This window comes from Mycobacterium sp. NGS22, assembly GCF_059813095.1.
Window position 1 is genome coordinate 171,173 of the sequence record NZ_JCALDY010000007.1, and the last position, 56,577, is coordinate 227,749.

The following is a 56,577-nucleotide window of genomic DNA, read 5'->3' on the forward strand; positions in this document are numbered from 1 at the left end:
CACCCGGCCGGGAGAATGCCGCGGAACCGCCGTCAGGAAGAGACGTTCCGCAAGGTGCTGGCCGCCGGCATGGCCACGATGCGGGAGAACTCCTACGCCGACCTGACGGTGCGTATGGTGGCCGCCCGGGCCAAGGTGGCGCCGGCCACCGCCTACACCTACTTCTCGTCGAAAAACCACCTGATCGCCGAGGTTTACCTGGATCTGGTGCGCAAGGTCCCCTACTTCACCGACGTCAACGACCCGATGCGCGCGCGGGTGGATCAGGCGCTGCGCCATCTGGCGCTGGTGGTCGCCGACGAACCCGAGGTCGGAGCCGCGTGCACGGCCGCCTTGCTCAGCGGCGGCACCGATCCCGCGGTACGCGCAGCCCGCGACCGGATCGGCGCGGAGATCCACCGCCGTATCGCGTCGGCCATCGGGCCGGGCGCCGAAGCCGGAACCGTGGCCGCGCTGCAGATGGCGTTCTTCGGCGCGCTGGTGCAGGCCGGCAGCGGCGAATTCACCTACCACGAGATCGCCGACCGACTGGCCGGCGTCGTGAACCTCATTCTCGCCGGAGCCGAAAAAGGCGGTGCAACATGACAACCCAGGTCGGTGATTCCGAGTTGGTGCTGGATCCTTACGATTACGACTTCCACGAGGACCCGTACCCGTATTACCAGCGGTTGCGCGACCACGCGCCGCTCTACCACAACGAAGAACTCGGCTTCTGGGCCCTGTCGCGGCACAGCGACGTGCACCAGGGTTTCCGCAACAGCACCACGCTGTCCAATCGCGACGGCGTCGCGCTGGATCCCATCTCCCGCGGGCCGCACGCGTCCAAGACGATGTCCTTCCTGGCCATGGACGACCCCGCGCACCTGCGGCTGCGGACCTTGGTGTCAAAAGGCTTCACCCCGCGCCGGATTCGCGAACTCGAGCCCCGCGTCACCGAGCTGGCCGTGCAGCACCTCGACGTCATGCTGGAGAAGGCCGGGTCCGGCACCGTCGACTACGTCGCCGAGTTCGCGGGCAAGCTGCCGATGGACGTGATCTCGGAGCTGATGGGGGTGCCGGAGCCCGACCGGGACCGCATCCGGGCCATGGCAGACGGCGTCATGCACCGCGAGGACGGCGTCAACGACGTTCCGGCGTCTGCGATCGAGGCCTCGATCAACCTGATCGTCTACTACCAGGAGATGATCGCCGAGCGTCGCAAGAAGCTGACCGACGATCTCACCTCGGCGCTGCTGGAAGCCGAGATCGACGGTGACCGGCTCACCGACGAGGAAGTCCTCGGCTTCATGTTCCTGATGGTGATCGCCGGCAACGAGACCACCACCAAACTCCTTGCCAACGCGGCATTCTGGGGGCACAAATGCCCAGACCAGCTGACCCCGGTGTATGCCGATCTGTCCCGCATCCCGTTGTGGGTCGAGGAAACCCTGCGCTACGACACCTCCAGCCAGATCCTGGCGCGCGTGGTCTCCGGACCGCTGGAGCTCTACGGCACCACCGTCCCGGAGAACGATGTGCTGCTGTTGCTGCCCGGCTCGGCGCACCGCGACGAGCGGGTGTTCGACAACCCCGACGACTACCTGATCGGTCGCGAGATCGGCTCCAAGCTACTGAGTTTCGGCAGCGGTGCCCACTTCTGCCTGGGCGCGCACCTGGCCCGGATGGAAGCCCGGGTGGCACTCACCGAGCTGTTCAAGCGAATCCGCGGGTACGAAGTGGACGAAGCCAACGCCGTCCGCGTCCACTCCAGCAATGTCCGCGGGTTCGCCCACCTACCGATGACTCTTCAAACTCACTGAAGGACCTCAGATGCCCCGCTTCGCTCCGCTACCCGAACGCCGGCCGGCCATCGTGGCCGGGGCCTCCTCCGGCATCGGAGAAGCCACCGCCATCGAATTGGCCGCGCATGGCTTTCCCGTCGCTCTGGGGGCGCGTCGCGTCGAGAAGCTCGACGACATCGTCGGCAAGATCAACGCCGACGGCGGTGATGCGGTCGGATTCCACCTGGACGTCACCGACCCGAACTCGGTGAAATCCTTTGTCGCACAGTCTGTCGACGCCCTCGGCGACATCGAGGTGCTGGTAGCCGGTGCCGGCGACACCTATTTCGGCAAGCTCGCCGAGATCACCACCGACGAGTTCGAGTCTCAGCTGCAGATCCATCTGGTCGGCGCAAACCGATTGGCCGCCGCCGTGTTACCCGGCATGCTCGACCGGCAACGCGGCGATCTGATCTTCGTCGGCTCCGACGTCGCGCTGCGCCAGCGACCGCATATGGGTGCCTACGGCGCCGCCAAGGCGGCGCTGGTCGCGATGGTCACCAACTTCCAGATGGAACTCGAAGGCACCGGGGTGCGGGCCTCGATCGTGCACCCCGGCCCGACGAAGACGTCGATGGGCTGGAGCCTGCCCGCCGAGAAAATCGGTCCCGCGCTAGAGGATTGGGCCAAGTGGGGCCAGGCCCGGCATGACTACTTCCTGCGTGCCTCCGACCTGGCGCGCGCCATCACATTCGTCGCCGAGACACCCCGCGGCGGCTTCGTCGCGAACATGGAGCTCCAGCCCGAAGCTCCGTTGGCCGCCACCACAGAACGCCAGAAGCTCGCGCTCGGCGAAGAAGGGATGCCGAAATGACCTCAACCGCAGTGGTGCCCCGGGTTTCCGGCGGTGAAGAAGAGCACGGCCATCTCGAGGAGTTCCGGACCGATCCGATCGGCCTGATGAAGCGCATCCGCGAGGAGTGCGGCGACGTCGGCTGGTTCCAGCTGGTCGACAAACACGTCATCTTCCTGTCCGGGGCGGAGGCCAACGAGTTCTTCTTCCGTTCTGCCGACGAGGATTTGGACCAAGCCGAGGCCTACCCGTTCATGACGCCGATCTTCGGCAAGGGTGTGGTGTTCGACGCCAGCCCGGAGCGGCGCAAGGAGATGCTGCACAACTCCGCGCTGCGCGGTGAGCAGATGAAGGGCCACGCCGCCACCATCGAGCGCCAGGTCAACGGGATGATCGCTGACTGGGGTGACGAGGGTGAGATCGAATTGCTCGATTTCTTCGCCGAATTGACCATCTACACCTCCACGGCGTGCCTGATCGGCGAGAAGTTCCGCAACCAGCTCGACCACCGATTCGCGCAGTATTACCACGACCTCGAGCGTGGCACCGACCCGTTGTGTTACGTCGACCCCTACCTGGACATCGAGAGTTTCCGGCTGCGCGACGAGTCGCGCGTGAAACTCGTTGCGCTGGTTCAGGAGATCATGGACAACCGGCTGGCCAACCCGCCCAAGGACAAGAGCGACCGCGACATGCTCGACGTGCTGGTGTCCATCAAGGACGAGGAGGGTAACCCGCGGTTCTCCGCCGACGAAGTCACCGGCATGTTCATCTCGTTGATGTTCGCCGGGCACCACACCAGTTCCGGGACGTCGGCGTGGACACTGATCGAACTGATCCGGCACGCTGACGCCTACGCGGAGGTGCAAGCCGAGCTCGACGAGCTCTACGCCGACGGCCAAGAAGTCAGTTTCCATGCGCTGCGCTCGATCCCGAAGCTGGACAACGTCGTCAAGGAGACACTGCGGCTGCACCCGCCGCTGATCATCCTGATGCGGGTCGCCCAGGGCGAGTTCGAGGTACAGGGCTTCCCTATCCACAAGGGCGACTTCGTGGCTGCGTCACCTGCGATCAGCAATCGGATTCCCGAAGACTTCCCGGACCCCGATGCTTTCCGGCCGGAGCGCTACAACAAACCCGAGCAGGCCGACATGGCCAACCGGTGGACCTGGATTCCGTTCGGCGCCGGCCGGCACCGCTGCGTCGGCGCCGCGTTCGCCCAGATGCAGATCAAGGCGATCTTCTCGGTTCTGTTGCGCGAGTACGACTTCGAGATGGCTCAGCCCGCCGACAGCTACCGCAACGACCATTCCAAGATGGTGGTTCAGCTGGCCCGGCCGGCCAAGGTCCGCTACCGCAAGCGCACGCGGGGCTGACGCGCATGGGCTCGTTCAGGATCGAAGTCGATCTGGATCTGTGCCAGGGCCATGCCATGTGCGAACTGGAGGCGCCCGACTACTTCCGGGTGCCCAAACGCGGCAAGGTCGAGATCCTCGACGCCGAACCGTCCGACGACGCCCGCGACGAAGTCGAGCGTGCCGTCGAAATGTGCCCTACCCAAGCGATATTCATCAAAGAGAAAGGTTGACAATGGCGTCGCACCCCCGAGAGTTATTGGACGACTGGGTTGAGCGGTGGCTGGAAGCCAACCGGGTGGCCGAGCGTGAAGGCGACTGGAAGGGCTTGGCCGACTTCTACGCCGAGGACGCCACCTACGGCTGGAACATCGGGCCCAAAGAGGACGTGATGTGCGTTGGCATCGACGAGATCCGCGACATCGCACTCGGGCTGGAGATGGAAGGCCTGGAGAACTGGCAGTACCCGTACCAGAAGGTGCTGATCGACGACAAGCAGGGCGAAATCGTCGGCTTCTGGAAACAGGTCGCCCTCGACTCCGACGGCGGCCAGTCCGAGATCTACGGCATCGGCGGCAGCTGGTTCCGGCTCAACGCCGACGCCAAGATCGAATGGCAGCGCGACTTCTTCGACTTCGGCCATGTGCAGGCGCTGTACCTGGATTTGATGAAAGCCGGCAAGTTGTCCCCGGGCATGCAGAAGCGCATCGAGCGCAGCCTGGCCGGTGAGAAGCTGCCCGGGTACTACCCGCTGGGTCAGGCACCCGTCCCGATCTGGTGAGCTCCGTGCTGGGCACCCAACCAAGCATTTGATTTGTTATGGGGGCTATGCTGGCGGTCAGAAGTGCCCTGTGGCACTCGTCACCACCGTGCCAGGCAAGATAGGTGCCGGGCACTCTCAATTCAACGGCGAAATGGGGTCGAATCCATCGTGAAGACAAAAGGCGCACTGATCTGGGAGTTCAACCAGCCCTGGTCCATCGAGGAAATCGAGATCGGCGACCCCGTCAAGGACGAAGTCAAGATCCAGATGGAAGCGGCCGGGATGTGCCATTCCGACCATCACCTGGTGACCGGCGGCATCCCGATGGCCGGATTCCCGGTGCTGGGCGGGCACGAAGGGGCCGGGATCGTCACCGAAGTCGGCCCCGGAGTCGAGGACCTTGCGCCGGGTGACCACGTGGTGCTCTCGTTCATCCCGTCCTGCGGACAGTGTCCGACCTGCCAGGCCGGCATGCGCAACCTGTGCGACCTGGGCGCCGGGCTGCTCGGCGGCGCGGCGGTTTCCGACGGCACCTTCCGCATCCAGGCTCGCGGACAGAACGTCTTCCCGATGACGTTGCTGGGGACGTTCTCGCCGTACATGGTCGTGCACCGCAGCTCGGTGGTGAAGATCGACCCGTCGGTGCCGTTCGAGGTGGCCGCGCTGGTCGGTTGCGGCGTCACCACCGGCTACGGGTCGGCAGTCCGCACCGCCGACATCCGGCCGGGCCAGGACGCCGCGATCGTGGGTGTGGGCGGGGTCGGCATGGCAGCGCTGCAGGGCGCGGTGGCCGCGGGGGCCCGCTACATCTTCGCGATCGACCCGGTGGAGTGGAAGCGTGACCAGGCACTGAAGTTCGGCGCCACCCACGTCTACCCCGACATCAACGCCGCGCTGATGGGCATCGCCGAGGTCACCTACGGCCTGATGGCGCACAAGGTGATCGTGACGGTCGGCGAGCTGCACGGCGCCGACATCGACAACTACCTCAATATCACTGCCAAGGGTGGGACCTGCGTGGCCACCGCCATCGGCAGCCTGCTCGACACCAACGTGACGCTCAACCTGGCGATGCTGACCCTGATGCAGAAGAACCTGCAGGGCACCATCTTCGGCGGCGGCAACCCGCAGTACGACATCCCCCAGCTGCTGGCGATGTACAAGGCCGGCAAGCTGAACCTGGACGACATGGTCACCACCCAGTACCGCCTGGAGCAGATCAACGAGGGCTACCAGGACATGTTGGAGGGCAAGAACATTCGTGGCGTAATCCGCTACACCGACGCCGACCGGTAGGCCCGCGATGACTCAGACCGCGCCATCCCCGGCGCTGGCAGCGTCACAGTCGTCATGGCGCTGTGTGCAAGCACACGACCGCGAAGGCTGGCTGGCGCTGATGGCCGACGACGTCGTCATCGAGGACCCGATCGGCAAGTCCGTGACCAACCCCGACGGCAACGGGGTGCGGGGCAAGGAGGCTGTCGGTGTCTTCTACGACACCAACATCGCGGCCAACAACCTGACCATCACCTGCGAGGAGACGTTCCCGTCCAGCTCACCTGACGAGATCGCCCATATCTTGGTACTGGACAGCAAGTTCGAGGGCGGCGTCACCAGTTCGGTGCGCGGGGTGTTCACCTACCACGTCAACGACGAGGGACTGATCGCCAACATGCGCGGGTACTGGAACCTGGACATGATGAAGTTCGGCCAGGAGTAGCGCCCCGCCCCTTGCGCCCGTCCCTTGCGCGAGCAGACGCAAAAGCCCCCAAAACCGCAGGTTTTTGGGGGCTTTTGCGTCTGCTCGGCCGTGGGACTAGCCGATGCGGCCGATGCCGGTGATGTTGCCCTGCATGATCTTGTTGCCCATCAGCACCATCGACGAGGTTTGAATCGGATCGCTGAGCAAGGTGGCCGACTTGGGTTGCTGGTACACCAGGCTGCCGGTGTTGGGGTCGATGACGGCGTAGGCGAACAGGTCCGCCGGTGTCGTCTGGTCCAGCCCGATACGCGTAATCGTGTAGATCAGGCCGTCTCCGGTGGACAGATGCGGCAACGCGGCGCTGCGAACTTTGCTCTCCCACACCGTATGACAACCCGGACCCGGGTTGTTCATGTCGACTCTGGTCATGCCTCCGACGAACGGCGCCGTCGGGGGAACCGCCGGACCGGCGTTCGGCGGCACCGCCGGATAGGGGTAGCCGTAGGTGCTGGCGATGAACATCGAATTGCCGACACCGATGGGTGAATTCTCGCTACCCGGCCCGCCCTGTGTCAGCACCGTCTGCTGACAAACCAGGTTTCCGGTGCCGGATTGGTAGACCAGCGCATGCACCTGCGGTTCGGCATTGTCGACGATGGTCAGGTAATCGGCGCCGGTGGGACCGAAATAGGTTGGAGTGGAACCGGTTCCCCAACTCAGTTGTCCGGGTTTGCGTGCCGGCCCGCGGTCGTAGTTCTGGCTCCACAGGACCTGGGGGTTGCCGCCACCGTTGAGGTTGATCTCGTAGAGGGCGTGCGTGGTGGCCACCGCAACCCGGTTTTGTGGCGAGGCCGAAATACTGTTCGCCACTTGCTGTCCGGCGGGCAGCTGCAGGCTGGCAACGCCGCCGCCGACCTTCGCGACACCCACCACGCCGTTGCCGGTGGCGAACCAGACGTTGCCCAAATAGTCGGGGACGACACCGACCGAGCTGTCGCCGGACGGTATCGCGCCGGACAGGTCGGTGGACTCGGTGACGACCAGGTGCCAAGCGCCCCGTTCGTCCCTGCTGTGCGCGACGCGAAGGAGATGGTTGGTGCCGTCGATCAGCACCATCTGGTTGTTGTTGTCCAGGTACGCATAGACACCGCCGAGCAGTCCGCCTTTGGCGATGTCCATGCTGGCCAGCGGAATCACTTGCGGCAGAACGCCTCCGGGGTCGATCAGGTGCAGCACCGGAGCCTGCTGGGTGATCGTGGTGCACAGTGCCAGCACCAGGCCGTCGGTGCCCTGCGTGATGGTCGGGCAGGCCGCCAGCAGCGGGAACGCCAAGATCGGGACCAGGCGGGCACCGGGTCCTGGTAGCGGCCCGGCGTCCGCAGATCCCGCGTCGTTGTGCATGGACGCAAGACCGTTGGGTGCCATGTACGGATTAGGCGGCGCCAGCGGCCCGAATGCGTCGGCGGCGCGGGCGGGGGTGATGGCCGGAAGCAGGGAGACAGCCCATGCGGTCAGCACTGCCAGCGCAATTGCCAACAGTTCCTTCGGCCATCGCGCCAAGGTGCCCTCCCGCGGTTTGGGTCACCTGGCAGTGTGGCGACCGTTGAGTACGACACCGCAACGGAGCGTTAACGATTCGGCGTCACGTCAGCCGGCGTCGGGTACGTCCACGCCGGCCGCCCGGACATCCTTCCCCTGGTTTCGTAAGCCAGTCACACGAATCCTGCTCTATATCAACGGTTCGCGAAGCGACGGCCAAGCTTCCCGTCGTCGTTGTCGCGTACACGCTGCCGAAGTTGGCGGCGCGTGCCACCGGTTGACGCGCGCTCCGGGCCCCCTAGTTCCTCAAGATTCCGGATGCCCACGGATGGCGCGTCGACAGCGCACCTATGCTGAGGCAATGGCATCGATCTTCACCAAGATCATCAACCGTGAACTACCCGGCCGCTTCGTCTATGAAGACGACGACGTCGTCGCGTTCCTGACGATCGAACCCATGACCCAAGGGCACACGCTGGTGGTGCCGCGGGAAGAAATAGATCAGTGGCAGAGCGTGGACGGCGCCGCTTTCGCGCGGGTCATGGAGGTGTGCCAGCTGATCGGCAAGGCGGTGACCAAGGCGTTCTCGGCGGAGCGTGCAGGGGTGATCATCGCCGGTCTGGAAGTACCGCACCTGCACGTCCACGTGTTCCCGACTCGCAGCTTGGGTGACTTCGGTTTCGCCAATGTCGATCGCAACCCGTCGGAACAGTCGCTCGACGAAGCGCAAGCGAAGATCAAGGCGGCGCTGGCCCAACTGCAGGGCTCCTAGCCGACCACAGGCGCGTTTGACCGAAAGTCGCCGATGTTGTTGTCGGCGTTAGTTTCTCGTCGGGTCGTAGGGTGTGTACCACCACCAGTCGGCGCGTTCGCCGGTAGGCCCGGGACAGGGTGGGACATCAATGGCATTGCGCTGACCAGCCAACTCCGCGAACTCCTCAAACAGCACATCAATGCGCTTGACCTCGTTCAACGGCTCAGCCGTTGCGGACATGACGTCATCATCGCAGCGCCCACCGACAACTCACGGCGAGCGGCGATCTCACCCCACCGAGGCGCGCACGTCGTCGACTCGGGGCAGGGTGACCCGGAAGCAGCATCCCTCGCCGGGTGCGGTGGTGACCGTGACGGCGCCGTCGTGCGCCCGTACCAGCGAGTCGACGATCGACAGCCCCAGCCCGCTGCCGCCGGTCGCGCGGGCCCGCGACGAGTCGGTGCGATAGAACCGCTCGAAGACGCGCTGCGCATCCTCCTGGCTCATGCCGGGCCCGGTGTCGGCGACCTCGAGCACGGCGTCGTCGCCGACGGTGCCCACCCGCACGGTGATATGAGCGGTCTCGGGCGTGTGCTGGATCGCGTTGGCCACCAGATTGCTCAGCACCTGGCGCAACCGGGGTTCGTCACCGAGCACCTCCGGGGTGCCGGGACCGTCGAGCACCTCCATGGTGATGCTGCGCTCGGGATCGATGGCGCGCCCGTCGTGCACGGCGTCGATGGCCAGCGCCAACAGGTCCACCGGACCCTTTTCCAGCGGACGTTGCACATCCAGGCGGGCCAGCATCAGCAGGTCCTCGACCAGCAATCCCATCCGGCCGGCTTCGCTTTCGATCCGCGCGAGCAACATCGACACGTCGCTGGCGGCACCCTGCCGGTAGAGTTCTGCGAACCCGCGGATCGTGGTCAACGGGGTACGTAACTCGTGGCTGGCGTCGGTGATGAACCGTCGCATCCGCTCCTCGGAACCGCGCGCGGCTTCAGCCGACGTCTCGGAAGCCGCCACAGCCTGCTGAATCTGGGCGAGCATTCCGTTGAGCGCCAACGACAGTCGGCCAACTTCGGTGCGGGGGTCGCGCTCGGTGACGCGACGATCCAGTTGACCCGCCGCGATCGAGGCCGCGGTCTGCTCGACTTCGGTCAACGGTCGCAGGCTCCGGTGCACCACCGCGAAGCCGGCGATCCCGACCACCACCAGCACCGCGGCGCCGATGCCGGCCTGCAGTAGGACCAGCGCGCGGACCGTGTGGTCGACGTCGGACAGGTCGATGGCCACGGTGGTCAGGCCCCCCTGCGGGCCGCGCACCGAGACCGCGCGCCACTCGATGTCGGAGTCGTCGACCGACGGCAACGTCGTCGGATTGGGTCCGACGTCGTTGTCGGGCGGCAACGCCGGTTCGGCATTGCGGTCGTTGATGGCCGTCATGCGCTGCCCGTCGGGTCCGATCGCACGGACGTAGAACTTCGACGGCGGGCGGGCCGGGTCGGGGCTTTCCCCATTGGGCCGGGTGTGTTTCCACGGCGCCTGCGCCCACGTGCGGGTGGCATCGAGCAACGTCGAATCGATCCGGCTGATCAGGCTGTGCCGCAGGATCGACGTGACGGCCACACCAGATGCCAGCAGACCGCACGACACCAGCACCAAGGTCGCCGCAACCAGGCCTACCCGCAACGGCACCGCGCGTCGATACCGTCTTACGGTTTCGGTGCCGGCCACGCTCAGCGCGGCTCCCGCAACACGTAGCCGACGCCCCGCAGGGTGTGCAGCAGTCGCTTCTCGCCGGTGTCGACCTTGCGGCGCAGATAGGACACGTAGGACTCGACGACGTTGACGTCGCCGCCAAAGTCGTAGCGCCACACGTGATCCAGGATCTTCGGTTTGCTCAGCACCGTGCCGGCGTTGATCACGAAGTAACGCAGTAGCGTGAATTCGGTGGGAGACAACGAAACCGGCTCGCCGGCCTTCCACACTTCGTGGGTCTCCTCGTCGAGTTCGATGTCGGCGAACGAAAGCCGGGTTTTGCGTGGCTCATTGGCGCGGCCCTTGCCGGCGCGCCGCAGGATCACCCGCAGCCGGGCAACGACCTCTTCCAGGCTGAACGGCTTGGTCACGTAGTCGTCGCCGCCGAGTGTGAGCCCGGCGATCTTGTCCTGCAACGAGTCTCGCGCCGTCAAGAACAAGGCGGGTGCATCGACGCCGTCGTCGCGCAGTCGCCGCAACAGACCGAAGCCGTCCATGCCCGGCATCATCACGTCGAGGATCAGCGCGTCCGGCTTGGCTTCGCGGGCACGATCCAGCGCTTGGGTCCCGTTGCTCGCGGTGAAAACCTCGAATCCCTGGAATTTCAGACTCACCGAGAGCAATTCGACGATGTTGGCCTCGTCGTCGACGACGAGGATCCGAGCTTCCGGTTGGGTCATCTCGTTCGGGTTGCCCAGTGTCATGGCGTCAGTCTCCCCGCCCTAACTCGTGCGTTTGCTTCGCGGCTCAATGTCGACCGCTAGTAGTCTGCCAGGATCGAGGAAATTGACTCAGACCCGCACGGGATTTCTCGGGCGCGTCGCGAATAGACTCAGCAGAATGAATCTCGCCAAATCCGTCATGGCGCTGGCGACTGCGCCGGCCCGAACCGGCCTGGCCGCCGCCGAGGCGAGCCTGAACCTGGCCGGGGCCGCGGTTGGTCTCGCCAAGCAGGTACTCGGTGACACCACCGGGCCGCGGGGATCCAACGCCATGGCCAACATGCTGGGCATCGACGACGCCCTGGCGCGCGCCAACCGGCTGGCCCGATTGCTTGACGACGACATGCCGCTGGGACGCGCGGTGGCACCCAACGGGCCGATGGACCGAATGCTGCGCCCCGGCGGGGTGGTCGACCTGCTGACGTCGGAGGGAGGCCTGATCGACCGGCTGACCGCCGAGGGCGGTGGGTTGCAACGCGCCCTGCAACCGGGCGGCCTGGCCGACCAGTTGCTGGCCAATGACGGCCTGATCGAGCGGGTTCTGGCCGAGGACGGGTTGGCCGACAAGTTGCTCTCCGAAGGCGGGCTGGTCGACAAGCTGACGGCCAAGAACGGTCCGCTCGAGCAACTGGCCGACGTGGCCGACACCCTGGCCCGACTGGCGCCCGGGATGGAGGCACTGGAACCGGCGATCGCGACCCTGCAGGAAGCCGTCATCTCGCTGACCATGGTGGTCAACCCGCTGAGCACCATCGCCGACCGCATCCCGCTGCCGGGCCGGCGGCCCCGCTCGTCGTCGCGGTCGGTGCGCTCGCAACGCATCGTCAACCCCGACTAGGCTGGCACCGGCTTTGCCGGCCTCCTTAGCTCAGTGGTAGAGCACTCGCCTTGTAAGCGAGCGGTCGTCAGTTCAATCCTGACAGGGGGCTCCATGAGTCGGCGCGTCTGAGCTGCGTAAACACTGCTATGGGACGACCGAAAGACAGTTCGAGGGAGGCCTCGGTGTCACGACCGTGTCACAACCCGCTGCAAAGTGGCTGCGGCCGCTTTCAGCGCGTCGTCCTGAGCGTGCACGTAAGTGCGCATCGTGAACGCCGGGTCGGCGTGCCCGAGCCACGCGGAAATCACGGCGATCGGCACGCCCTGGGCGTGCATGATGCTCGCGCACGAATGGCGCGCGTCATGCAGCCGAATCCGCCGCACCTTGGCTGCTTCACATACCTCGCGCCAGAAATCGGACAGGGTGTCGGGGTGGTATGGGCGGCCGGCGTCGTCGACAACGACCTGTCCCCCATCACCGAGGTAGTGCGGTCCCAGCCGCAGCCGTTCAGATGCCTGAATCGCTTTTGCCCGCTTCAACGATTTCGCCAACGCAGGAGTTAAGGGCAGTGTCCGAGCGGACCGCTCCGTTTTCGGGCTCGTGTCGTGAATCTTGCCGCCGACCGACACCCGGTTGTGCGCGATCGTCAGCGTCCCCGCGTCGCGATTCTCGTCCAGGTGGACATCCGACCACAGCAGTCCACTGATCTCGCCCCGCCGAAGCCCGGCCAGGGCGAGATGCCACGCATGGCCGAGGCGATCGCTCTCGACGTGCTTCAGCAGGCGCCTGACTTCTTTCTCGGTAAAGGTGGTCAACTTGGGCTCCGGTCTCTTCAGCCTCTTCACCAACGCAGCAACATCCCGCGAAAGCGCACCTTGCTTGATTAATCCAGTCAGCACCCGCGAGACCAAGTTCAACATCGGATTAATGGAATTCGCTGTCCATGCCTTCTTGTGGTCGGGGAACGACCCGGACACGAGGTCGGTGACCAGTTGGTCAAGGTGCGCTTTCGTCAACTGCTGCGCCGGCATATCGCCGTGACGAGACCGGAGTGGCTGAAGAGCGTGGGTGTACGCGGCGCGGGTCGTTGGCTCTATATCGTGCATGCCGGCAAGCCACTCACTGCAGGCCTGCTCAAGGGTCAGTGCTGAGCGAGGAACGAACGTGCCATCCAGGACACCTCCGGTCGTCTCGGCCAGGGCATCCCGCGCTTCGCGCTCAGATGCGTAGCGCCGGCGAATCTGCTGACGTCTGCCGTCCGCCGACTTCCCGGAGTCGACTGTAAGTTGGTAACGCACAACGTGTTTCCCCGTGCGGCGGTCGGTCACTTCGATCTTCTTGATCTGGGGGGGAAGCTGTTGACGACTCATCTGCTCACGCTTTCTTCTTTCCTGGGACCGTGGCAGGGAGCAGTCCAGCTTTGCGCGCAAGTCCGATGTAGCGGCCGGCGGTTGCCTCCGATACTCCAAATCGGGAGGTGATTGCCTCCCACGCGTTGCCCGAAACGTTGTCGCGGTACAGCACCGCAACCTCATGCAGCAGTTCGTCGGTGATCTTGCGACGCGACTGCTTGCGATTGGCGCGGTAGATTCCGCGGGCATCCTCCTGGTTGAGCCCAGGCCTATTCGCGAGAATGGCCGTCGCGGCTACCTCGCTCCAGTGTGAGAACTTACTACGCACACTATCTAGATCCTTCGGAAGCACTTCGCGCCCTTGAGGATTCGCCTCGATGTTCACTCCGGTGCAAACGATGGCGCCCATGCGGACGGCGAAACTTATCGTCAGTGCTGGCTGACCAGAGTTAGAACCGCCTGGGTACCGAAGATGGAACTCTGAAGGCAGCAGTACGCCGTTCACGTCGGCGAGCTCCGCAGCGAATTCGTCCCACATCACCCATCCGACGAGGCCACCGTGGCTTGCGTCATGGACTGGTATCCGTGCGAGCGCGGCAACCAATCGGTGCCCCTCTCCATATCAGCAGAAAGCCGAGTAGTGATAGGGACACCATCTCATTGCAGTGTCACGCTGTCAATACACGTTCACACACCAGCGAACACGAAGAGACAGGAACGAACGGCAATGAGTCATCTGGTCAAACGCCTGGTGCCAATTGATGAAACGCGCGGAGCTCTCGGCGGCGTCGGACGAACAACGATCTACGGGCTTGTCGACAAGGGCCTCCTGACGAAGGTGAACATCGGCAGTAGGGCATTCATAACGGGCGAAAGCCTCGACGCATTCCTGGACAAGATTTGCAGACCTGAAGAAAGCGAAGACGATAGCGGCGAGAGCGCCGACGTCGGCGGTGCCGCGTAGATGACCGAGCAACAGAATGGGCCACCGGAACGAGAAAGCCGCCCGGTTGGCACCCGGACGGCTCCCCAAATAGCAGCAGATACTGAGAGCGTACCGCCTGGCCGGCGGCTGTGCTGGGTGCCGTGCACGTGGAAATTCCCGCAGGACACGGCTAGCCAGCTGCGTCGACGTCGCGAAGCCTCCCAGCGGCTCGTACGATTCACCGACTGCTGCGGCGCCCGGGACCCGATCTCGTGCCGATGCCACAACCCGACACCGCCCCTCAGCGAGAAGGCGATCGACGCTTGGCGGGCTGCGATCGAGCGGACACTGCCGATTGGGCCACCGCTGGTCCCGCTCGAGGTACTGCAACGGTTGTGGACGAACGGTGGCGATGACCGCGCGATCGCCGAACAGGTTTGGGCCGAAACTGGCGGTGCAGTTGCGTGACCGAACCCGACGACAAGCAGCGGCCGAAGCGGTCGCAATCCGCTCAGCTCGTAGACCTCGCCCTAGCCCAGTACAAACTAGGGCTGTCTGATCAAGAGGAACCGTTCGGGACCCTTGCGGTGCAACCACATATCGCACTGCCGTTGCGCGGCGGCCGAACGGGACTCCGGGCAGAACTTGCCCGCAAATACTTCGAACTGCACAATGCGGTGCCCTCTCAGCAGGCGTTAGCCGACGCGTGCATGGTTTTAGAAGGTAAGTCCGCGCAACAGGATCGGGTGCCGCTGCACCTACGTGTCGCGCAAGGCCGCAGCGGCGCGGTCTATCTCGACATGGGAGACAGCGCCGGCCGGATCATTGAAATCAGCGACGGAAGCTGGAAAATCGTCGCCGCCGCACCCGTAATGTTCCGGCGCACCAAGCTGACCGGCCGGATGCCCCTTCCCCATCCGGGCACCGGGGACCTGGACTGTCTGTGGCAGTTCGTCCCTATCGATCAGGCCGACCGGCCAATCGTTCTGGCCTACCTGGTGGCCGCTTGGGTCACACCCGATGCGCCGCATCCGATCCTGGCGCTGATGGCCGAGCAGGGCAGCGCGAAATCCTCCGTCACTCGCACCCTGGTTGACCTGATCGATCCGTCACCGGTGCCGCTGAGGAAACCACCGCGGGACCCTGACAGTTGGGTCACGGCCGCGTCGGCCAGTTGGGTTGTCGCACTGGACAATTTGAGCGGCAGCCCGCAGCAGTGGTTGTCCGACTCCTTGTGCCGAGCCTCAACGGGAGACGGTGACGTGCGCCGAGCTCTCTACACCGACGCTGACGTTGCGGTGCTGAAATTCCGGCGGTGCCTGATCATCAACGGCGTCGACTTGTCGATTGATCAGGGAGACCTCGGTGAAAGGATCGCCGCGGTCGACCTGGGCAGGATCCCGTCGCGGCGCCGGCGTACCGAGGCCGACCTCGCCACTGCCTGGGAGGGCACGCGGCGCAGAGCCTTCACAGGCTTGCTTGACCTGGCCGCCAAAGTGCACCGCCGCTTGCCGTCAGTCCATATGGACAACTTGCCCCGCATGGCTGACTTCGGGCGCGTCCTCCAGGCTGTCGACGAGATCCACCACACGGACGGACTCAGCCGATATCGGGAACGGATGCGCCGCGTTGCCGCCGACACCCTGGGGGACCCGTTCATCGCAGCATTGATCGACCGCAACCAGCCCGTCGAGGATCACTCATCAGCCGACCTACTCCGGCTGCTGGAATCCGGCAGGGATGCAGAGTGGCGGCGGCCGCGGGAGTGGCCCAAACGCGCACGCACCGTCACCGGATTGCTTACCCGCCATGCCCCAGCTCTGCGGTCACAAGGGTGGGTCGTTGAGAACGACGCCGGGCACAACAAACGCAACGTGACGCTCTGGAAACTTACGCCTCCAGAGAAGGACCCGGAAGCTACCTCGCCACCCTCGCCTAACTCGTCATCGCAGGTCAACGGCTTTCCAGTGGCGAGGCAGGCGAGGCAAGGCGAGTTAGGCGAGGTAGAGACAGATTTCAACCCAACATCTACCTCGCCAAATCCAAGCCCTCTGACCAGCGAAAACGAGGAAGCGAGGCAGGCGAGGTACCAGCCCCGGCAATCTCTGGATGTCACCTCCTGCGCGTGCGGCGCGGACCTCAACTCCGCCAACACCACTGGCATCTGCGCTGAATGCCGAATTGTCTTAGCCCCCAATGAAAGGAACGACATATGACGACTCACGACGTTCTGCGACGGCGCATCGAGGAAATTGAGCGGGCGAAAGAGACTCAGCCGCAGCGCCTGGCGAAGGCCCGGTCGGACGCTGAAGAGGCGCGCGGCTGGTCGATGCTCGAAGAGCCGTGGGAGAACCACGTCACAGCGTTGCCGCTGTGCGACAGCACGGGGCGCACCGGCGACGCAGTAGCCCTGCCGAACCTGACTGCGCGGGAAATGTACGGCGCGAGGCTGGCTTTCGACATCCTCGACTGCGGAGACGACCCTAAGCAGCTTGACGAAGTCCGGTCCCGCTACTTCAGCATGGTCAGTGGGGACACCGGGCAGATGTTCCTCCTCGCCATGTCTGCGCTATCGACGATCGCCAGCCTCGTCGTGCCGATGCTGCTGCAGGAGATCGAGATCAGCGGATCCAACTACGACATCCGCGTCCAGCTGGCCGAGGCACGAGCCAAGGCATGGAGCGACCGCGTCGCGAAACTGCACGGCGTCAACGAGGAAGCCGGCGCCGCGGGAATCAAGCCGGTCGACGGCGTCGACATCGGGGCAAACGCCCTCGATCCCCACCCGGAGGACGAACGGTGGTGAGACGCATCTTGTTGTGCGAAAACGTCGGTGACGCGCCATGAGGCCAACGGTTGACGGGTTATGGGTGGTCCTAAGACGACGATCGGGGCGGCGGGTAATGGTACCGAGTCCGCAGTACAGGCTCTGGCAGTTTGGCCGTTGGCCGAGCAACCACGACCTTGATCTCATCGTTGATCCAGAACCGCCGATATCTCGGCCGTTCCCTGCCGACTATGTCTTCAGCGAAACAGTTTTTGATCCAAAGGAATTGGGGTTACCGCTGGCCTGCACCTTGTCTCGGCTGGCCCAAGAGTCCCCAGTACCGCTGGATGTTTTCCTCGGATATCAGGAGCATGACTTCAACCTTGCGCTTTGGATAGCTCCTGGGGAGCCCTGGCTAATCTCCTGGCGGTTTTGCGGCACAGACTTTTTCATCGGTGCACGCGAATTGGCACACTCGACAGCGTGGGGTGGCTGATGGAGATCAGTGATAGCCAGGCCCGTTTGATTCGGGATTGTGTGGCGGAGATGGTGTGGCGTCGGCAACGGACTGGTGCGCCGATCCCGGCGCGGGTGTTTGACCTGCTGCGCGCGATTTCCGCGTCCGGAAGTGACTGTGCGGTGGTTGGCGCACAATCAGGCCAGGACCGCGACGACCTCATCGGTGTCAACGAAGCCGCCGCGATTCTGGGCTGTACCACCCGCCAAGTCCGAAACCTCGGGCTCGACTTGGAAGGCGACAAGCCTTCAGGTTGTTGGGTTTTCAGCCGCAGAACTGTCACTGAATACGCCGACGCTAGGAGCGCCAGATGAGCACCGACGAAGTATTCCGGGGCGTCGTCGAGCAGTACCTGACCGAGCTACCCGCCTCCGAGCGCGACGAGTTGATCGCCAAAGTCAGCAGCCAGCCCACGGGCGACAGCGGGCGGGCCGCCGCGGAGAAGCGTTTCGGTAAGCGGGGCAACGCATGACCACGACGATGTCCGAGCGTCTCAGCAAGATTGAGCGCGACCTTCTTCCGGCCGAGTACTTCACCGCTCAAAAGCTGGTCGCCGCGGCGCAGCAGCTGATCGCGTCCCCGCCGAAGAGTCCCGCTGCTGAGAAGGCTGAGCAGCTGGACCCGTTCACGATCGGCGAGGTCCGTGAAGAATGGATTGACGCGTTGATCGATCGCAAGGACGCAGAAGAGCGGCACAAGCGGCGCCGGGCGGTCCTGATGGAGTTCATTTCTTCCGCGCAGAGTCAAGCCCGGGTGGCGGCGGCGTCTATCAAGAATCAGGTGCTGGCCGCGCTTCAACCCGAGCTCGAGGCGTTACTCGACGATGTGGTGGAAGTTGCCGACGAGTTGGGTCCTGTTCGTAGCGCGGAGAAGGCGATCGCCGCGGACCTCGGACCGGCGTGGAAACGGCTCATCACTCTGGTCGATGACTACGAACAACTTCGCAGGTTCCAAATGTCCTACACGGCAACGGAATCGGTGACCCGGTCGAGGCCGGCGTACGGCGGCGAGGACCACGCCTCGGACCTGTACCTCCGCAATCTCGATGACTTGTGGCCGCAGTGGCGGACCGGCGGCAGCGAGATTCAGGTGACCCGGGTGGGCGGCAGTAAGCCCCGCTATGAGCCGTGGCCGGCTGAGCAGCCGCAGTTGTTGCTGTGGTTGGCGACGAGCCGCGCGCACCCGTGGGTGCCGACTGAGCAGCAGCTGCGCCAGTTGTGGGAGCAGCGCGCGATGCGCGCTAACCCGATGCCGACGCCGATGCAGAAGCCGCCGCCGGCCAAGGTGACGTACGGGCGCCGCATCATCCCGCAGATCGGCGACAAGCCACCAACTGTCAAGCCACTTCGATAAGGAGCCGCGACGATGAGACCCAAGAATGCGATCGGACAGGACGCTGCATACCTGCCCAACGTCGGCAAGTCAGTCTTCGATGCTGATGACTTGCCGCCAGTGACCGCCGCGGTCCGCGCGGCGTGGGGACCGCACACGGCTTACCCGACCGCCACGAGCGAGGCGATGGCCGCGCTGCTGGTGGCGGTCAACGCACTCGAACAGCGCGTCATCGCGCTGGAAAGCGGCTAAACGCCGATGGCTTGCGGCGGCGCACGGGCGTCAACCCCGACATGGAACGGGCAAGCGCAGTCACGACGGTCTCAGGAGAACCCGAGCTGTTGCTGCGCCACGCGCCGCCGCGAACCACCAACGGCGAGAGGTCTCTCTGATGGATGATGATGACGTCACGCGGATGCCTCTGCAGTTCACCCGCCACATGGCGCAGAAGTTTCAGGATCAGCTGATCGGGGCTTTGGGTCGGCCGGTTCCGGCGACGGATCCGCTGGCCGCCTACCGCTATAACGAGGCCCGCGCGCGGACTTTGCAGAACGCGTTCCGGCAGCGCCCGCTGCTGCGGATGCAGGACAAGGATCTCAATCAGCTCGCAGTCATCGGTAATGAGCGGTCGGTCCGATTCGAGGAAATCGCTACCGACACAGGCGAAGCGGGCGTAGTCATCCGGGGTGGAGACTACCTGGCTGATTTCGTGCGGAACGCGGTGCGGATCGAGGAAGACCTGCACCTGTCGATCGATGTGAACCCGCGCAGGCTGTCCTGGAAGACCCGGTGGGGCGGGAAGATCAACACGATCAACATCAAGCGCGACTCGTCCGGTATCCACACCGTCGAGCTGATCGCGGCGGCGCAGCGCGAGCATCTCAAGCACGTGCTGGTGGTTGGGACGCCGTTCTTCCCGCCGGAAGTGCAGCCGCTATCCATGTGGATGCTGCCCGCGAACTGCCGGACCGCCTGCGCGACAACGCTGTTCATCAACCTGATGCGGCAGTTCCAGCCGGGACTGTCGGTGCTGACGAACGTCATGAACCCGTTCGGCTGGCTCAACCCGTTCGGGCCCGGCGCGGTCCTGAACTTCAACCCCTTCCAGTGGCCCATCCAGGTGCAGTTCGTCAACATGGCCTTGGACCAGTCCCGGACCACGGTGCTAGCCGGTCAGTTCAACGACTTCCACACCGCCGCCGCCGAAATCATGCAGGACGCCGGCGTCACCGCCCGCGCCTACACGGTTTTCACCGACGACGTCGACCACCCGCAGCCCGAGCTGGCCGGGATGATGCCCAACGTCCCGCTGAACTCGATCCCGATCGTCGGCTCTCTGGTCGGCATGGTCGATGCGTTCCTTGAGCGGACCGGACTACCCGACATCCCCGACACGGCCACTGTCGGCGATCTTGCGCGGCCGCAACGCAATCACGTGATGGTGGCGTTCGAGGACCACTCCGGGCACGCTGGGTTGACCGGCCTGGCGCCCGACGGTGTGACCGGGTTGTTCGCGGCCACGCTGGACGACCTGATCACCACCACGGTGCTCCCGACGACAGACGGGCAGGTGGATGGTGTCGTCGACCCCGACATCCCCGTCGACCCGATCTTCCAGAAAGCCCTCGGCGCGGCGCCGCCGAAGCCGTGGGCGATCTACCCCGACGGCCAATACTCCGGGATCATCGAATCGAACTACACCCAGCACAAAGGCCCGGTCAAAACCATCTGGACCGGTGGACGCAGCCCGAAACTCGTCAACGACATCCAGACCTTCCTGATCAAATGGGGTTTATCGCAGCTGCAGAACGTCCTCGTCGCCGGCAGCCCGTTCGCTCAAACCGGCGGCCCCCCGATCGGCTCCGGATTGGAAGAGCTGTATCAGGGTCAGCTCGACAACAAGCTGCTGGCGTGGCAGAAGTACACCGACCCGATCCTGGCGTTGTACACCGGCGAACTCGGCTATTTGGAGAGCATGGAGCGCGGCAACACCGCCTATACGGTCTCCGCGATCCTCACTCTGCGGCAGGGTCGCCACAAGAAACGAGCATTCCGGGCGTTCAAAACCTCAGTGATGCAGTCGAAGCCGTTCACCATCTATCACGACATCCTGCTCGATGACCGGGTCGGGTTCGAGCAGGACGGCATCATCTACGTCGACCGCGCGCACGCCATCAAGTACGAGTACGACCGGACCAAGCCGATCACCTTCACCCTGTCCATCGGCGACGACTCCAAGGTGCAGGACCCGTTCACCCAAGGCATCAATGCGCTCAAGGGGCTGGGTTCGGTGCTCGGCGCGGTCATCGGCGGCGACACATTATTTTGAAGTTCACACGAAGGGAGAGGCCAATGCCCCGGGCCCGACGCCACTGCCCAGGCAACGGCAGCACCTGCACCAACCTCATCAGCCCAGGCCAGCGGTACTGCCCAAGCCACCAGCCCGCACCCTGGCAAGGGCCACGCACAGCGTCATCCACGATCACCAGCACACGCGCATGGAAACGCTTCGAACGCACCATCCTGCAGCGCGACCAGTACCAGTGCCAGATCAAGACCGAAGGCATCTGCATCGGCCACGCCTCAGTCGTCGACAAGACCATCCCCGCAGCACGCCGGCCAGACCTAGCCATGGACCCAGACAACTGCAGAGCAGCATGCACACCATGCAACAACCACAAAGCACGAACCACAGACCGACACCACCCCGGACTGATCAGACCATGACAACCCCACCAACCACCTACGCTCAACCCTCATGGACCGCAGACCCGTACGCCGCGACGCCGTCCAGCTCGTCCGCTGCGCACGCCAAGGCAACACCACCATGCGCCTGCACATCCTCAACGACTACGGCATCGAAGAGCACACCCACCCACTCATCGACCTCTTCACCCACCTCGCCTACTTCGTCCACGAACTCACCGAACACTGCGCCGAAGACGACGAGGAAAGCTGGTCACAGACCCGATACCAGAACCTTGTACACGGGCCGCACGAAGACGCCCACATGTTCGTCGCTGCCTGCTTCGACGGAGACTGGGATGCCTTCTGGCAGAACGTATACGAGAGCTACACCGACGAACTACCCGATGACATCGGCAAATACGGTCGCAAAGGGATCGAAGAGCTCATCTTCGAACTCTCATGCCTCGGCAACAGCATCCTGCGCACACTGCCCGACCTCTACGACCAATGGCCAGAAGGCTTCTACACCACACACTTCAAGCTCGACCTCGGCGAGCACGACCAGCTCCCCGACGACGACTGACGAAAGTCCCCTGAAGGGGGAGGGGCACGACCCCCCTCCCCGCCCAACCGGACGCCGCTACTGCACTGCTGAAAAGGCTGGACGCATGCATAAACGCAGGGTTTTCGCGTTACGGTTCTCGGCCTCGATTCGGCCGATCCGGGCGTCCTGGACGTCGACGGGAAGGCGCTGAGGGGTGATGGCTAAGAAGTGTCCTAGCTGCGGTAATGCGATGATCGGATCAGGTCGGGCGCGGTACTGTTCGCCGGCGTGTCGGCAGCGTGCACACCGCAATCGGCGGGGCGCGAACCGTAACGCTCCACGCGCGAAAAGCGTTACGGTTCGCGAGCCGCCCAGCCCGCGGCGCCGACACCCAGCGGGTGACAACTCGTCGTTTGCCGGTGGACACTGCCAGGCGGCGCTGGCCGTGCTGGCCGCGCTGGACGCCGAACTGGCGGAGGCCGGGAAGGCGTGCGGAGAGACGTTGGAGTGGACGGCCACGGAGGTCGCGGTGCGGGAGTTGATTGCGTGCGAGATCGACCGCAAGACCGACCTTGAGCAGATGTACCGGGACGCTGACGACGCGAAGGTGCGGGTGAAGTTGAGCGCGGAGCTGCGGCTGTTGGAGTCGTCGGCTGCGCGGCTGCTCAAGCAGGTGAAGACGAAGCTGCCCGAGCCGACGCCGTCGCGTAATCGGAAGGCTCAGCGGGCCGCGAACGCGAGATGGGACCGCGACGGTGCCTAAAGTCGTGCGTTCGGCCGACAGCCGCAACAGAGTTGCAAGTGGAAACGCTGTTGTCGTACCGGGTGTCTATGCTGCGCTGCGCGAGCAGTCCCAGGCGGATTGGGACAGCCCCGATGGTTGGGATCCGCGGTGGAAGCACGCCGCGCACCCCGCTAATCCCGTTGGTCAGTGGTGCGGGTCACCGGGCGTGGTGTGCGAGCACGAACCGTGTCCGCCGCAGCACCGCGACCGCTTCGCCCGCATGCGGCTCGATCAGTTCGAAGCCGGCCGCCCGGTGTTGGTGCCGGCCGCCGGCATGCCGGCGGGCATGTTGCCGCCGGGCGATCGCGGCGACGCCTACCGCGTGGGGCCGGACGACACGGCGACGGTTCGCCAGTGACAAGGCGAGGTAACGTCCCCGTGCATGAGCGAAGACGACATCCTCAATTCTGAATACCGGGCCTTTGTGCGGCAGCTGCATCAGCAGACCATCGGGATCGTGGCAGAGGTGGACCGGTACTGGACGCGGGACCTATTCCCCGAGGTAACTCACTTCACTGCGGGAGTGTTCGACCGCGAGTACACCGAAGCGGAGCGCAAAGAGGTGTGGGATCGCGGCATGGAACTGCAGAGCGTCTTGCAGAACCAAATTGAGCCGAAGTTGAACATCTTGGCATTTGGGCATCCTGACCCGGATGTGCGACGCGCGGCGAATGTGTTCGGTAGGCGCATGCAGGGGGTTGTGTTTTATCACGACGTCTTGCGGGCGAAGCGGAAAGACGGACGAGATGTCACTACTGCAATTCAGTTGGCCCACAGTGGGTTAACCGAGCTTCGCAGAGTCGCCTACCATGCCCCGTTCCGGATTGAGCGCCCTATCCCGGACTACGACGGCATCGGGGTCATCGAGCCACTTGCCAGTCAACTCACCGACATTCCACGCGACGAGTACTGAGGGAGGGCGAGGTTCAATTTCGCTCGCGGCGGTATCGCTGCCATGCGGGCTCTCCGGGCACTGCGAGTTTTGCTGCTCGTTCCTCAAGTCGGGCTTGACGTTCGGCGGCTGCTTTCTTTTCCGCCGCAACGTGTTCCTCGTACTCTTTGACCATCGGTAGCTGTTGGGTCTCGTACTGATCGTTTGCGTAGTTAATCGCTTGGTCGATTGCCTGGATGGCGTTCTCGAAGCTGTCTTCGGGTGCGACCGCGGAGATACCCTCACCATCGCTGCCGTGCTTGTAATTGAACGCGGCGTGGACGCCGAGCTCCTTTACCTTGTGGAAGAAGTGAGACTTCCACCCGTCGGGAGAGCTCGGAGCGGTGCCGATCGAAAGCATCACGTGGCCTTCGCGATGCTCGTCGGGGTGAACTTCTGGAGTCCCTACACGGGAAATCCTCTGCCATACCACCATCGGTTTCACCACCGTCCTAGCTTCTCGCAGCCCGTAGACCTACGTCCTGTCAGGACTCTACAACTGAGGTTCGGACGGTTCGGTGCCGTACTGCGCCCAGCCGCCGCTGTCGCGCGGATTGTGCACGTCGGTGACGCCGTCCTCGTCCAGTAGGTGACCGTCGCCTGTGAAGATCGCGGGCTTCATCTGCTGCTGGTAACGCTCGCGGCGCTCGTCGATTTCATCGTCCAGCAGCGGCCAGCCATCAGGCGCTGTGATCCCGAACGATCCGCGCCCGGCCGCGGCGTCGCTGGCCTCGTACACCTCGTCACTACCGCAGCGGCCGCAGATCGGTATGCACCGGCATTCGGTCACCCGTGACCCCGCCGGGTATTCCGGCGGGACGGGTAGCGGACCCCAGCACCGCGGACACCGGCCCGCCGCGATGTCATCAGCCACCTGATCGACGGTGTCTGTGTCGTAGTCCACCAGACAGGTGGGATGGAACTCGTGAGTCCCGGAAAAGCTGCGGATACCCATATCCGTCATCGTGTCATCTCGTCTCTGCTGGCAATGTACTGCGTGGTCGTCTCGCCTATGCAGGCCGTCCGGTTAAAGTCGACACCTCTCCTGGGTGGACAAGTTGCTGCCCCAAAGTCCGGTTGAGGCAAGGGGGGTCGCGTATGAAACGCGACCCCCCAGCATCGGATTGGATCACGCAGCGGCTATCTGGTCCAGCTGCTCTGCTGCGGCCAGAAGCGTTGCGGCTAGGTCTCCTTCCAGGATCGCGGTGGCGAGCTCGCGGACATTCGTGGCGTCAAGTTCCGCCGTCTGGTCGTTTTCGAAATAGAGGGTGACGTGAGCGGTGATGCGGCCGTCCGAGTACTGGGTGCCTTCGACGAACACGTCCACGTCACCGGCCGTCGCTTTCGGCCAGTAGACGTCGCGGCTACGAACACCCCTCGTGTCCGCTCGCCCCCAGTAGTTATCGGATCTTGCGCCGGCGGGCGGTGGCCCGTGCCGCGCCTCCAACGCCTTCCCGAGAGCGACGTAACGATCGCCGTCGCCTTGGACGTCATCCCAATCCTTTTCCCGCCGCGGGCTCATCGTCCGCACCACCCGTCCAGCGCGTCGGCCGCCGCGAGCAGCTCGATCGCGATCCGGCGTGCCTCCCGAGCGGTCGGGCTCGCGTCCACGTCGACGCCGCCCGCCGACGCGTACAGCCCAAGCAGGATCCGCGGCCGCGGATCTTCGCTCTCGATGAAAGTCATCATGACCGTGACCGCCATTTGGTCATCGAAGTCGGCGTCCCGGCCGGTCATCGATATCGCGACGTCGCGGCCGTGATAATCCGGCCACATGCTGCCCTGGCACCAGGAGAACTCGCACTGGTGATCTGCTAGCTCGATCGGTTCGCGGGTGGCGGTCATCGTGTCCACCCCTCGACCAGGTCGGCCGCGGCCAGGATCGCGGCCGCGGCCGAGCGGGCTTGGGAGATGGTGATTCCGTCGGCGCCGCCCTGGATGTTGACGCGCGGGGCGTCGTTGCCGGCCCGGGCGATGGTGCCGTCGGGCAGCTGCACCGCGCTCCCGAAGATGTTGCAGCCGGCGCCCGGGATCTTGATCTCCGGGGTGTAGACGACCCGGAAGGCATAGTCCCAGTCCTCCCAGGTGGTGCCTGTGGCCTCGTCGGCGCCCGGTGGCAGAGGGATGGTGGACAGTGTTGCGCTGTTTTCGCGCATAGAAGTAGACTCCTCGTGTACGTAGAGATTGAAGCCCCTCGGCAAAGGGGTGAAGGTCATCCGAAGGCGGTTCCCCGGCAAGGGAGCCGCCTTCAGTCATTTGAGAGCGAATGCATCCGCTAGCAGGCGATTTGAAAGGTTTGTGTGGTGGTGCTCGCGGCTTCGAGAGACCTTCAAGATGAAGGTCAGCTGGTGCTGGGCGGAGCACTGGAAACCCTCCCTCCAATGCCCTTCGGGGCGTGCTCAATAGTGTGTGCTCTAAAAGGTATGCCTGCAAGAGTGTACGCGTCAATGTACGTACCTCTGTGCACATCCGAATAGAATCGCGACCTGTGATGGTGTATCTCGGTGTGCGTCAAGTGGCGGAGCGAACCGGTCTCGCGCTTAACACCGTTAAGGCCTATGCCCAGGACACCCCCCGTCGGATGCCCAACCCAGACGCCATGATTGGCCGCGTCAAAGGATGGAAGACTCAAACGATTGACGTCTGGCATTCCGGCAAAACGGACTAGTTGTCACGCCGGTGTCACAAGTGGAGGAAAACTGCTGCGCAACACGGGCGAACACGCACGGGCAGCCGTGGACGCGTTAGGCCTGCTCAGTCGCGGTTTTCGGCGAACACCATGAACGCCTGCGAGTACCGGCGAACACGCGATTGGTCGCCTTGTAAGCGAGCGGTCGTCAGTTCAATCCTGACAGGGGGCTCTGAACTGCATTCGGCAGGAGAGATGCCCAACCCCTGAGCTACGGCCTATGGCGCCTGCTGATCTGGTATCTCAGACCAGATGACAACCTGGCTTGAGTTCTGCCGCTGTAATACCAACTCACAGTCCCATACACTTGGTTTGTGCAGCTAGACCGCTTCGCCAATAGTCCGGTCGGAGACCTCAGAGCCATCGCGGGAACTGATGGCCGCAACGGTGAGTCGTACTCGCACGCAGCATTCGTTGCTCATCCCCTCGGCAATGAGCCGGACCTGCAGGGAGCTACCTGGCGTGTTGTCACGCGAGCGAGTCGGGCTTTGGCGCACCTCGACCAGGCATCGCGTCAGGTCCCGAACCCTCGTGTGCTTCGCCGCCCGATGCTCAGTCGCGAAGCGCAGAGCACGTCCGCTTTGGAAGGGACCTTCGCCCCGATCGACCAAGTGCTGGGGGCCGATTCTGCGAACCGGGAAGAGCACGACGCCGCGCTCAACGAAGTGCTCAATTACGTGAGTGCGGCAGATGCGGCTTTCGACTATGTCGGCGAACACCGCTCGATTACAACGAGTTTGATCCAGTGGGCGCACCGTGAGCTCGTAAGCGGTACGCAGTCGGAGACTCCGGATGCGGGCCGTATCCGACAATGTCAAGTTGCTATCGGCAGCCCCGACGGAACGATCGAGTCCTCGAGATTCGTCCCCATGCCCCCCGGTGCCGAACTCGACGCCGCCCTTCGGGATCTTGTCGAGTGGATCAACAATGGCGGCCGCGACCGAGATCCCCTGATAGCTGCCGCGATGACGCACTACCAATTCGAGACGCTGCACCCGTTCAACGACGGCAACGGTCGTCTAGGTCGTCTGCTCATAGCGCTGCAACTCATGGTCGATAGGCTTCTTCAAGAGCCGCTGTTGAGTGTGTCGCCGTGGTTCGAGGCTCGCCGAGAGGACTACCAGGACGAACTGGTGAGGATGTCCGCGACCGGTGAATGGGACTCGTGGATAACGTTTTTCAGCTCAGGTGTAGAGGCGTCGGCAGTTGATACCGCGAACAGAATCAACCGTATGCTCGAGGCTCAACGCGACTATGTGCAACGTCTCCAGAACAGCAACTATCGGGGCGGCGTCGCCCGGGACATCGTCGAGGCACTTGTCGAATCACCGATTGTGCGCGTGCCGGCGTTGGCCCGCCGGTTCCACCGGACGCCGCAGGGGATCGACGTTGCCGTCAAGCGCCTGACATCGCTGGGGATTCTGGTCGGCCCGGTTGGCACCTACGGCCGGTACTACGTAGCGCCGGAAATCTATCGCGCGATTACGTCCCCCAATCCACAAGTCGGAATGAGGTAGCCCCCTACTCAGTCCGTCGCCCGTCGCGCGCGTGACGATCCATCGGTCACGACCCAAACGGGGAGGCCTGATGTTTCCGGAACGCATTCTGGATTGCCGCGGCACGAACTCGGTGCTGCAGCTCAAGCGGGTGAGCAAGACCTACTCCCGAGGCGGCGAGCAGGTGCAGGTGCTCGTCGACTTCGACTTCACGTTGGAAGCCGGCGAGTTCGTCGTCGTCACCGGGCCGTCGGGGGCCGGCAAGTCCACCCTGCTGCACATCGCCGGCGGGCTCGACGCACCGGACAGCGGCGACGTGACGGTGTCCGGCCAGGACTTGGGGTCGATGAGCAAGGGCGCACGCGCGGCGTTCCGGCGCCGCAACCTGGGCTTCGTATTCCAGTTCTTCAACCTGGTGCCCATGCTGACCGCCGTGCAGAACGTGTCGTTGCCGCTGGTCCTGGACGGGGTACCGGCCCGCGCTGCCGACGCACGCGCTGAAGAACTGCTGGAACGGGTCGGGCTGGCCGATCGGGCCCAGCACCGGCCCGCCGAGCTCTCGGGCGGACAGATGCAGCGGGTGGCGGTGGCGCGCGCGCTGGTGGCCCGGCCGCCACTCATCCTCGCCGACGAGCCGACCGGGAACCTGGACAGCCATTCCTCGGCCGAAGTGCTGGATCTCTTGCGGTCGCTGTCGACTGAGCACGGCGCGGCGGTGGTGATGGTGACACACGATCGGGCCGCGGCAGGCTACGGCAGTCGCGAAGTGCATCTCGTCGACGGGCGAGCGTGTGCACCCGATCCCGCACCGGCGGCGGAACGGTCATGGTGAGGCTGCGTGCCGGGTGGACGTCCTTCCGCCGCATCCACCTGACCGCGTTGGTCGCCGACTGGCGCCGGACGCTGCTCAGCGTGATCGGGGTGGCGCTCGGAGTGACCGTGGTACTCGGCGTCTTGATACTGAAGACCGAGATGACCCGGCCCTTCGACTCCTACGGCCCATCGCTGGCCCACGCCGCGAACACTGGAGTCATCGAGGTCACGCCGAAGGTCAGCGGCCGCCTGCCGCCCGACACCGTCAACCGGCTGCAGTCCGAAGTTGCGGGGGCGCAGGCCGTTGTTCCCGTGGTCGCCGCCTTGACGCCGGTCGACTTCCCGCACACCGCCGACGGGAGCCACGGATTCTTTCTGCTCGGTGGGACCTGCCAGGTCGAGCTGTTGATCGGCTCGTTCAATTGCGAGCAGCGCGCCCACGACGTCAAACCCGCCGACGGTCCCGGCGTCCCACTGCAGATGCCCACGGCCATCGCGCAGCGGCACGGCCTGAAACCCGGTGACCCATTGCGAATTCCGGGCCTGCCGCCGGGGGCGGCGCACCTGGGATCGACCTTTCCGGAATTCGACCGCGTCCAGGGCATCAACGACGGCTACGTGTTGTTCGCCCCTTCCGCCGAGATCGCCGCCAGCCTGCTGTCCTCACCCGGCTATGCGACAGCGGCGTTCGTCCTGCCGCGACCGGGGACAGCCGTAACGGCCGAGCTGGACCGCGTGATCGCCGGCGTCGCGACGGCCGGGCCGCCCCGACCGCACCTGCCGGCCGTATTCGAAAGCGGCGCACAGAGTTTGAATCTCACGATGCTGGCCGGCATCATCGTCGGCGTCCTCATCGCCGTCAACACCATCCTGCTGGCCATCGAGGACCGCCGAGCGGTGCTGGGCACCATCGGCGCGATCGGTGCCAGGCCCGTCGGCCTGTTCGGCGGGCTGCTCGGCGAAGGAACTGCAGTGGGGCTACTCGGCGGATTGTCAGGTGTACCAACCGGTTTCCTATTCGGGACCTACCTGGTGGACACGTTCGGGCGGTCGATGCTGGCCGGGTCCGGCGGCACCGTTGCGGCGCACTTCACACCGAGTCTGATACTGGCCGGGGCAGGCGCCGGGATCCTCTGCGGAATTCTCGCGATGATCGGACCGGCGACAAAGTCGTTCCGCGACGGACCATTGGCATCGATGGCCAGCGCCGGCGGAGTGCAGCGCGCCAGGAAGATCCCGTTCTGGCCGCTGATCGTGGGGGCCGGCTTACTGGCGGCCGCAACCGTTTTGATGAAAATCTTCGAGCGCGGGTCGCTGCCGCTGAACGTCGGCATCGATGGGTTGACGGTGGGCTTGTTCGGGATCGTCTTGGTGACGCTGTGGCTGGCCCCGCGCGGCGCCGGACTGTTGATCGAGTTGCTGACGGTCGCCCGTCCCGCGGTGGGACGTCTGCTGAATGCCGACTTTCGGCGTTACGCACTGTTGTTCGCGTTCTCCGCCGCGCTACTCGCCGAAGCCACCAGCTTGGCCATCGGCTCACACAGCATGCAGGTGCTGGGCGCCGGCCAGGTGGCCGCGCAGAAGAACGACCGGCTTCCCGCCTCGCTGATGATTACGGCCCAATCGGTGCTGGATCAACGGGACGGCCGGATCGCCGATTCCACCTTCGATTCGGTGACCAGCGCAACCGGCGGGCGTCCGGTGTCCTCGCGCTGGCGGTCCACGATCTCGTCGGGGGCGCTGTCGCGTCTGGTCGTCGGCGTGACGCCGGGTGATTGGTACAGCCAGGCGTTGTACGAGCCGGCCCAAACCGGTGCCGAGTTCTGGAATGCCTTGCAGCGCGGTGAGATCGGACTGAGCCAGATCGCTGCCAGCCGGCTCGGCGGGGTGCCGGGGGGCACCGTCGAACTGCCCACCGTCACCGGGTCGAAGCGATACCGAGTGGCTGGGATCTTTGACGCACGGATGGTCAACGACGCCGCAGTCGGCGACATCGTCTTGGCCTCTGAGAGTTCGGCGCGCAGTGACTGGGCGGCCGCGCGTGACCAGGTGGCGGTGGCCTATCGGTCCGCGGCGGAGGCAACCGCCCACCGCGACGATTTCCTGAATCTGGAGGCCGGGCTGTGGGTGTATGACAACCAACAGTGGCAGTCGGTGGCTGCCAAGGGGATCACCCGATTCTTGAAGCCGTTCACCATCGGGGGGTACCTGGTCATGACTGCCGCCGGCATAAGCCTGCTGAATGTGTTTGTGCTGGGACTCATTCAACGCAAACGTGAACGGTCCGCCTTGCGGGCGATCGGGATGACCTGTCGCCAGGAACAGGCCGTGATCATCGCCAACGCCGGGCTCCTCGGACTGCTCGTGTCGGGTGTCGCGGTTCTCGGAGGCGTGGGCCTGACGTACCTGTGGTCGATGGGGTCACCGGTGTTCTACGGCACCAGGATCGACTGGGGCGTGGTGCCATTGCCGCTGCGGACGGCTGTGGTGGCCGTGTTCCTGCTTGTCCTGGCCGCCGCGGTATATCCGGTGATTCATGCACGGCGGCTGGAAACCGTTGGGATACTGCGTACCAGCTGAGCCCTCAGCCGTGGATCTCACGGTGCAGGGACGGGATGTCGTCACCCGTACAGCGAAACCGGTGCATGCGCTCCCGAGCGGCAGGGTTCGACAGAGCCTCGAACTCCCTAGGCGGCAAGGACATCTGGAGAACCAGCCCGCGACCGTCCGCACCTTCCATCAGGGCGCCAAGACCCGCGACCGGCAATGCCAGCACCAGGGTGCAATACGACGTGAGCGCGCCCTCGAACTGGACTCGGTAGACACCGAAGCTACTCAGGTTCGTGACGAGCGGGTTCCAGCGGGCCGGATTGAAAGCTGTGGTTACGCAACGTGCTGCCTCCCACGCATTGGCAGCGTCGAGGAACTGCTGATTGATTCGCATGTCGCAGTGTTGATCGGCGAAGTGGTCCACGCCGTGGCGAATGCGTGCTGCAATCGCGCCGACTGTCTCTCCGCGTCGCACGTCGACGTTCAAGGTGGTCACGATGTTGCCGATCAGCATGGGATCGAGACCGCACCGATTCCGCACGTTCACGACGACCGCGAGACTGCGGCAATCCACCGCGGGATCCGCTCTCATGATGGCTTCGCAGACGTGCGCACAGACGACATCGTTGGCGGACAGCCGCATTCGGCCGCCGTACGCGCCGCGCATGCGGGCGAGCTCGTCGTCGCCGAAGTAGAAACTCAGCGTCCGTTGCTTCCTCGCGTCCTTCGCCAGGTACAGCGCACTGCGGGCGAGTTCTGCGAGCCCGAGGCTACGTACCCCGGGCTGGGAAGCGCCGTCCGCGGGCAGATGCTCATCGAGGTAGGCGGCCCGATCTTCGACCAGCAACGGTTTCGGAAGCGGCTTGTCGGCGGCCGCGGCGACCCAACCGTTCATCAAGTGCATCAAGGTCTGCATGTCGCCGACCGCGTGGTGCCAGGAAACCCCGATCGCGGTCGCGTCATCGCGGAGCTGCGTGACACGTACCTTGCACAACGGACCCAGGCCCCACCGGGCCGTGACGCCGTTCACCGGGTCGACCAGCCATAGTCCGTCGTCCCTCGTCGTGGAAAGGATCGCCTCGCGCAGGGTACGACCGGACGACACAACCGTGAACGGCACACCCTGCGCTTGGCATCGAATTCGCATCGGGCCGTTGAGCATCGACATCCGTCCGGCGAAGATCGGCAGGTTCGTGAGGGTGCGTGCGAATGCCTGGGTCAGCAGCGTCGTGTCCAGGGGCCGCTTGAAGAAGAAGACGACGTGGGTCGCCAAATTGGCCACGATGGTGTCGCCGACATTGCAGCGGACCTCCAGCCGTCGCGCGTTCGACGGTTTGATCAGCTGGGTCGACACCGGGCTACCTCCGACGATTCACCACTACGCGGCCACCCTGCCTGGGGGTGTGAGCGATCCCGCGGAACACCGACTTCTCGCCAGGGGCGGAGTCGGTCTCGACGCAGAAGTCCCGCAACACCGTGCGCAGCACAACATCCATTTCGGTGATCGCGAAATCAGCTCCGGGGCAACGTCGCTCACCACCACCGAAAGCCAGCCATGCTGAAGCCGCCGGGCGGGTGCCCGAGAACCTGCGCGGATCGAACCGTTCCGGGTCTGGGAAGATCTCTGGGTTTCGCTGGAGATCGGCGATCCGCACCAGCACCGTGCGCCCGTGCGGGATCCGCCAGGCGCCGAGCTCGAAATGCGGCGCCACGTCACGGCGACCCGCCACATCGAGTACGGTCCGCACGCGCAGCAACTCCAGGATCGTGGCCCGACGGAACTCACTGCCTCCCGCATCGACCTCGCGGACCAGATCAGCCAACACCTCTGGGTGACGCCGCAATCGCTCGAATGCCCAACCCAGCGCTGATGCGGTGGTTTCGTGTCCCGCCACGACGAAGGCCAACAGTTCGTCGCACATGTCCGTCCGGGACATCCCGGTTCCGTCGTCGTGCCGGACGCGCAGCAACGCTGCCAGGATGTCGTTGCGCTCGCCGCGATGCGGATCGCGCTGCGCCCCGTCGATGAGGCTGAATACGTTCTCGTCGAATACTTTTCGGAGCCGGTCGAGCCTGCCCCACGGGCTGTGACGTCGCGCCCAGGCCGGTGGTGCGGGCGCGAACGCCACGAGCTGCCCGAGTTTGATATACGGCGGGACGACCTCGCGCAACCGTTCGAGTTCCGGACCGTCGGCGCCGAAGACGGTTCGCAGGATCACGCTCAACGTGATCCGGTTCATGGGTTCGAGGGCCCGAAATTCCTTATTCTCTTGCCAATTCGCGGTTTCACGCAGCGTCTCGGCCTCGATGAGCTGTTCGTAGTCCCTCAGGCATCGGCCGTGAAACGCCGGCGCCAGTTGCCGGCGGCGGTCGCGGTGCCGTCTGCCCTCGATCCCGAAACTCGATCCCGGCCCGAACCAGTTGCTGAGGTTCGGTTGCACGTTGATCATCTGTTCGGGATCCGCGGTGTACACAGCGCGCGCGAGAGCCGGGTCGGAGACGACCACCGACCGGCCGAAGAATGGGACATTGATCTCGAAAATGCGTCCGTGCCGCCGGATCCAGTGGTGCATCGCCCGCCGGCGGAAGAATGCAAATGCCGCACCTTGTACGAGCTTCGGAAGGCGCACCGATGGCGGCGTCGGTATCGATGTGCCGCAAGATTCGAAACAGGCCGCATCGGTCAACTGGTGCCCCACCAGAAAACTGTCGCCCCCGTGCGTGAAGGTGAGTTGCGTAGTGCACTACTCGATCTCGGCGGTCCCGTACGCGGAAGTACGCAGCGCGGCCGAAATACGTGTGAAACATATGACCTTTATTTGAGTTCCCTATCCTCGTCCTGTGCTGGGCTTGACATTGCCGGTTGAATCAGTGGGTTGACGATTTACCAGATACGTACATAGGGGGTTGGGTGGACCAGGACGGGACGCCGTTCGGCCGGTACCGGTTGATCGAGCTCATCGGTCGCGGCGGCATGGGCGAGGTGTGGCGGGCGTACGACACCGAGACCTCACGGATCGTCGCCGTCAAGGTGCTGCCCGAGAACCTGGTTTCCGACCCGACCTTCGTGCAACGGTTCCGCCGGGAGGCACTGGCCGCCGCGGGACTCAACGACCCGCACGTCATACCGATCCACCACTTCGGCGAGATCGACGGCCGCCTCTACGTCGACATGCGGCTGATCAAAGGCCGCGACCTGCAGACCATCATCGCCGAAGGAGTGATGGAGCCGGCCCGCGCGGTGATGATCATCGAGCAGATCGCCTCGGCACTGCACGACGCCCACCAGATCGGGCTGGTACACCGCGACGTCAAGCCCTCCAACATTCTGGTCACGCCGAACGACTTCGCCTACCTGATCGATTTCGGGATCGCCAGCGTGGCCGGGGAATCGCGGATGACCAACACCGGCAGCGTGATCGGCACCTGGGCCTACATGGCGCCGGAGCGGCTGAGCAAAGGCCAGGCCGATCCCCGCAGCGACACCTACGCCCTCGCGTGTGTGTTGCACGAGTGCCTGACGGGCAGCCAGCCGTTCCCGGGCAACAGCCTGGAACAGCAGATCGGCGGCCATTTGGGTTTGCCGGCGCCCCGGCCGTCGGCGCTGCGGCACGGCCTGCCGGTGCAACTCGACGGGGTCATTGCGATCGGGATGGCCAAGAATCCCGAGCAGCGCTATTCGACTCCCACCGAGATGGCTGCGGCGGCCAAGGCGGCAATCACCCAGCCGACGGTGCTGCCCCCTCCTCCGCGGAATACCGACCCGGGCCAATCGGAAACGCAGCGGGTGCCGATCGCGCCGGGCGCCCCGAGTCAGCAGCGGAACTACTATCCGCCGACTCCGAACCGCGGCCCGTCCAACACCGACCCGACCCAGTACCGCTCATACGGCCCGACCGACAATCGGGGCGGCCAGTACGGTCCGTCCAGTCCCAGCCAATCCGGCGGCGGATCGGCGCAGAGCGGGCAGACCACCAAACCGGACCCCAAGCGTCGTCGCCTCATCCTGGCGGGCAGCATCGCGGCCGTCGTCCTGGTTGTCGCCCTGGTCGCCGGCTTCTTGATGACCAAGGGCGGCGGTTCGGGCGGTGGTGGCGCCGCGACGGCACAGCCGGCGAATACCGGCCCGCTGACCGGCACCTACACCCTGACGTTCGGCCCGAGCATCGACATTGCCGGCAGGGAGCAGCAAGGCAGCGAACCGGCCGGCAAGGAGACCTGGAAGCTGCGGTCGGTGTGCGGCGACAAAGGCTGCGTGGCTACCGCTGCGAGAAGCAGCGGAAACCTCAAGCACCCGACGACTCTGACATTCGACGACATCAGTGGACGCTGGGTCGCCGTCACCCTGGACACCGAACGGTGCGGTAACGAGGACATCGAAGAGTGGCATTGGGTCTACTTGCGGCCCCGGCCGGACGGCAGCATGTCCGGCGAATGGATCGACGATTCCGTCAAGTGCTACAGCAAACGGAGCGTGACGTTCACCAAGACCGGTGACGCGGACATCTCCAGCTTGCCCGACCCGGTCACCCTGCCGGCACGCGTGAAATCCCCGGCACTGGGGTTGCACGGGTTCTATCGCTCGAAATTCAGCACGGCGGCCGGCCAGGCCAGACCGGGCGACCAGGACTTCAGCGTCGACACCTTCTGCCTGCGCGCCGGCGACCGCTGCCTGAGCCGTTTCGTGCTGACCGATTTCAGCGACCACCAGCTGTTCATCTTCGCCAACAACGCTTGGACGGAGAATTCCGAGGAAGATGTGCCCTGCTCGGCCGGCGGGACGAGCCACGTGCGGGTCACGGGCGTGTTCCCGTTGGCCAAGGGAGCGCCCGACCCGATACAGACGCTGTCCGGACACGGCATGGAAGAGGCTTCGGGTAGCACCTGCAAGGGTGGCCCCTACGATCAGGTCTTCACCCGCATCAGGGACTGAGCCGGCCGCGGGGATTCATCCCGCCACCAGATCGTGGACGCGAACGACGACAGAACTCGTCGCGCGCCGACACCGCAAACCCCTTTAGAAAGTCCCAAGAAACTCACAAGGCGCGGTCCGCAGACTTCACTTCAACAGTTACACCCCTATCCGTTCACACCGAAGTGACCAAGCAGGCCAACATGAGCAACGACATCCAGACGATGTTCCTTCACGGCGACCGCGTCGCCTACCGCGACGAAGGCGCGGGTGAAGTGCTGCTGCTGATCCACGGTATCGGCGGCAGCTCGAAGAACTGGAACGCGATCATCCCGACGCTGTCCAAGAAGTTTCGCGTCATCGCACCGGATCTGCTGGGGCACGGTCAGACCGACAAGCCGCGCGGCGACTACTCACTGGGCGCGTTCGCGGTGTGGTTGCGTGACTTCCTCGACGCGTTGGGGATCCCCCGCGTCACGGTCATCGGTCACTCGCTCGGCGGCGGCATCGCAATGCAATTCACCCACCAGCACCGCGACTACTGCGAGCGGCTGATCCTGATCAGCAGCGGCGGTCTGGGCGCCGAAGTGAACCGAACCCTGCGGCTGATCTCGCTGCCCGGATCCGAGATCGTGTTGCGGCTGGCCTCGTCGCGGCCGATGATCGCTGCGCGCAAAGCGTTTTCGGCGCTGCGGTCCAGCGACGAGCACAAGTCCCGGCTGGGCGAGCACTGGGAAGCGCACGCCGCGTTGTCGAACCGGGAGAACCGGCTGGCGCTGCTGCGCACGTTGCGCGCCGTCGTCGACCGTCGCGGCCAGTTCGTCTGCGCGCTGAGCAAGCTGCACTTCAACGCCAACGTGCCGGTGCTGATCATCAGCGGCGACCAGGATCGCGTGATCCCCGTCTCGCACGCCTACGCGGCCCACGAAGCAATGCCACACAGCCGGCTGCACATCATCCCGGGTGTCTTCCACCACCCGCAGACCGAGCAGACCGACACCGTGGCGGGTCTCATCGACGATTTCATCGACGCGAACGGCGACTACACCAGCGCGGCGGTGTCCCTGGCCGACTGGTCGGCGGCGGCCGACTCGCGACGCGGCGGCCTGCGCTCCCGCGCGGTGATGCAACGCATCAGCCGTCGTCGCTCGCGCCGACACCTGCAGGCGGTGCCGGCAGCCAGCTGAACCCGCTGCGGTGGAACGGATTTCGCTGCGGTCAGGGGACCGGGACGGGCAGCAGCGGGATGTCGCCCTGCAACGCGTCGACCACATCCTCGACCACCGCGAACGGGAAACCGATGGTGGCCGTGGCGACTTCGTCGATACCGTCGCGAACCGCCGTGACGATCGCCGTGGGATCTCCGGAGAGCAGCGACATCCCGATGTCCCAGGCCGCGTACTGCGGCGCGGTGATCAGGTTGCGCCAGTCGACGAAGAGTGCGGTCGGCAGGTTCGCGGGCCCGACCGGGATGCCTTCCCAACTCACCAGCGTCCAGCCGCCCCGCGGGTCGCCCTGCACCACCACGGTGCCGGTGTTCTCGGGGAAGTGGGTGAGCATGAGCAGGAAATCGGGATTGTTCACGTTCATCATCGTCCCGACGGCCATGGTGAACGCGCTGGTGTAGGCCGCCGACGTGATATTGCCGTCCGCCGCCACCTGAATCGGGGGCGTCAGGGCATGGTTGTAGATCGTTTCCAGCGCGCCGGTGAAGTGCTGGTTGAAGACGATCCCGTTGAAGTCGGAGGAACCCGGCGCGAGCATCGGCATCAACGGGAATCCGAACATCCAGGCGATCGGGCTGGCCAGATAGAGCAGGCCGGCGGGACTGATCTGCGGTAAGCCGTCGAACACTCCGGCGCTGATCTCGTTGAGTCCGGGCAGGACTTGCACGTTTGACCCCGGGAGCATGCCGGCCAGCGCCGCCGCGGTTTCCTGAGTCCTGGTCAGCTGCGACGCGAAGATGCCGGCGTAGGGGGCGTTCGGTGCCAGGATGTTTGCGACGGCCGTGGCCTGCTGTTGACCGAGGGCGGTGAGGGATACCCCCGGGATGGCCGTGTCGATCCAGCCTTCCAGGTTGGCCGAGGTCTGCCCGTGCCGCACCAGATCGATGACGATCGACTGGCCGCTGGCGGTATCGCCGAAAGACCCGGTGCCGATGAACAACCCCGCGCGGCCGACGGGGGCGCCAGCTGCGCCGGGGCCGCCGTTGCCGAAGAAGAAGGCCTGGCCACCCGCGCCGCCGGTGCCACCGGCACCGCCCGCACCGCCGTTACCCATCAGCCAGCCGCCGAAGCCGCCCGCACCGCCGGTTGCGCCGCCGAAGCCGGCACCGCCGGCACCGCCGTTGCCGATCAGCCCGGCGTGCCCGCCGTTGCCGCCGACGGCGACACCTGCGGTGGGTGAATAACCGGCCCCGCCGTCGCCGAACAGCAGTCCCCCGGCGCCGCCGGTGGGTGCGGTCGCCGTCCCCGCAGCGCCGTTGCCGATCAGCGGGCGCCCGAGCAGCATGTTGGTGGGCGCGTTGACAATTGGATCCAGCGCCTGGCCGAACGGGCTGCCGATCCACGCCTGTCCGGCCGCGCGGACCGGGCCGTAGACCGCCGTCTGGAACGCGTCGGCCGCGGCGACGCGCAACGACGTGACGATCTGCGCCTCCGCGCCGGCGTAGGCGGCCGCCGCCGTATTGAGCGCACCGGTGAACTGCTGGTAGTACGTGGCGGCCTGCGCCGCGGCCGCTTGATACTGCTGGGCGTGCGTGCCGAACAACGATGCGACGGCGGTCGAAACTTCGTCGGCGGCCGCGGCCATTACCTCGGTGGTCGGGAGGGCCAATGCGGCCGAGAGAGGAGCGGCGTCGGCCGCGGCTGCCGCCAGCATGTCCGGCGCGACAAGCACAAATGACATCGCCTACCCCCGTTGGTATCGCGTATTAGACATGATCGCGCGGGGGGCGGGAAAAGACGGGGATATCGAAGAATTCGCTATTTGCTCTTACGGGACAGGAAGGCCCGCATATGGTGTTGCGGCTCCCCCGTCAGGAACGCCTGACCGACCTGTTCGACGCTGTCCTCGATCGCCGCGTGCACCGACATGTCGAACCACTTGTTGAGCAAGCGCTTCTGCTGGCGGACGGCGTGCGGACCGAAACCGGCCAGTCTCGAAGCGAGTTCGCCGATGCGGGTGTCCAGTGCCGACGGCGCGACGACTTCGTGCACCAGACCCCAGGTGGCGGCCGTGTCGGCGTCGATCGTCTCGCCCGTCAGCAACAGCCACGACGAATGCGACGCCCCGATCAATGCCGGCAGCAGCGCCGCGTGGATCACCGACGGTATTCCGACGGCCACCTCCGGCATCCCGAATCCGGCGCCGGACTCGGCGACGCGCAGGTCGCACGACGCCGCGACTTCCAGTCCTCCGCCGAGGCACCAGCCCGCCAGCCGGGCGATGACCGGGACGGGACATTCCCGGATCGCCTCGCACAGACCCGCGAGTCGGCGGATGAACACCTCGGCGCTGGACGGTTCGAGGGTGACCATCTCGTTGATGTCGGCGCCGCCGATGAACGCCTTGTCCCCCGAGCCGCGCAGCACGACCACCCGCACGTCGTCACCGACCGCACGGAATGCATCGGTGAGTTCCGAGATCGCTTGACTGCCAATGATATTCAGCGGCTTGGAGTTGATCAGCCCGATGGTGGCCACACCGCCGTCGGTGCCGTATTCGACGAGGGTGTCGCCCATGCTCAGGAGGCGCTCTCCAACTCGTCGAGTGCCTCGCCGGTGTAGACGGCCAGTCGCTGCAGATGGGGCAGGGTGTCGCGACACCCGATGAACCCGAAGTTCATCGTGCTGGCATAGCTCTGCAGGGTGATGTTGAGGGCCTGGCTGTGCCCCACCAACGAAACCGGGAACGACGCCTCCATCCGACAGCCCCGGAGGTAGAGCGGGTCCTGGGGACCCGGCACGTTGCTGACACAGAGGTTGAACGTGTCGGGCCAAGGCGTCTTGACCTTGGTGAGCGAACCGGCCACCTGCAGCACGAACGGGGCCAACAGGGCAGTGGTGTACGCCAGGATCGCGTCCTTGTTCATCTTCGACAATTCGGCCTTGGCTACCCGGGTGGTGGCGGTGATGGTGTGCAGACGCTCGATCGGGTCTGCGATGTCGGTGCCCAGCGTGCCGAGGATTGCCGCGACGGCGTTGCCGCCCCCCTCGTCGTCCTTGGGTCGCACGTTGACCGGCAACATCGCGATCAACGGTTTGTCCGGTAGCTCGCCCAACTCGTCGAGAAACCTGCGCAGGCTGCCCCCGACGATCGTCAACGCGACGTCGTTGACCGTCGAGTCATTCTGCTTCCCAATGCTTTTCAGCCGATCCAGCTGGTAGTGCTGGGTGGCGAAACGGCGGTTGCGGCTGATCCGCGTGTTCAGGATGGACCGCGGTGCCTGCGCCGAACCGATCAGGTTGCGGTACTCGTTGTCGTTGCGCAGTTGGGTGTTCACGATGGCCTTGGTCAGATCCAGCGTGGAGCGTCCCGCACCTGCGACGGACCCGAGCACGCCGCCCACCCCGCTCACCACGCCACCCAGATTGGTGACCAGACCGCCCAGGGTGCCCAGCACGCTGCTGGTCAGGCCGTTGCCGGATTCGTCCTTCGCCGCGGGCACCCGTCCGGGGGTGGGGATGTTGAAGAAGAGGGGATGCGTGGTGTCGTGGGGGTCGGTAGACAGGCTGCGCGCCAACATCTTCTGGCCGGTGTAGCCGTCGACCAACGCGTGGTGCATCTTGACGTAGATGGCGAACCGTCCGTCTTCGAGTCCCTCGATGAAATGCATCTCCCAAGGAGGCCGGCGCATGTCGAGGGCGTTACTGTGCAACCGCGACACCAGGATTCCGAGTTCGCGTTCATCACCGGGGCTGGCCAACGCCGAACGTCGCACGTGGTAGTCGAGGTCGAACTTGTCGTCGTGGACCCAGGATTGAATCGGGCTGCGCAGCAGGTCAGGATGGCTCAGTTTCAGATTCCACGGCTCGACCACCTCGTTGGCCTTGCTCTCGTCGACCAACTGACGCAAGAAGTCGTTCGGCGCATCCGGGGGCGGGGTGAACGGCATCAGTCCACCGACGTGCATCATCGTGCTCGCGGTTTCGCCGTAGAGGAACAACATGTCTTGCGGCCCTAGCCGCCTGGCCGTCTTGCTCACGCACCACTCCTTTGGATGAACAGGCTCCCGCTTGTGACCGTAGTCCAAATGAGTTCGGTTGACCCTAGCTCGTATTCACGGCTACAAACCGAAGGCAGGGCAGCAGGCTTCGGGGTCAGCAGGAGACCCCCGGGGCATGTGTCTATCCCGAGCCCAGCGGGACGCTGTTCGCCGCGTGCCTCGATGGCCGAGCTGTCGCAACTGCCCGTGCGGCATGGGTGTCCGGGCCACCCTCGGCCACTGACAGAACACGTTGCGGCGCAGCTGGATTCGTTGTGCCGGCAGGTCTGGTGGATCTGGGTGGCCATGGCGGGGATGAATCCACCGCTGCGGGCAACGGGTGTGCGATACCCCTGCTTGGACCGTCAGGCCAGCTCGATTGCCAAAGTGACTGCCCCGCAAAATCTTTGCCACCGATTTACATGGCATCGGCTGCTGAACAAGCAGACCGGGATAGCGGTCCGGCCCGGACAGATTTTTCTGCCGATGCGCAGGCAGCCCGCATTGAGACGACCCGAAACTTCCGGGTTTACGAATCGCTGAACGGAATGGATGCCTGTCTTATTTGTGAAAACTCTATGAGTTGATGGCAAATAGCGGTAAATTTGCCAGCGGGGGGCCCTCCAGTACGAGCGGGCTCCCGGGGCACGAAGGAGAACAGCGGTGAAGCGTGGAGTCCTCGTCGGAGTAGCCGGTGTTGCCATAGTTGCTGTGAGTTGCGCAGGATGTTCCAGCAACAAATCCGATAAGGGTGCGCCCAACACCGCACCAGCGGCCCCGGCCGGCCCTCAGGTAATCGTCGACGGTCAGAGCCAGAATGTCAGTGGCGCGATCACCTGCACGCCGGCCGGGAACAACATCAACATCGGCATCGGCGACGCGGCCAATGGGATCGGTGCGGTCGTCAGCAAAGACAATCCGCCCATCGTCCACGCGGTGGGGCTGGGCGCCGTCAACGGCGTGGTGCTCGGTTATTCCGATGCAGCCCCAGGCCAGGGCGGCTCCGCAGGGGCCGCGGTGAGCGGCAAGTATTACCAGATCAAGGGCACTGCGACCGGCGCGGACGTCAGCAACCCAGCGCAGCCGAAGACGCTCACGAAGTCATTTGAGCTGGACGTGACCTGCCCGTAGCGCGGACCTACCAGACATCGTGCGGGCCGAAGCCCGAGAGGGGATGCAGCTAATGTCCATCAAACGAGTGGCCGCAGCTGCGGCAGTCGCGGCGGGTCTCGGTATGACCGCGACGGCATTCAATGCGGGTTTCGCCAGCTCGGCTCCGCAAGACCCGTGCCCTAATTGGGACAGAGCCTGTCAGAGCCGCAACTCGACCCCCGCCCCCAGCCCCAACCCGGGACCGGGTTACGGGGGCGGCGGATCCGTGCCGCCGCCGGGATCTTCCGTGCCGGGTGCCGGCACTCCTCGGCCGACGACCACCAAGCCGCCGGGTACCACACCCCGCACCACGGCGCCGCCGGCGAGCACGACGAACCAACCCAGCACCACGCCTTGGAGTTCGCCGCCGCCCACGACCACCACGAGCCCGTGGAACGGGACACCGGCACCCACGACCACCACTAGCCCGTGGAACGGGACACCGGCACCCACGACCACCACGAGTCCGTGGAACGGGACACCGGCACCTACCACCACGGGGAGCCCGTGGAACGGGACACCGGCACCTACCACCACGGGGAGCCCGTGGAGTGGATCGCCGGCGCCCACCACGTCTGGTCCGTGGGGCTCGACGACTCAGGGCGGTGATCGGTCCTCCTATCCGTCCACCACTCGCCCGGTGCTCGACGCACCGACCACTCAACCGCCGCACCCGCCGTATATTCCGCCGCGCGGCGGAATCCCACGTGGCACGGTGCAGATTGGCGGCCCCATCGACCTGCCGGTCGGGTTCTACGTCCCAGGCCGCGGAGCACCACCACCGCCGCGACAGAGCGGCTACGGATGGAACAACGGTCCGGCGCCCGGCCACCCGCCGCCCAATTGGGAAGGACCGGCGCCCTCGAATGGCTGGGACGGCGCGCCGCCACCCGGCGGTTGGAACCGCCCGTGGGAGGGGCCGACGCGTGACGTCGGCTATGGCCAGCAGTATTTCGCGCCGTTCAACTACAACTCGTATAGCGTCGTTCCGGTCTTCAACTGGCAATACGGTGGTTGGGGTTACTGGTTCATGGGCTTGTGGGTGCCGCTGTACTGATTGAACGGGGATGACGGGACGCCGCTGGCGGGGTGTCCGGTCATCGGACGTGCCGGGCCAGGAAGTCCAGAACAGCCCCGGCGAACACGTCATTGCGGTCGCCGGCGACCATGTGTCCCGCACCCCGCACGTCGGTGAATTCGACCTGCGGGAAACGCGCGAGGAACTCGTCGGCGCGCTCTTGGCTGACCAAATCGCTCACCTGCCCGCGCACCAGCAGCATTGGCAGACCGGTGCGCAAGATCGCTTCCACAGCGGCATGCATGCGGTCGGCGTCGGTGACCTCGAAGGGCGGGAAAGCCGCTGTGCCGCTGATGAACTGGGGATCCCAGTGCCAGTACCAGCGGTCGCCGCGGCGGCGCAGATTGGTGGTCAGCCCGTCCAGGTCGGTAGGTCGAGGGCGGTGCGGGTTGTACTCGGCGATGGCGTCGGCGACCTCCTCGAGTGAGGCGAATCCCGATTCCACCCGGTCGGACATGAAGGCGTGTATGCGGTCCGCCCCCGATTGCTCCATGTTCGGCACGATGTCGACGAGCACCACGGCACTGGCGATACCCGGGGCGATTTCGCCGGCCAGCAGCATCGAGGTGAACCCGCCCAGCGAAGCGCCGACCAACACCGGATCCGGCGGCAGATCGCGCAGCACCTCGACGACGTCGGCGGCAAAGGTGACCACGCGGTAGTCGCCTTCCTCGGACCAGTCCGACTCACCGTGGCCCCGCAGGTCGACCGTGACGGCCTGAAATCCGCGCTGTGCCACGGCTGCCGCCACCCGGCCCCACGAACGTCGGGTCTGCCCGCCGCCGTGCAAGAACACCACGGCACGCGCCCGCGGGTCGCCTTGGCGGTCGGAGACGATGCGAACACCACCCGGTCCGTGGGTAACAAACGGTTGCGCTGCCGTCGCCATCAACGAATGGTAAGACGCCCTAACTGGAACGCGTTACAGTACGGGCCCGCCGATCCCGCAGTCGGCGCATGATAGCCAGCCGTTCCCCGTCGCGTCCCGGTGCGAACAGCGGGATGACGACCGCCGCGACGGCGACGATGAGGGCCAGGACGGCGTAGGACGAACTGCTCGCCGACACGAACGCCTCCCTGCTGCGTTCGGCGAGCTGAAGCCCGTGCGGTCCCAGTTGCTGGGCGACGGCCAGCGCCTTGGACAGCGAATCTGATGCCGGCCCGCGCAGTTGGTCGGGATAGTCGCCGAGGGCGGTCGCGATGTGGTGGCTGTAGCTCCCCGCGAGGATGGAACCGGCCAGCGCGATACCCAGCGCACCGCCCACCTCGCGGGTCGCGTCGTTGACCGCGGACGCCACGCCCTGTTTCTGGTCCGGCGCGGCCGACATTATCGCTGAAGTCGTTGGCGCCGTTGCCAATCCGAACCCGGTCGCAATCACCATGAGCGGCCAGCACACCTGCAGATACGACGAGTCGGCGTCCAGCATGCACATACACAGGAAGCCGACCGAGACCAGCACCATGCTGGCGAACACCACCACCCGTAGTCCCAGCTTGGGGACGTACCACGACGACAGCGCCGAGAGCGTCAGCAGCGGTAAACCCATGGGGCTCAAGGCAATCGCGGCCACCAGCGCGGAGTAACCCTTGACCTGCTGCAGGTACTGCACCACCAGGAAGAAGAGCGCGAAGGTGGCCATGAACACGACCGTGATGGCGGCCGCGCCGGTGCCGAAGTTCGGGTTGCCGAACAACCGGATGTCGAGCAGCGGCTGGGGCCGCCGGAGCTCGATCCAGCCGAACACGACCGCAAGCACCGATCCGGCGATCAGACAACCGAAGACCCGCGGATCGCTCCAACCGTGTGCGGGTGCCTGCAGGATGCCGAACACGAATACCGCCACCGCCGCCCCGATGGTCAGCGCACCTGGCACGTCCAAGCGCGGGGCGTGGGCGTCGCGGGACTCGGCGATCGTCAGGGTCGCCGCGAACACCACCAGTCCGCCGATGGCCAGCGTCCAGAAGATCGACCGCCAGTCGAAGAACTCGATCAGCAACCCGGTACCGATCAAACCGAACAGGCCCGCCGTCCCGGCGACCCCGGCCCAGATTCCCACCGCCTTGGTGCGCGCTTCCGGCGGGTAGGCGACGGTCAACAACGACAACGTCGCCGGCATGACGAACGCCGCTCCCGCTCCGGCCAGCCCGCGCGCGGCGATGATCTGCACCGGACTGTCGAAGACCAGCGGCGCGGCCGATGCGATCGCGAAGATCGCCACGCCGACCAGTAGGGCGCTGCGCCGGCCGTACCTGTCGCCGATGGCCCCGGCAGGCAGCAGCAGGCACGCCAGCAACAGCGTGTAACTGTCCACTATCCAGGTCAGCTGCGTCTGGGTGGCCGCGGTCGCCAACGCGATGTCGCTGAGCGCGGTGTTCAGCGAAACCATCGACGCGATGACGAGCGCGACGCCCGTGCACGCGATGAACAATGTCCAGCTTCGGCGCCCGCGGGAACCTTGCGTGAACGCGTCGGGGGGTGATTGTTCGGACCGGTTCAGGGTTCTGACCGCGAAATCAGTCATCGGCCCGCTTCCTCTTGTTGGACAGGAGCTAAACAAGACTGTCAGTCTCTGAACGAGACTAGTAGTCTCAGTACCCGCCCGACTACTCGCGGAAACAGATCAGGTTCGTGAACCGCCGGGCACTCGATCCCTCAGCCACCGAACGATCCTGCTCACCGGATTTCCCGACGAGCGCTGGGAATCCTTGATCCTGTTCAGGGTCTGCTCGCCCTCCGCGGCGTAATCCTTGACCGTTTCGTCGCCTTCTTCAGCGCGCATCTACCAATGCCTCCGTTCTCGTTCGTATCGACCTAGCCCGGCGTCAAACGCTCGGGCGGATCTTGTGGCGTCAGTCGCTCCGGGGACTCGGCCGGCCTCAACCTCTCCGGCGTTTCCGCGGGCGTGATCCGTTCGGGTGTCTCTTGCGGCGTGCCCCGCTCGGGTGTCTGGGGTTCGTCGGTCACTGACCACACCTCCCTTCGCCAGGTTTGCCTACCCGCGTCAGGTGCGTTTCAAAACAGAGGTAACCGGCGTCTCATCCGCCGTCATCTCATCCGCCGGTGCGGGTGAACTTCATGTCGTACGGGCCGCCCTTACAGGAGCTGCCGGATTCATCTTTGGTACCGCTACCGGTAAGCAGCGTGATCGGATCCTGAGCCGGCTCCGGGAGCGGGAAGTCGCCCTTGATCCGCACGTGCGAGGTGCCGCCGGCCGGACAGGCGGCATCGTATTCGTCGTCCCGGATCCAGGCGTTATCGGCGAACAGCAGCAGCTGGGTCCCGCTGGACCCGTTCCGGACGAATCGGCTGTTACACCGGTCGCCGGTGCGCAGACAGAAGGTGTCCACGTTGTAGTCGGCTTCCTGCGGTTTCGGGGCGTTCGGGCCGGTGTAGGTGGTCAGCAGGTGGTAGAAGCCGTGCAGTGCCTGACCTGGGGACACCACCCTGGCCGGCAGCTCAGCGGGGTTGGCCAGGCTGGACAGATCCGCGTCGCCGCTGCGGGTGAACGTCACCGTTCGTTTGCTGTAGCAATCCAGCGAGTCGGTGATCCATTCACCGACCATCGTCCCGTCGGCATGTGGCTGCAGCCAGACGTAGTTCCACTTCTCGATGCTCTTGTCGTTGCATTTGCCGCCTTCCAGGGCGACAGCGATCCAGCGGCCCCGAACGTCGTCGAAGATCAGTTTCGGCGTGTGGTTGTAGAGTCCGTCGGTTCGTTGCGCGGTGGCGACGCACTCGGTCCCGTTGGCGTTGCACGCCGAACGCAGCAGCCAGGTCTCCTGGCCCGGCGGCTCGGAGTTGGGCACCTCCTTGCCGGCCAACGAGACCTTGGGACCGAAGTCCGCGGTGTAGGTGCCGGTGAACGGGCCGCTGTCGGTGAGCTGGGTCGGTTGGGCGGCGCCGGAATGCTCGGTGGTGTGCCCGGAGCTGCCGGTGCTGCCGCCACCGCCGGTCAACACGACCGCGGCGACGACAACGATGACGGTCAGCAGCACCCCCGCACCGGCCAGGATCAGCGGCGTACGGCGCCGTTTCGGGGGCGGCTTGTCGGGGCCGGCCTTCTCCTCGGGCACCGCCTGAAACGGGACCGGCGTGGCCGGCTCACTTGTCGCACGGTACTGAGTGGCGTCGTCGCTGCTCGGGACGTACGGGACCGGATCGGCGGCCGGGCGGCGCTGGGTCGGATCGGTGGGGGGCCGGCGCAGACTCGGATCCGGGCCCGGCCGCTGCGCGGGGGCCGGCCGCTGGTGGCCGGGGTCGGGGCCGGGGCCGGCCGGGCGGTACTGGTTCGGGTCACTCGGCGGCCGGTACGGGGCAGGCCCACCAGGCGGGCGGCGCTGGTCCGGCGGGGGACGTCGCTGCCCCTGGTCGACGCGTCCGGGTCCACGGCCCGGTGGCGGCTGCCGCGGCGGACCGGGCGGCGGTGGGGCCAGCTGGGTCCGTTGCTGCACCGGTTCGGGCCGGCGCAGCGGAATGGGCCGGGTCCCGGTGACCGCCTCCCGCGCCGCCGCCGCCATCTCGGTCACCGTCGGGTAGCGCTGATCAGGGCTTTTGGCCATCGCGGTGGCCACCACGTTGTCCAGCTCTTCGGGGATACCGCGACGCATGGTCGACGGCCTCGGCGGCGGCAGACTCAGATGGCCGCCGATCTGTTGTTCCAGGCTGTTCCCGGGGAACGGCTGCTCGCCCGTCAGGCACTCGTGCAGTACGCATCCGAGTGCGTAGGTGTCGCCACGTGGATCGGTCTGGCCGCTGGTCACCCGCTCCGGTGCCATATAGGCCCAGGTACCGATCACGTTGCCGGTGCCGGTCATGTGCGAATCCCCCGCCGAGCGGGCGATGCCGAAATCGATCAGATAGGCGAAGTCGTCTTCGGTGACCAGGATGTTGGACGGCTTGACGTCGCGGTGCACCAACCCGATCCGGTGCGCGGAACGCAGCGCGGAGGCGATCTGCTCGATGATGTTGACCGCACGTTCTGGTTCGAGCGCCCCTTCGGCGATGATCGCCTGCAGATCTCGGCCGACGACGAGGCGCATGTCGACATAGAGACGACCCTCGATCTCGCCGAAATGGTGGATCGGCACCACGTGCGGGTCGTTGAGGCCTGCCGCCGCCAGCGCTTCCCGGCGGAAACGCTGTTCGAAGGTGGGGTCGTTGGCCAGATTGGCGGGCAGCACTTTCACGGCAACGACGCGCTGGGTCTCAGTGTCGTAGGCGCGCCAGACCTCGCCCATGCCGCCGCGGCCCAGCAGCTCGATGAACCGGTAGCGGCCGAAGGTCGTGCCCTGCACTCCGCCCCCTCAAGCGAACTTTGGTAGGTCAACAGTAGAGCCGCGCGGGCCGGCGCGCCCACTGGTTACTTAGCTAAGCACGAAATGGGGAACGCGGGATAGCTCGTCCGCCTGCTGAAACCCGCGGCGGCGGGACCTCGCGCCGCGATTACAGCGCGCTGATTCCGTTGTGCAGCACCATGGCACCGATCAACACCAGGACGACGGCCAGCATTGCGGCGTGGTTGGTCTCCATCCAGTCCTTGAGCCGGGTGAGCTTGTCGTCCAGACGGTCGCCGGCGCTGAGGTAGCCCACGATGGGGATGGCGACCGTCGAGGCCGAGAGAACGACGAAGACCGCGGCGAAGAACCACTTTCCGCCGACATCCAGCGGGCTGGTTCCGATGGCCAGCCCGCCCGCCAGGCACAGCAGCGACACCTCGAGCCGCACCACGGTCAGCACCAGGGCGACGATGCCGGCACGCCTGGGGCTGATGGTGTCGAACGCCCGCATCCACCGCGGCGTCGCGGATTCCCGGTTTCGGGTCAGCCAGCGGTAGACGCCGAACAGGATCAGCACCGAGCCCAGCACCACCCGCAACCAGGAAGCCCAGGTCGGCGGCGCTTTGTGCAGGCCGGCGAAAAGACCGGAGCCGGTGACGAAAATCCCGGTCAGCGCCGCCAGGCCCAACACCCAGCCGCCGAGGAACGCCAGAGCCGTCGGTCGCGGCCGCGGGGCGTGCAAAACCAGCACCGCGGGGATGATCGTCAACGGCGAGACCGCGATGACCAGGGCCAGCGGGACGAGCTTGGCAAGCAATGACGTCCAGATTCCTGTCACGGGCAGCAATCTTCGCATTGAACCTCCGGACCGGCACCGAACGGGCGCGGATGAGTGTCGCCGCCGCAAACGTCCGATCCGGGAGCGCCGCGTGCGATGATCCGGCACGGTGGGCTTTCTGCTCCGGCAAAGCTCCGGCGGAGGAGGATTCACGTGGCAAGTCAGGTGCATCTCGGGCACATTTTCCATCTCTCCGGTGCGCCGCTGGTGACCGATGCGGCCGCCGCTCTGGTGTCGATTCCCGACGGCGCGTTGGTGATTGGCGACGACGGCCGTGTTGCGTTCTGCGGAGAACGAGAGGACATCCCGGATCGGTATCGGACCGGGCCGGTGTCCGATCATCGGCCCGGGTTCCTGCTGCCGGGTTTCGTGGACACCCATGTGCACTTCCCGCAGACCTACGCCGGCGCCTCCTACGGCGGCGGTCAGCTGTTGGAGTGGCTGACGCTGTGCATGTACCCGTCCGAATCCCGTTACGCCGATCCGGCTTTCGCGCGACGGGCGGCGGCCGAGTTCTGCGACCGCCGCATCGCGGTGGGCACGACGGCGGCGATGGTGTTCGGATCCGCGTTCCCGCACGCCCAGGACGCGCTGTTCGAGGAGACCGCGCGCCGCGGTCTGCGGATCGTCAGCGGACGCGGCATCCAGACCGGCGGTCCCGCGGCGGCCGCTGCGCTGATCACGTCGGAAGACGACGCCATCCGGCTGACCAGAGCCGAGATCGACAAGTGGCACGCGGCCGACACCGGGGACGTGCGCACCGCGCGCCTGCACGTCGCCATCGTTCCGAGGTTCTCCCTGGCGGTCAGCACACGAACGTTGAAAAGCCTCGGCGAACTGTATGACTCGGTGCGCGACGACGGTGTGTACTTCCACAGCCACCTCAACGAGAACAACCGTCCCGGCACCGGCGAGGTCGACGAGACCAAGGACGCCTATCAGGTCCACTCCTACCTGGACACCTACGACGGCAGGTTCCTGCCGGGGTCGGCCGTCGGCGGGTCGAGCATGCTCGGGCGACGCAGCATCATGGCGCACGCGGTGCACTGTCAGGACGTCGAACTGGCGCGGATGGCCGAGACCGGCACCTCGATCGCGCACTGCCCGATCTCCCAGCAGTTCCTGGGATCGGGCACGATGCCGTGGCTGCGGACGGTTGCGTCGGGCGTGAACATCTCCGCCGGGACGGACTTCGGCGGCGGCGACGAGTGGCTCATTCCCCAGGTGGTCGGGGCGGCGTTCAAGGTGCACATCTCCGAGCCGGGCGACGCGGGTGTGTCGATGCATCCGGCGCAAATGCTGTTCCTGGGAACCTTCGGCGGTGCGCGGGCACTGGACATGGAGGACCGCTTCGGCAACTTCGACGTCGGCAAAGAAGCCGACTTCGTGGTGGTCGACCCGCGCCGTACGCCGGCGCTGGAAGCCTCGCTGAGTCATGGGGTGCGGGCCGACGATCCGGTCATGGCGCGGGACCAGACGCTGTTCGGGTTGCTGATGGGGATTCGCGAGACGTCGATCGCGGGGACGTATGTGCAGGGACGACGGCTGGAGTGACGGGACCTGTCGGCTGCCTGACGCTCGTAGACCTCGCGGGAGCTGGTGACAGACACCCGTCAAGGCCGCGCCGGAATCACTAGACTGCGTGAAGTGCACACCCTGGGCGAAGCGAGGTCCGCGTTCGGATGAGAGCGTCGCTGGTGATCGGGATCGTCGCGGTGGTGGTGATCGCGGCGCTGGCCATGCCGATCAAGCAGCGCTGCGGTGCGCCGGGGCGCACCTGCGCCACCGCGGTGGACGCTGAGGGCGGCGTGCATTACTACTACGAAGTCGAACCGTTCGGGGTATTCATGATCGAGGTCATGACCGGAGTCGATATCCCGGTGTATTACACCTCCGGCGAGGAGATCGAGAGGGCCCGATGAACGCACGTATCGCGGGGCTGGTCGCGGTGGCGATGATGCTCGGTGGCTCCGTGGCGGCAGTACCGGTACCCGACGTGGCCCTGGTGACCACCAGCGAGAACTTCTGCGGAGCAAGCTACCTGTGCCCGGCCGATCCCCCAGCCGACGGCGGCGACCAGGCCACCGCGGAGCGCCGGATCATCGACGGCTATGTCGCCAAGCAGGCCGGTTGCACCCCGGACTCACCGGCAGATCCGCGGTCGGTCACCTGGGATCCGCCCGGCTTCACACCCAACACCGGGGGTGCCGGAAACATCAACGACAGCAATCCGGGCCTGGGCGGCCATTTCGTGGCCGACTACGTCAACGGCCGCTGGCACATCGACTATCAGTACTGCTGACTCACCTGCGCGGCGAACTGCATCCGGCCGAGCCGGGTTTGGCGAATTGCAGCCAGAACGTACGGCTGGCCGAAAATTGCCGCCGAGACGCTTCTGACCTGGTAAGCGGGTGAGTCTGCCCACATCGTTACAACTGGAGTGGGAGCTCCGCAGCAATCTGCCGCATACTGGACGTCATGCCTTTGACGACTGCACCGCAAACCGCTGGCCGGGGGCCAGCCGGTTGGCTGGTGGTTGGTCGAGGGCGGTAGTGGCGCGTTCCGGCGGTGCGCACCGGCACCGTGCCGTCAAGCAGCCGTCGAAGATCCGCAGACGGCTGTCGCGGACCTTGATGACCCTCGCCTCGGCGATAGCCGTGGGGATGACCGGGGCGGGCTACTGGGTGGCCCACGGCGCGCTGGGCGGCATCACGATTTCGCGGGCGCTGACCGCCGAGGACCCGCGGTCCACCGGCAACAACATGAACATCCTGTTGATCGGGCTGGACTCCCGCAAAGACCAGGAAGGCAACGACCTGCCCTGGTCGATCCTCAAACATCTGCATGCCGGCGACTCCGACCAGGGCGGCTACAACACCAACACGCTGATCCTGGTGCACGTCAGCGCGGACGGAAAAGTCGTCGCCTTCTCGATCCCCCGGGACGACTGGGTGGCCTTCAACGGCGTTCCGGGATACAACCACATCAAGATCAAGGAGGCCTACGGGCTGACCAAGCAGTACGTCGCCAACCAGCTCGCCAACCAGGGCTCGATCTCGCAGCGCGAACTCGAGGCCCGGGGCCGAGAAGCGGGCCGTGCGGCAACCCTGCGCGCGGTGCGCAGCCTGACCGGCGTCCCGATCGATTATTTCGCCGAGATCAACCTGGCCGGCTTCTACGACCTGGCCCAGACGCTGGGCGGCGTCGACGTATGCCTGAACCATCCCGTCTACGACTCGTACTCCGGGGCCGACTTCCCGGCCGGGCGGCAGCGTCTCGACGCTTCCCAGGCGTTGTCGTTCGTCCGGCAACGGCACGGCCTGGAAAACGGGGACCTGGACCGCACGCACCGTCAGCAGGCGTTTTTGTCCTCGGTCATGCACGATCTGCAGAGTTCGGGCACATTCACCGACCTCGATCGGCTGAACAGCCTGATGGCGGTGGCCCGCAAGGACGTGGTGCTGTCCGCCGGCTGGGACGAGAGCCTGTTCCGCCGCATGGGCGAACTTGCCGGCGGCAACGTCGAGTTCCGGACGCTGCCGGTGGTGCGCTACGACAACATCGACGGTGCCGACGTCAACATCATCGACCCGGCCGCGATCAAAGCGGAGATCGCCGCGGCGATCGGGACCGCGCCGGCCCCGTCCGCCGCTCCGGTCACCACCAGCGCCAAACCCAATCCGTCGACCGTCGTCGACGTGGTCAACGCCGGCGCCATCAGCGGCATGGCCACTCAGCTGTCCAGCGCGTTGAAGAAGCGCGGCTTCACCGCGGGGCAGGTCCGCGACCGCCAGGCGGGGGACCCGACGACCACCACAATCCAGTACGGCAGCGGTGCGGAAGCCGAGGCGCAGAGTCTGGCCACGCTGCTGGGCGTCGACGCCGCCAAACAGCCGGACACCAGCGTCGCACCGGGTCACGTCCGGGTGACCGTGGACACCAACTTCTCGCTGCCGGCCGCCGAAGAGACCACCGCCTCTGCGTCGACCACGTCCACCACGACGACCACGTCCAGCGGCTATTACTACAACGGCGCTTTCACTCCTTACCCCACGCCGGATCGCGGCAAGCCGATCGACGGCGGCGGCGTGCCCTGCGTCAACTAGCCGCGTTTCCGGTCACGCTGGCGTGACGCTCGGCGCTCAACGCCACTCTGGCGTGACGCTCGACGCTCAACGCCACTCTGGCGTGACGCTCGACACTCAACGCTCGACGCTCGACGCTCGACGCTCAACGCCACTCTGGCGTGACGCTCGGCGCTCAACGCCACGCTGGCGTGACGCTCGGCGAAGCGAGCTAAGCGTGCGTGCCGCCGTCGATGCGGATCTCGGTACCGCTGATGAACGCGCCGTCCTCGGAGACCAGCATCGCGATGACCCCGGCGACGACGGCCGGGTCGGCCATACCGGTGCCGCTGGAGGTTTCCGTGGTGGGCAGGATCGGCAGCAGCCTGCCGAACAACGACCAGTTGGCGTCCTTGGGGATGTAGCCGCCGGTGGCGTCGGTGATGCCGGTTTTGATGCTGCCCGGCGCAACACACACCGCGCGCAGCCCGGCGGCGGCGTACTCCAGCGCCAGCGAATGGGTGAACGCCTGCACGCCGCCCTTGCTGGCGGCGTAGGCCGCCATGTACGGATGGGCGAAGGTCGCCGAGGTGGAGCTGAAGTTCACCACGGAGCTGCGGGCGTTCTCCAGTAGCGCCGGCAGCGCTTCGCGGACCACCAGGAACGTTCCGGTCAGGTTGACGGCGAGGATTTGGTTCCACAGATCCAGGCCGGTCTGGTGGGTGTGGGCGGCGCGCAGGATCCCGGCCGCGTTGACCACGGAGTCCAGGCCGCCGAGTGTCTCGACGGCCGAACGCACCCCGTCGACCACCGAGCGCTCGTCGGCGACGTTCATCTCGAGCACGGTGAGACGGTCGCTGGACAGGGCCCCCAGCGCCTCGGTGGCGATGTCGGCGCCCACCACCAGCGCGCCCTCGTCGAGAAGCCGGGACGCCGTGGCCCGGCCGATGCCCGACCCGGCGCCGGTCACCAGGATCCGTCGGCCGTCCAGGCGCTGCATTCAGACCACGCCGCGCAGCGCGTCGGCGCCGAACATCTGTTCCATCATCGACGAGTAGTCCGGACCGCGACGCACCATGTGTCCGCCGTCGACGTTGATGCACTGCCCGGTGATGAAACTGGCGGCATCGCTGAGCAGGAACATGGCCAGGTTCGCCACGTCCTCGACCTCACCGACCCGCGGCAGCGGTGTACACAGCGCATAGTCGCCGCTGATCTCCGGTGACTGGATGACACTGGCGTCGACCAGATCGGTACGGATCAGGCCGGGACGGATGCTGTTCGCGCGCACCCACGACGCCCCGAGTTCGTCGGCGGCCAGCTGCATCATGTGGTCGATGGCCGACTTGGTGACGCCGTACGGCCCGAACCAGCGGTGGGTGTTGCTGGCGGCGATGGACGAGATCGCCACGAACGACCCGCCCCCGCCGCGCACCAACTCCCGCGCGACGTGCTTGAGCACGTACATGGTGCCGTTGACGTTCAGGTCGACCGTGCGGCGCCAGGCCTCCGAGTCGGTGTGGGTCAGGGGCCCGATGGTCAGCGAACCACCGGCGCTGTGCACGGCGCCGTGCAGCCGGCCGTGCCAGGCCGTCGCGGCGTCGACCGCCCGGGTGACCTCGTCTTCGTTGGTGACATCGGCGGGTTCGTAGCGGATCGAGCCGGGCAGTTGCAGCCCCTCGATCTCCTCGACGGCTTCGGCCAGCCGGTCGGCGCTGCGGCCCACGATCAGCACGGACGCCCCACCGTCCACCAGTCCGGTCGCTACCGCCTTGCCGATACCGCTTCCCCCGCCGGTGACCAGATACGTCCGGTCCTGAAAAGAAAGCTGCACTGAGATCCCTTTCGGTGAGTTACGGCTGATCGCGGCGCGCGACCTGGGTCGGTCGAGCGGTGCGCCAATCCTCGACGTCGGGCGGCAGACCGACAGGCGCTCTGTTCTCGTTGTGGGCGGCCCAGTGCGCGTGACCGAGCTCATGGATGTGGAACGCGTGCCGCAGCGCCTCGGTGAATCCCATTGCGTCCGACGCCGCGTTGACCGACGCCTTCACCAGTAGCGAGGCCATCGTCGGCCGCTCGGCGATGCGCCGCGCGAATTCCAGTGTCTTCTCGTCGAGTTCGTCGACCGGGAAGACCTTGGACACCATGCCCAGTCGGTAGGCTTCGTCGGCGTCCAGCGAATCACCGGTCAGCAGCAGCTCTTTGGCCTTACGCGCCCCGAATTCCCAAGGGTGGGCATAGTATTCGACGCCCGGCATACCCAGACGCACCGCGACCACGTCGCTGAACTTCGCGTTGTCGGCCGCGACGATCAGATCGCAGGCCCAGATCAGCATCAGCCCCGCCGAGATCGCGTTGCCCTGCACCTGGGCGATGGTGATCTTGCGCAGATCGCGCCAGCGGGTGGTGTTCTCGAAGAAGAAGTGCCATTCCTGGTGATACAGCTTCTCCACGATCGGCTCCAGGGTGGCGCCGTAGGCGCGGAACGTGGGGTGCTGCGTCGGTCCCGGTTTGCGCTCGGCCAGCGCCGCCTCAGAACCCAGATCGTGACCGGCGGAGAAGTTGCGCCCGCGCGCACCCAGGATGATCACCCGCACCGTGTCGTCGGCCTCGGCGCGCAGGAAAGCCTCGTC

56 protein-coding genes and 1 tRNA gene (2 of these 57 only partly in view) are annotated in these 56,577 nt (G+C 65.6%); 34 read left to right on the forward strand and 23 right to left on the reverse strand.

From position 1 onward, the window contains the following. The 8 genes from AC5Y47_RS09080 to AC5Y47_RS09115 all read left to right on the forward strand — a co-directional run. Window positions 1–585 carry the 3' portion of a TetR/AcrR family transcriptional regulator gene (locus AC5Y47_RS09080; protein ID WP_499943589.1) on the forward strand. Its footprint begins 42 nt before the window's first position, so only the last 585 of its 627 coding nucleotides appear in the window; its start codon lies beyond the left edge, outside the window; it ends in the stop codon at window positions 583–585. Further along, a complete protein-coding gene (locus AC5Y47_RS09085; RefSeq protein WP_499943590.1) occupies window positions 582–1,799 on the forward strand; it encodes a cytochrome P450 in 1,218 nt (405 codons plus the stop codon). The genes AC5Y47_RS09080 and AC5Y47_RS09085 overlap by 4 nt, the downstream gene beginning before the upstream one ends. Window positions 1,800–1,809: 10 nt before the next feature. Then, the gene (locus tag AC5Y47_RS09090) at window positions 1,810–2,634 is read left to right on the forward strand and encodes an SDR family oxidoreductase (RefSeq protein ID WP_499943591.1); all 825 of its coding nucleotides are present in this window, start codon (window positions 1,810–1,812) and stop codon (window positions 2,632–2,634) included. Next, window positions 2,631–3,989: a lanosterol 14-alpha demethylase gene (gene cyp51 / locus AC5Y47_RS09095; RefSeq protein ID WP_499943592.1), complete on the forward strand. Its 1,359-nt coding sequence runs from the start codon at window positions 2,631–2,633 to the stop codon at window positions 3,987–3,989. The genes AC5Y47_RS09090 and cyp51 overlap by 4 nt, the downstream gene beginning before the upstream one ends. Before the next feature lie 5 nt (window positions 3,990–3,994). After that, window positions 3,995–4,201 (forward strand): ferredoxin, encoded by a 207-nt coding sequence (locus AC5Y47_RS09100; protein ID WP_499943593.1) that lies wholly within the window; start codon window positions 3,995–3,997, stop codon window positions 4,199–4,201. A 2-nt stretch (window positions 4,202–4,203) separates the two neighbouring features. Continuing rightward, complete coding sequence (locus tag AC5Y47_RS09105) at window positions 4,204–4,749, forward strand: nuclear transport factor 2-like protein (RefSeq protein ID WP_499943594.1); 546 nt, start codon at window positions 4,204–4,206, stop codon at window positions 4,747–4,749. A 150-nt stretch (window positions 4,750–4,899) separates the two neighbouring features. Further along, window positions 4,900–6,027 (forward strand): NDMA-dependent alcohol dehydrogenase, encoded by a 1,128-nt coding sequence (locus AC5Y47_RS09110; RefSeq protein WP_499943595.1) that lies wholly within the window; start codon window positions 4,900–4,902, stop codon window positions 6,025–6,027. A 7-nt stretch (window positions 6,028–6,034) separates the two neighbouring features. Continuing rightward, the gene (locus AC5Y47_RS09115; protein WP_499943596.1) at window positions 6,035–6,451 is read left to right on the forward strand and encodes a ketosteroid isomerase family protein; all 417 of its coding nucleotides are present in this window, start codon (window positions 6,035–6,037) and stop codon (window positions 6,449–6,451) included. Window positions 6,452–6,547: 96 nt separating this feature from the next. On the opposite strand, the gene AC5Y47_RS09120 is transcribed toward AC5Y47_RS09115, so the two are convergent. Further along, window positions 6,548–7,993, reverse strand: coding sequence for a hypothetical protein (locus AC5Y47_RS09120; RefSeq protein ID WP_499943597.1), 1,446 nt, complete (start codon window positions 7,991–7,993; stop codon window positions 6,548–6,550). 340 nt (window positions 7,994–8,333) lie between these two features. Here AC5Y47_RS09120 and AC5Y47_RS09125 point away from each other — a divergent pair, with 340 nt between their 5' ends. Continuing rightward, window positions 8,334–8,744 (forward strand): HIT family protein, encoded by a 411-nt coding sequence (locus tag AC5Y47_RS09125; protein WP_499943598.1) that lies wholly within the window; start codon window positions 8,334–8,336, stop codon window positions 8,742–8,744. Window positions 8,745–9,014: 270 nt separating this feature from the next. Here the strand turns inward: AC5Y47_RS09125 and AC5Y47_RS09130 are convergent, their stop codons facing one another. Together AC5Y47_RS09130 and AC5Y47_RS09135 are read right to left on the reverse strand one after the other, a co-directional pair. After that, a complete protein-coding gene (locus AC5Y47_RS09130; RefSeq protein WP_499943599.1) occupies window positions 9,015–10,463 on the reverse strand; it encodes a sensor histidine kinase in 1,449 nt (482 codons plus the stop codon). Window positions 10,464–10,465: 2 nt separating this feature from the next. Further along, entirely contained in the window at window positions 10,466–11,191 is a 726-nt protein-coding gene (locus AC5Y47_RS09135; RefSeq protein WP_499943600.1) for a response regulator transcription factor, read from the reverse strand. Between the two features lie 136 nt (window positions 11,192–11,327). On the opposite strand from AC5Y47_RS09135, the gene AC5Y47_RS09140 reads away from it, so the two are divergent. Together AC5Y47_RS09140 and AC5Y47_RS09145 are read left to right on the forward strand one after the other, a co-directional pair. Beyond that, on the forward strand, window positions 11,328–12,047 hold the full coding sequence (locus AC5Y47_RS09140; protein WP_499943601.1) for a hypothetical protein: 720 nt from the start codon (window positions 11,328–11,330) through the stop codon (window positions 12,045–12,047). A 19-nt stretch (window positions 12,048–12,066) separates the two neighbouring features. Further along, window positions 12,067–12,141, forward strand: a tRNA-Thr gene (locus tag AC5Y47_RS09145). A 73-nt stretch (window positions 12,142–12,214) separates the two neighbouring features. Here the strand turns inward: AC5Y47_RS09145 and AC5Y47_RS09150 are convergent. Together AC5Y47_RS09150 and AC5Y47_RS09155 are read right to left on the reverse strand one after the other, a co-directional pair. Beyond that, on the reverse strand, window positions 12,215–13,399 hold the full coding sequence (locus tag AC5Y47_RS09150; RefSeq protein ID WP_499943602.1) for a tyrosine-type recombinase/integrase: 1,185 nt from the start codon (window positions 13,397–13,399) through the stop codon (window positions 12,215–12,217). Window positions 13,400–13,403: 4 nt separating this feature from the next. After that, entirely contained in the window at window positions 13,404–13,919 is a 516-nt protein-coding gene (locus AC5Y47_RS09155) for a hypothetical protein (protein WP_499943603.1), read from the reverse strand. Window positions 13,920–14,108: 189 nt separating this feature from the next. Between AC5Y47_RS09155 and AC5Y47_RS09160 the strand changes: the two genes are divergently transcribed. The 12 genes from AC5Y47_RS09160 to AC5Y47_RS09215 all read left to right on the forward strand — a co-directional run bounded on the left by AC5Y47_RS09160 (window position 14,109) and on the right by AC5Y47_RS09215 (window position 23,851). Further along, window positions 14,109–14,345, forward strand: coding sequence for a helix-turn-helix domain-containing protein (locus tag AC5Y47_RS09160; RefSeq protein WP_499943604.1), 237 nt, complete (start codon window positions 14,109–14,111; stop codon window positions 14,343–14,345). Between the two features lie 425 nt (window positions 14,346–14,770). After that, window positions 14,771–16,522 carry an AICE element replication initiation protein gene (locus AC5Y47_RS09165; protein ID WP_499943605.1) on the forward strand — a complete coding sequence of 584 codons (1,752 nt, stop codon included), beginning with the start codon at window positions 14,771–14,773 and terminating at the stop codon, window positions 16,520–16,522. After that, window positions 16,519–17,112: a hypothetical protein gene (locus AC5Y47_RS09170; protein WP_499943606.1), complete on the forward strand. Its 594-nt coding sequence runs from the start codon at window positions 16,519–16,521 to the stop codon at window positions 17,110–17,112. Before AC5Y47_RS09165 ends, AC5Y47_RS09170 begins: the two co-directional genes overlap by 4 nt. A gap of 444 nt (window positions 17,113–17,556) precedes the next feature. Next, window positions 17,557–17,904: a hypothetical protein gene (locus tag AC5Y47_RS09175; RefSeq protein ID WP_499943607.1), complete on the forward strand. Its 348-nt coding sequence runs from the start codon at window positions 17,557–17,559 to the stop codon at window positions 17,902–17,904. Continuing rightward, window positions 17,901–18,062, forward strand: a complete 162-nt coding sequence (locus AC5Y47_RS09180; RefSeq protein ID WP_499943608.1) for a hypothetical protein — start codon at window positions 17,901–17,903, stop codon at window positions 18,060–18,062. Before AC5Y47_RS09175 ends, AC5Y47_RS09180 begins: the two co-directional genes overlap by 4 nt. Next, window positions 18,059–18,943, forward strand: coding sequence for a hypothetical protein (locus AC5Y47_RS09185; RefSeq protein ID WP_499943609.1), 885 nt, complete (start codon window positions 18,059–18,061; stop codon window positions 18,941–18,943). Before AC5Y47_RS09180 ends, AC5Y47_RS09185 begins: the two co-directional genes overlap by 4 nt. A 12-nt stretch (window positions 18,944–18,955) precedes the next feature. After that, complete coding sequence (locus tag AC5Y47_RS09190) at window positions 18,956–19,174, forward strand: hypothetical protein (RefSeq protein ID WP_499943610.1); 219 nt, start codon at window positions 18,956–18,958, stop codon at window positions 19,172–19,174. Window positions 19,175–19,313: 139 nt separating this feature from the next. Then, window positions 19,314–21,251: a Gp37-like protein gene (locus tag AC5Y47_RS09195; protein WP_499943611.1), complete on the forward strand. Its 1,938-nt coding sequence runs from the start codon at window positions 19,314–19,316 to the stop codon at window positions 21,249–21,251. 429 nt (window positions 21,252–21,680) lie between these two features. Beyond that, entirely contained in the window at window positions 21,681–22,193 is a 513-nt protein-coding gene (locus AC5Y47_RS09200; protein WP_499943613.1) for a hypothetical protein, read from the forward strand. A gap of 406 nt (window positions 22,194–22,599) precedes the next feature. Continuing rightward, window positions 22,600–22,917 (forward strand): hypothetical protein, encoded by a 318-nt coding sequence (locus tag AC5Y47_RS09205; RefSeq protein ID WP_499943615.1) that lies wholly within the window; start codon window positions 22,600–22,602, stop codon window positions 22,915–22,917. Then, a complete protein-coding gene (locus AC5Y47_RS09210; protein WP_499943616.1) occupies window positions 22,910–23,296 on the forward strand; it encodes a hypothetical protein in 387 nt (128 codons plus the stop codon). The genes AC5Y47_RS09205 and AC5Y47_RS09210 overlap by 8 nt, the downstream gene beginning before the upstream one ends. 24 nt (window positions 23,297–23,320) lie before the next feature. After that, on the forward strand, window positions 23,321–23,851 hold the full coding sequence (locus AC5Y47_RS09215; RefSeq protein WP_499943617.1) for a hypothetical protein: 531 nt from the start codon (window positions 23,321–23,323) through the stop codon (window positions 23,849–23,851). A gap of 13 nt (window positions 23,852–23,864) precedes the next feature. Here the strand turns inward: AC5Y47_RS09215 and AC5Y47_RS09220 are convergent, their stop codons facing one another. The 5 genes from AC5Y47_RS09220 to AC5Y47_RS09240 form a co-directional block, all read right to left on the reverse strand. Beyond that, a complete protein-coding gene (locus tag AC5Y47_RS09220) occupies window positions 23,865–24,317 on the reverse strand; it encodes a hypothetical protein (protein WP_499943618.1) in 453 nt (150 codons plus the stop codon). A gap of 45 nt (window positions 24,318–24,362) precedes the next feature. Next, a complete protein-coding gene (locus tag AC5Y47_RS09225; RefSeq protein ID WP_499943619.1) occupies window positions 24,363–24,833 on the reverse strand; it encodes a hypothetical protein in 471 nt (156 codons plus the stop codon). A 165-nt stretch (window positions 24,834–24,998) separates the two neighbouring features. After that, complete coding sequence (locus AC5Y47_RS09230) at window positions 24,999–25,391, reverse strand: hypothetical protein (RefSeq protein WP_499943620.1); 393 nt, start codon at window positions 25,389–25,391, stop codon at window positions 24,999–25,001. Further along, complete coding sequence (locus tag AC5Y47_RS09235) at window positions 25,388–25,714, reverse strand: hypothetical protein (RefSeq protein ID WP_499943621.1); 327 nt, start codon at window positions 25,712–25,714, stop codon at window positions 25,388–25,390. The genes AC5Y47_RS09230 and AC5Y47_RS09235 overlap by 4 nt, the downstream gene beginning before the upstream one ends. Further along, window positions 25,711–26,025 carry a hypothetical protein gene (locus tag AC5Y47_RS09240; protein ID WP_499943622.1) on the reverse strand — a complete coding sequence of 105 codons (315 nt, stop codon included), beginning with the start codon at window positions 26,023–26,025 and terminating at the stop codon, window positions 25,711–25,713. Before AC5Y47_RS09240 ends, AC5Y47_RS09235 begins: the two co-directional genes overlap by 4 nt. A gap of 847 nt (window positions 26,026–26,872) precedes the next feature. Between AC5Y47_RS09240 and AC5Y47_RS09245 the strand changes: the two genes are divergently transcribed. The 3 genes from AC5Y47_RS09245 (at window position 26,873) to AC5Y47_RS09255 (ending at window position 31,447) form a co-directional block, all read left to right on the forward strand. Further along, entirely contained in the window at window positions 26,873–28,075 is a 1,203-nt protein-coding gene (locus AC5Y47_RS09245) for a Fic family protein (RefSeq protein WP_499943623.1), read from the forward strand. A 70-nt stretch (window positions 28,076–28,145) separates the two neighbouring features. Continuing rightward, complete coding sequence (locus AC5Y47_RS09250; RefSeq protein WP_499943624.1) at window positions 28,146–28,886, forward strand: ABC transporter ATP-binding protein; 741 nt, start codon at window positions 28,146–28,148, stop codon at window positions 28,884–28,886. Further along, window positions 28,880–31,447: an ABC transporter permease gene (locus AC5Y47_RS09255; protein WP_499943625.1), complete on the forward strand. Its 2,568-nt coding sequence runs from the start codon at window positions 28,880–28,882 to the stop codon at window positions 31,445–31,447. The genes AC5Y47_RS09250 and AC5Y47_RS09255 overlap by 7 nt, the downstream gene beginning before the upstream one ends. A gap of 4 nt (window positions 31,448–31,451) precedes the next feature. Here the strand turns inward: AC5Y47_RS09255 and AC5Y47_RS09260 are convergent, their stop codons facing one another. Then, a complete protein-coding gene (locus tag AC5Y47_RS09260) occupies window positions 31,452–32,771 on the reverse strand; it encodes an acyltransferase (protein WP_499943626.1) in 1,320 nt (439 codons plus the stop codon). Between the two features lie 4 nt (window positions 32,772–32,775). Continuing rightward, entirely contained in the window at window positions 32,776–33,990 is a 1,215-nt protein-coding gene (locus AC5Y47_RS09265) for a cytochrome P450 (protein WP_499943627.1), read from the reverse strand. 338 nt (window positions 33,991–34,328) lie between these two features. On the opposite strand from AC5Y47_RS09265, the gene AC5Y47_RS09270 reads away from it, so the two are divergent. Then, window positions 34,329–36,350: a serine/threonine-protein kinase gene (locus AC5Y47_RS09270; protein WP_499943628.1), complete on the forward strand. Its 2,022-nt coding sequence runs from the start codon at window positions 34,329–34,331 to the stop codon at window positions 36,348–36,350. Between the two features lie 182 nt (window positions 36,351–36,532). Then, the gene (locus tag AC5Y47_RS09275; protein ID WP_499943629.1) at window positions 36,533–37,516 is read left to right on the forward strand and encodes an alpha/beta fold hydrolase; all 984 of its coding nucleotides are present in this window, start codon (window positions 36,533–36,535) and stop codon (window positions 37,514–37,516) included. Between the two features lie 31 nt (window positions 37,517–37,547). Here the strand turns inward: AC5Y47_RS09275 and AC5Y47_RS09280 are convergent, their stop codons facing one another. From AC5Y47_RS09280 to AC5Y47_RS09290, 3 genes are all read right to left on the reverse strand, one after another. Beyond that, window positions 37,548–39,236 carry a PE domain-containing protein gene (locus AC5Y47_RS09280; protein ID WP_499943630.1) on the reverse strand — a complete coding sequence of 563 codons (1,689 nt, stop codon included), beginning with the start codon at window positions 39,234–39,236 and terminating at the stop codon, window positions 37,548–37,550. Window positions 39,237–39,313: 77 nt separating this feature from the next. Then, window positions 39,314–40,072: an enoyl-CoA hydratase gene (locus AC5Y47_RS09285; RefSeq protein WP_499943631.1), complete on the reverse strand. Its 759-nt coding sequence runs from the start codon at window positions 40,070–40,072 to the stop codon at window positions 39,314–39,316. Between the two features lie 2 nt (window positions 40,073–40,074). Further along, entirely contained in the window at window positions 40,075–41,535 is a 1,461-nt protein-coding gene (locus AC5Y47_RS09290) for a WS/DGAT/MGAT family O-acyltransferase (protein ID WP_499943633.1), read from the reverse strand. 663 nt (window positions 41,536–42,198) lie between these two features. Between AC5Y47_RS09290 and AC5Y47_RS09295 the strand changes: the two genes are divergently transcribed. Then, the gene (locus tag AC5Y47_RS09295; protein ID WP_499943634.1) at window positions 42,199–42,666 is read left to right on the forward strand and encodes a lipoprotein LpqH; all 468 of its coding nucleotides are present in this window, start codon (window positions 42,199–42,201) and stop codon (window positions 42,664–42,666) included. Between the two features lie 103 nt (window positions 42,667–42,769). Next, window positions 42,770–43,744, forward strand: coding sequence for an MAP_0585 family protein (locus AC5Y47_RS09300; RefSeq protein WP_499943685.1), 975 nt, complete (start codon window positions 42,770–42,772; stop codon window positions 43,742–43,744). 40 nt (window positions 43,745–43,784) lie between these two features. Here AC5Y47_RS09300 and AC5Y47_RS09305 read toward each other — a convergent pair whose 3' ends face one another. The 5 genes from AC5Y47_RS09305 to AC5Y47_RS09325 form a co-directional block, all read right to left on the reverse strand. Further along, window positions 43,785–44,654, reverse strand: a complete 870-nt coding sequence (locus tag AC5Y47_RS09305) for an alpha/beta fold hydrolase (protein ID WP_499943635.1) — start codon at window positions 44,652–44,654, stop codon at window positions 43,785–43,787. A 19-nt stretch (window positions 44,655–44,673) separates the two neighbouring features. Continuing rightward, window positions 44,674–46,287, reverse strand: coding sequence for an MFS transporter (locus tag AC5Y47_RS09310; protein ID WP_499943636.1), 1,614 nt, complete (start codon window positions 46,285–46,287; stop codon window positions 44,674–44,676). A 99-nt stretch (window positions 46,288–46,386) separates the two neighbouring features. Further along, a complete protein-coding gene (locus tag AC5Y47_RS09315; RefSeq protein ID WP_499943637.1) occupies window positions 46,387–46,545 on the reverse strand; it encodes a hypothetical protein in 159 nt (52 codons plus the stop codon). Window positions 46,546–46,816: 271 nt separating this feature from the next. Beyond that, on the reverse strand, window positions 46,817–49,060 hold the full coding sequence (locus AC5Y47_RS09320; protein ID WP_499943638.1) for a serine/threonine-protein kinase: 2,244 nt from the start codon (window positions 49,058–49,060) through the stop codon (window positions 46,817–46,819). A 148-nt stretch (window positions 49,061–49,208) separates the two neighbouring features. Then, complete coding sequence (locus AC5Y47_RS09325; protein WP_499943639.1) at window positions 49,209–49,898, reverse strand: GAP family protein; 690 nt, start codon at window positions 49,896–49,898, stop codon at window positions 49,209–49,211. 135 nt (window positions 49,899–50,033) lie between these two features. Between AC5Y47_RS09325 and AC5Y47_RS09330 the strand changes: the two genes are divergently transcribed. From AC5Y47_RS09330 to AC5Y47_RS09345, 4 genes are all read left to right on the forward strand, one after another. Continuing rightward, window positions 50,034–51,434: an amidohydrolase family protein gene (locus tag AC5Y47_RS09330; RefSeq protein WP_499943640.1), complete on the forward strand. Its 1,401-nt coding sequence runs from the start codon at window positions 50,034–50,036 to the stop codon at window positions 51,432–51,434. A 128-nt stretch (window positions 51,435–51,562) separates the two neighbouring features. Next, window positions 51,563–51,802 (forward strand): hypothetical protein, encoded by a 240-nt coding sequence (locus tag AC5Y47_RS09335; protein WP_499943641.1) that lies wholly within the window; start codon window positions 51,563–51,565, stop codon window positions 51,800–51,802. After that, complete coding sequence (locus tag AC5Y47_RS09340; RefSeq protein WP_499943642.1) at window positions 51,799–52,182, forward strand: integrase; 384 nt, start codon at window positions 51,799–51,801, stop codon at window positions 52,180–52,182. The genes AC5Y47_RS09335 and AC5Y47_RS09340 overlap by 4 nt, the downstream gene beginning before the upstream one ends. Before the next feature lie 250 nt (window positions 52,183–52,432). Next, window positions 52,433–53,986, forward strand: a complete 1,554-nt coding sequence (locus AC5Y47_RS09345; RefSeq protein WP_499943643.1) for an LCP family protein — start codon at window positions 52,433–52,435, stop codon at window positions 53,984–53,986. Between the two features lie 190 nt (window positions 53,987–54,176). Here AC5Y47_RS09345 and AC5Y47_RS09350 read toward each other — a convergent pair whose 3' ends face one another. The 3 genes in view from AC5Y47_RS09350 to AC5Y47_RS09360 are tightly spaced (at most 19 nt apart) and all read right to left on the reverse strand, a layout consistent with a single transcriptional unit that may run on beyond the window. After that, window positions 54,177–54,944 carry an SDR family NAD(P)-dependent oxidoreductase gene (locus tag AC5Y47_RS09350; protein ID WP_499943645.1) on the reverse strand — a complete coding sequence of 256 codons (768 nt, stop codon included), beginning with the start codon at window positions 54,942–54,944 and terminating at the stop codon, window positions 54,177–54,179. Then, a complete protein-coding gene (locus AC5Y47_RS09355) occupies window positions 54,945–55,778 on the reverse strand; it encodes an SDR family oxidoreductase (RefSeq protein WP_499943646.1) in 834 nt (277 codons plus the stop codon). It abuts the gene before it with no gap. Between the two features lie 19 nt (window positions 55,779–55,797). Continuing rightward, window positions 55,798–56,577: the 3' portion of an enoyl-CoA hydratase gene (locus AC5Y47_RS09360; protein WP_499943647.1), read on the reverse strand. It continues 156 nt past the right edge of the window; only the last 780 of its 936 coding nucleotides appear in the window; its start codon lies beyond the right edge, outside the window; its stop codon occupies window positions 55,798–55,800.

Bases quoted from the DNA above. Each gene is read 5' to 3' on its own strand.
- AC5Y47_RS09135 (WP_499943600.1), bottom strand. From the start codon at position 11,191: ATGACACTGGGCAACCCGAACGAGATGACCCAACCGGAAGCTCGGATC.
- AC5Y47_RS09280 (WP_499943630.1), bottom strand. From the start codon at position 39,236: ATGTCATTTGTGCTTGTCGCGCCGGACATGCTGGCGGCAGCCGCGGCC.
- AC5Y47_RS09225 (WP_499943619.1), bottom strand. From the start codon at position 24,833: ATGACGGATATGGGTATCCGCAGCTTTTCCGGGACTCACGAGTTCCAT.
- AC5Y47_RS09195 (WP_499943611.1), top strand. From the start codon at position 19,314: ATGGATGATGATGACGTCACGCGGATGCCTCTGCAGTTCACCCGCCAC.
- AC5Y47_RS09100 (WP_499943593.1), top strand. From the start codon at position 3,995: ATGGGCTCGTTCAGGATCGAAGTCGATCTGGATCTGTGCCAGGGCCAT.
- AC5Y47_RS09185 (WP_499943609.1), top strand. From the start codon at position 18,059: ATGACCACGACGATGTCCGAGCGTCTCAGCAAGATTGAGCGCGACCTT.
- AC5Y47_RS09180 (WP_499943608.1), top strand. From the start codon at position 17,901: ATGAGCACCGACGAAGTATTCCGGGGCGTCGTCGAGCAGTACCTGACC.
- AC5Y47_RS09325 (WP_499943639.1), bottom strand. From the start codon at position 49,898: ATGCGAAGATTGCTGCCCGTGACAGGAATCTGGACGTCATTGCTTGCC.
- AC5Y47_RS09335 (WP_499943641.1), top strand. From the start codon at position 51,563: ATGAGAGCGTCGCTGGTGATCGGGATCGTCGCGGTGGTGGTGATCGCG.
- AC5Y47_RS09170 (WP_499943606.1), top strand. From the start codon at position 16,519: ATGACGACTCACGACGTTCTGCGACGGCGCATCGAGGAAATTGAGCGG.
- AC5Y47_RS09125 (WP_499943598.1), top strand. From the start codon at position 8,334: ATGGCATCGATCTTCACCAAGATCATCAACCGTGAACTACCCGGCCGC.
- AC5Y47_RS09155 (WP_499943603.1), bottom strand. From the start codon at position 13,919: ATGTGGGACGAATTCGCTGCGGAGCTCGCCGACGTGAACGGCGTACTG.
- AC5Y47_RS09150 (WP_499943602.1), bottom strand. From the start codon at position 13,399: ATGAGTCGTCAACAGCTTCCCCCCCAGATCAAGAAGATCGAAGTGACC.
- AC5Y47_RS09085 (WP_499943590.1), top strand. From the start codon at position 582: ATGACAACCCAGGTCGGTGATTCCGAGTTGGTGCTGGATCCTTACGAT.
- cyp51 (WP_499943592.1), top strand. From the start codon at position 2,631: ATGACCTCAACCGCAGTGGTGCCCCGGGTTTCCGGCGGTGAAGAAGAG.
- AC5Y47_RS09310 (WP_499943636.1), bottom strand. From the start codon at position 46,287: ATGACTGATTTCGCGGTCAGAACCCTGAACCGGTCCGAACAATCACCC.
- AC5Y47_RS09285 (WP_499943631.1), bottom strand. From the start codon at position 40,072: ATGGGCGACACCCTCGTCGAATACGGCACCGACGGCGGTGTGGCCACC.
- AC5Y47_RS09240 (WP_499943622.1), bottom strand. From the start codon at position 26,025: ATGCGCGAAAACAGCGCAACACTGTCCACCATCCCTCTGCCACCGGGC.
- AC5Y47_RS09215 (WP_499943617.1), top strand. From the start codon at position 23,321: ATGAGCGAAGACGACATCCTCAATTCTGAATACCGGGCCTTTGTGCGG.
- AC5Y47_RS09305 (WP_499943635.1), bottom strand. From the start codon at position 44,654: ATGGCGACGGCAGCGCAACCGTTTGTTACCCACGGACCGGGTGGTGTT.
- AC5Y47_RS09230 (WP_499943620.1), bottom strand. From the start codon at position 25,391: ATGAGCCCGCGGCGGGAAAAGGATTGGGATGACGTCCAAGGCGACGGC.
- AC5Y47_RS09340 (WP_499943642.1), top strand. From the start codon at position 51,799: ATGAACGCACGTATCGCGGGGCTGGTCGCGGTGGCGATGATGCTCGGT.
- AC5Y47_RS09255 (WP_499943625.1), top strand. From the start codon at position 28,880: ATGGTGAGGCTGCGTGCCGGGTGGACGTCCTTCCGCCGCATCCACCTG.
- AC5Y47_RS09140 (WP_499943601.1), top strand. From the start codon at position 11,328: ATGAATCTCGCCAAATCCGTCATGGCGCTGGCGACTGCGCCGGCCCGA.
- AC5Y47_RS09090 (WP_499943591.1), top strand. From the start codon at position 1,810: ATGCCCCGCTTCGCTCCGCTACCCGAACGCCGGCCGGCCATCGTGGCC.
- AC5Y47_RS09190 (WP_499943610.1), top strand. From the start codon at position 18,956: ATGAGACCCAAGAATGCGATCGGACAGGACGCTGCATACCTGCCCAAC.
- AC5Y47_RS09105 (WP_499943594.1), top strand. From the start codon at position 4,204: ATGGCGTCGCACCCCCGAGAGTTATTGGACGACTGGGTTGAGCGGTGG.
- AC5Y47_RS09350 (WP_499943645.1), bottom strand. From the start codon at position 54,944: ATGCAGCGCCTGGACGGCCGACGGATCCTGGTGACCGGCGCCGGGTCG.
- AC5Y47_RS09250 (WP_499943624.1), top strand. From the start codon at position 28,146: ATGTTTCCGGAACGCATTCTGGATTGCCGCGGCACGAACTCGGTGCTG.
- AC5Y47_RS09160 (WP_499943604.1), top strand. From the start codon at position 14,109: ATGAGTCATCTGGTCAAACGCCTGGTGCCAATTGATGAAACGCGCGGA.
- AC5Y47_RS09200 (WP_499943613.1), top strand. From the start codon at position 21,681: ATGGACCGCAGACCCGTACGCCGCGACGCCGTCCAGCTCGTCCGCTGC.
- AC5Y47_RS09115 (WP_499943596.1), top strand. From the start codon at position 6,035: ATGACTCAGACCGCGCCATCCCCGGCGCTGGCAGCGTCACAGTCGTCA.
- AC5Y47_RS09315 (WP_499943637.1), bottom strand. From the start codon at position 46,545: ATGCGCGCTGAAGAAGGCGACGAAACGGTCAAGGATTACGCCGCGGAG.
- AC5Y47_RS09300 (WP_499943685.1), top strand. From the start codon at position 42,770: ATGACCGCGACGGCATTCAATGCGGGTTTCGCCAGCTCGGCTCCGCAA.
- AC5Y47_RS09235 (WP_499943621.1), bottom strand. From the start codon at position 25,714: ATGACCGCCACCCGCGAACCGATCGAGCTAGCAGATCACCAGTGCGAG.
- AC5Y47_RS09275 (WP_499943629.1), top strand. From the start codon at position 36,533: ATGAGCAACGACATCCAGACGATGTTCCTTCACGGCGACCGCGTCGCC.
- AC5Y47_RS09265 (WP_499943627.1), bottom strand. From the start codon at position 33,990: ATGCACCACTGGATCCGGCGGCACGGACGCATTTTCGAGATCAATGTC.